A 57,671-nucleotide genomic window follows, 5' to 3' on the forward strand; every position below is an offset into this window, starting at 1 on the left:
GGCCTTAAATTATCAAACACCACAAACAGTTCATCAACAAAAAATGCTTGCCAGTTTTACCTGACAAGCATTATATTTAGTTCATTAAAATCTGTCAACCTATTTCAGGACGACTCATGAATTACTACCTTAGAAGCCTTATAACCTCATCACATGAATTGCTTTAACCATGTTACCACACCTGCAGTAGCTATTTGCAAAAATTGCAATAAGGGCCTTTGTCCGGATTGCCTTACCGAAATTAAAAATGGGATTGCGTGTACAGCAACCTGTATAGACGAAGTAAAATCAATAAATGGATTAATAGAACGAAACAAGAATTTATCTAATAGAGCCGTAAGTACTTATAACCGGATGGTTTTTATTTACGGTTCGATGGGATTGCTATTTATTTATGCGGCATACATATATCCCGAACTTAATTTATACATGTACCCTGCAGGCGGGCTATTTTTACTAATAGGCATTTTAACATTTATTGCAAATAAAAAGCGTTACAAAAGCAATAATTAAAACACGTTGTGGTGTCCTCACCACAACATAACATTAGCATTTCTCAAATTCTCTTTTTACTTTCGTGGTAATGAAATTGAAAGGACTGTACCGGGCTGTTGTTATTTTAGTTATTCTCGCCCTCAATATTAGTTGCGACCAGGTTTCCAAATCCATCGTGCGCAAAAAAATGAGTTACGATGAGCCTATCAGCTTCATACAGAACCATTTTACGCTGATCAAGATAGAAAATACGGGCGCTTTTTTGAGCGTTGGCGATACCCTGGCTAACCCTTATCGCTTTATCCTGCTTACTTTATTACCTGTAATTTCGCTGTTGGCGGGTACCATATTTATGCTTACCCAAAAGAATTTCAGCAAGCTGATCCTTGGCGGACTCATCTGCGTTATAGGCGGCGGCATCGGTAATATTTACGATCGTATTGCCCACGGCTCGGTTACCGATTTTATGCATATCCGTTTCGGCATCTTCCAAACCGGCATTTTTAACGTAGCCGATGTTTCCATCATGGTAGGTATCGGGCTGATATTGCTGGATGCTATAGTGAAGAAAATGGAAGAGAAGAAACTACAGCAACAAACCGAACCGCCGACAGAAACAGCAAACGCAGAATAAACCCTATCCCGCGTTAGGGATTGCAGTGAAAACCCCGGAATGAAGCGCTGCTTCTATCAGCAGCGCGGAATGAGGAGTTGTAACGGAAAGCCCGGCCCGAAGGGAACGCCCATATCTACCATTTCCAAAGGTAAAAGATGTTTATTTTCCTCACGAATTGCCGTTATTTTCATTTCACTCAATGGTAATATAATCATTTGAAATTCGCTCCTCTAAACCTTGTGATCCATTTATCACGGTCACTTCTCCATCACATTCCTGCTCTAATCTACCCGCATAACCTACTTCATAATAAAAAGCGTATCTTTGCAGAAATAATTACCCGTTGATTTACGGTTTTGATCAATAGACACTCTTCAGATCCGCTTAATGCTTCGCGTTAGCAAATAATACATACAATTCAATACATGTCATTCGAAAATTTAAATTTAATTGAGCCTATTTTAAAGGCTTTAAAAACAGAGGGTTATACAACCCCTACCCCAATACAAGAACAAGCAATCCCTTTTATATTACAACACCGCGACCTGCTGGGCTGCGCCCAAACCGGTACCGGTAAAACGGCTGCCTTTGCTATCCCTATTTTGCATTTATTGTTTTTAGATAAGCAAAAACACAAGGAGCAAAAATCAATCAAGGCCCTGATTTTAACCCCAACCCGCGAACTGGCCATCCAGATCAGCGAGAGCTTTACCGCTTACGGCAAAAACACCGGACTTAAAAACCTGGTTATTTTCGGTGGTGTATCGCAGGGCCCGCAAACAGATGCTTTGCGCCGTGGCGTTGATATCCTCATCGCTACTCCGGGCCGCCTTTTAGACCTGATGAACCAGCGCTTTGTGCACCTGGACCAGATAAAAATGCTGATTTTGGATGAGGCCGACCGTATGCTGGATATGGGCTTTGTACATGATGTAAAAAAGATCATCGCCAAGGTTCCGCAAAACAGGCAAACTTTGTTCTTCTCGGCTACCATGCCAAACGAGATCCAAAGCCTGGCCGATTCTATCCTGCAGAAACCTGCTAAGGTGGAGGTTGCGCCGGTATCGTCTACAGCTGATACCATACAGCAGTCGTTATATTTTGTAGAGAAGAACGATAAGCGTTTATTGCTTAATCACATCCTGAAAGATAAAAACATTAAAACAGCCCTGGTATTTACCCGTACCAAGCACGGTGCCGATAAAGTTGTTAAAGACCTGGTAAAAGCCGGTATTACTGCCGAGGCCATCCACGGTAATAAATCGCAGAATGCTCGCCAGCGCGCTTTAACCAACTTTAAAAACCGTACCACACGCGTTTTAATTGCTACCGATATTGCCGCGCGCGGTATTGATATCGACGAATTAACACACGTGATCAATTACGAGATCCCTAACATCCCCGAAACCTATGTACACCGTATTGGTCGTACAGGCCGCGCGGGCGCAAGTGGCATAGCCCTTACATTTTGTGATGGCGAGGAAGAAATAGATTTCCTGAAAGATATTCATAAACTGATAGCCAAAGAGATCCCAGTGGAGGAAGAACACCCTTACCCGCTAAGCATCCAGGCCATGACCGAGAAGATGATGAGCAAAGCCAAAAACGCGCCTGCTAAAGGCAAGAGCGGTGGCGGCGGCGGTTCACGTGGTGGCAGGCCGGGTGGCGGCGGTGGTCGTAGCGGCGGCGGCAGGCCGGGTGGCAACACCCGTACCGATGGCAGTCGTAAAGCCGGCGGCAGTAGCGGCATGAGCGGCGCAGCAGGAAGAACGGGCAGGAGATAGTTATTGGTTGATTGGGTTGATTAAGTGAATGGTTGGCATAGTTTGATATTAACTCTCTCCACTCACCTAATCAACCCCTCCCCATTGTTAACAAGTTAATAATCCTGTTTGCAGCGTTCAGATAAATTAAATAGCTTTATAATTAAATTTTTCCGCACCCAATGAAACGCTTTATCAACCTTATCAAGAACAAATTTTTCCTGGTAACCGTAATATTTGTTGTTTGGATGATCTTCTTTGATAAGAACGACCTGTTCTCGCAATACCAATACAAGCAGCAGCTAAGCAAGCTGGAGCAGGAGCGCGATTTTTACAAGGCCGAAACCGCTAAAGTGAATAAAGACCTCGACGAGCTTACCTCTGATAAAGCCAAGCTGGAAAAATTCGCTCGCGAAAAGTACCTCATGAAAAAAGAGAACGAGGATGTTTTTGTAATAGAGCGAGAGAAGAAAAATTAAGCAGATGTGCAGATTTTAGATGTGCAAATGATAAAAGCCTTTCAAGTTTAGCTTGAAAGGCTTTTTTGGTTTTGAACCAATGGGTCGGCGTCCCGCCTCCTATCTCACCAGCATTTTTATCGCTATAATAATCCCCACAACCATCAGGATAAATATCCAGCTGCCTTTATGCGCAAAATTGAATGTCCAACCCCAGCCAAAGCGCTTAGGCACTACCAGCTTCGGATCGGCAGGATTATAATAAATGAGGCCCCATATCCAGTGGCTTGCGTCCTTTTTTTCTAATTCATTCATACCTTTACTTCTCAACATCTGCACATCAAAATTAACCACCGCTACCCGGCTTGGTATCAATTTTTGGCACGGTAAACATGGCTTCTTTAATAAACTTAACCGGCGCGTTACCATACCCCAGGAATTTCTCGTTAAACTCTTTAATGCGATATTTATCACCCTGCTTCTTTTTCCAGGCTAGCTGCAGGTCGTTAATTTCTTTATACCCTGTAAAATAGCTGGTAAGCTGTACACTGCTAACGCTTACCCGTTTCCATTTATTATCGGCTTCGGCTTGCTGTTGGAAGGCCTCGCGGGTTAGCATTTTTATCGCCTGCTCTTTAGTCATGTTACTTGCGTGTACACTATAATCCAATATGGCGTTACATACCGACCGCAGGTGCCATTTATACCACATCAGGCGCATCTCCGGCTCTTTATCGCCAAAGCCTGCATCCAGCATCATCTGCTCGCTATAAACTGCCCAGCCTTCTATCATGGCACCATTGCCAAATACCGATTTGACAATGCTTGGCGATTTATTGGCATAAACCAGCTGGGTATAATGCCCCGGAATGGCTTCGTGGATGCACAGGATCTGCAGGATGTATTGATTGTACTCGCGCAGATAGCTTTCGGCCCGCTCGGGCGACCAGCCCACAAGGCTGCCCACATTGTAATACGTATTGCCCGTTTTATCATAAGGCCCGGGCGAACTTACCGATGCACCGGCAACACCGGCCATGTAGCCGGGTTCCTTACGAACGATGAGCGGTTTGCTTGGGTCGAGGGTTAGCAGGTCTTTACTTTTGATGAACGCGGTTAGTTTTGGCAATTCGGCCTCAATAGCAGATTGAAATTCCGATGGCGCCACGTGTTTGGTAGATAGCGTATCTATCATCTGGCCTATCAGGTCAAGCGAATCTGTTGGCATTGCTTTGGTACCAAAATATTTTGGCCAAAGCGTGCGGCTGATCTTCGCCATTTCGCGATGCAGGTATTTTTTGCGTTCCATGGCGGCATTGTAAACCTGCTGGGCGGTGCTTTCCGACTGTATCTCGTATTTGAATTTGTTTTCGTAGTATTCCTTACCCAGCCTAAAGCTGCGGGGCTTATCGTTCTTCATCGCTTTTAAATAAGCCACAAAGCCCTTTATCGCGTCAACCGAGATGCGTGCACGGTCTACCATCTGCTTTTGCTCAGCATCAGGGATCTTTGTTTTTTTAAGCGAATCGGCAAAGTCGCTTTCTATAACACTCAAGCCACCGGTATGCTGGTCTATAGCCAGGCTGGTTAGCTCTGCAACCGGGTTTTTAAGCTGTTTTTGGGCCTCTTTGTAATAAGCCGGGATAAATGCCATCCGCTGATAAAAACTGCGAAGGCGTTTCTCCAGCGGGGCGTAATGCTCGTTAAGGATAAGCGCAAAACCGCCTATTACGTTGTATGATGCCGGGTTCCACTGATATTCGCGCAGTTGCTCCAGGTTCCACTGGATAGATTCCAGCTGGTTCTGCATCATACGGTGATCTATCTTATTGGCATCAGATAAGGTGCCTACCTCAAACCTGCTGAGCGAATCCATCTGCACCTTGGTGAATTTGATAGCCTTTTTACGGTTATCATCATTGGGGATGAGCAGTAAGCTGTCGTATTTATGATAGCCGGCTGTGGTTGCCCATTCGGGGTTCTCTTTCCAAAAATCATCCAAAAAATGGTCTTCGTATTGCAGGAAGGCAGCATCGTCCTTCGCCGAAAGCGGTTCGGATGATTGCCCGTCTTTTTTACAGGCCGAAAACGCGGCAACGTACAGGGAAAGTAAAAGTAGTTTCTTTATCACCTTAGTAAGGGTTTGCTTTGGTTTATAAACTTAGAGTGTTGGAAACATAACGATTTTCTTGCCGCCCGCACATTTAACTCACCCCGGGTTCGCTAACGCTGCCCTACCCTCTCTCCGCAAGCGGAAAAAGGGTTAAAAGGAAAAATAAAATCTCCCCTCTTTGCGCAGCAGAGAGGGGTTGGGGGTGAGTCAACTCTTGACCCGGGCATTAGCACCACGTTTTGAACACTTAAGGTTATAAACTTAGAAATTTTGCCGCATATAAATCAAATATGCTGCGATTTTGTTACTGAAGAAATACCCTACCTATGGACGATCAGCATAGAATATTAATTGCCGAGCTGGAGAAACTGATAGCGGGCGGCGGCGCGCATGCCACTTTGGAGGATGCTTTGAAGGAGATCCCCGCGAAATTCAGAGGGGTGCGGCCCGATAATCTACCCTACAGCATCTGGCAGCTTGCCGAGCATATCCGCATTGCGCAATGGGACATGCTGGAGTTTAGCAAGGATGGCAACCACCAATCGCCTAAATGGCCGGATGATTACTGGCCAAAAGAAAATGAGCCGAAAGATGATGCCGCGTGGGAGAAAACCATCGACCAGATCCAGGCCGACCGGGCGGAGTTTTTAGCATTGCTGAAAAGCGAAGATATTTATAAACCCATCGCCAATGGCAGCGGGCAAAACATTTTGCGCGAGGCCCTGCAGGTTGCCGATCATAATGCGTACCACACTTCGGAAATTATTTTATTGAGGAGGCTGCTGGGAATCTGGGACCGTTGATTTTAATGATTAAAGGATTACGTCGATTTAGCGCTAAGAGCTATCAGCGAAATCAACGTAATCATTAAAATCAGCGGTCTACTTTATCCCATTCACAAACTCCACAATGGCGGTTACCAATTCGGGTTTTAGGGGTAGTGTGGGTTTATTGTAGGTGGCCATATTTTGTTCGCGGTCGGCGGGGGCCTCTTTCAGGATATGGTTCATGCCGGGGATAACAACCAGTTTCGCGTCAGAATCGGCCTTTTTTAACTTTTCTGCATCGCTTTCGGTTACCTGTATATCTGTAGTTCCCTGTAAAATTAGTGCAGGTATTTTAACACTTTTCATCATCCTGATGGGGTCGTATCTAAACCACGACATGAGGTAAGGTTGGATACTTGGCCTGATGATGGAATACAATTGCGGGTCGATGTAATCGGTAGTTTTTCCTTTCCTCAGGCTGTCTACAACCGTTTTATATTGATCTACCAAAAACTTCGGCATCGATTTTTCTACTTGTTCCTGCACTATTTTCTCGGCGGTGCGGCCTGCGCCTGCTACCGAGATAAACCCTTTAACGGGCTGGTCGCGGAGGGTGAGTAAACCCACCAGTGATCCCTCGCTATGCCCCAAAACAATTACTTTAGAAAATCGCTGATCCTCGTTAAGCATATTAACCAAACCAACGGCATCGTCCACATAATCGGTAAAGCGCAGTTCTTTCTCTTTTGTAGAACTTACGCTTTGGCCCACCAAACGCTTATCATACCGTAAAACAGCAATATTATTTTTGCCCAGTTCGTTGGCCAGCATTTTATAAGTATTACCGTTCAACCCAAGTTTCGGGCTGTTCCCATCGCGATCGGTAGGGCCCGAACCAGGAATAATTAGCACCACCGGCACCTTACCTTTAGCGTTTTTAGGAATGGTTAGCGTGCCCGGGATGGTACCGGTAAACATTTTGAATAAAACCGGCTCTTCGGTAAGCGATGCATCCATCTGGATGGTTTTGGCCGGCTCCTGGTAAGGTGTAAAAAACACGCCAACCAGTTTATTCTGGCTGTTTAGCGATAGGTTTAAAAAGAATACAGCGTTGGCAAAAGTTGCCTTATAAATGGCCGTTGGCGCCACATAACGGTCTATCTCTGTTTTGCTTAACGCACCCAATTGCGCTTTTAGTTGCGTGGTGGTTTGGTTCCACTTATCCGCAGCCATGGTGGCCTTCATTTCCGGCGCAAACATGGCGTAGATACTATCGGGCTGGTTGGCATTGTAAAACTGCTTAAACCTGGCCAATACGGGGGCAAAGTTGGCGGGAGCTGTTTGCGCCATGGCGCTTATAGCTAAAAACAGTACTATTGCAGTGGTATATATTCTTTTCATCCGGGGTTTAACCTGTTTATATTGGGGGATACTGATGGCGAATTTACTAAATTTTGAGAGGATTTTTGATCCATATATGTATAACTCCGGGCAACATTTATTATTATAATGCGTAAAAAGCATATAAACATATTATAAATTTAATATTTTATTAAATTTGTATTTCCTAAACACACAATATCGGATAAAATCTACTAATAGTTAATGAGGGTTAAAAAAGGGTGTTTGCTACTTGCAATGGTGGCCGGTTTTTATAGTTTTTGTTGCGCCCAAACCAACTCTTCCGTACTCAGGGGCAATGTTTACCTGCAAAATAGTACAGCCGCCGAGGCCGCTACCGTTATATTGTTAAACCAGGCCGATTCCGCTATCGTAATGTCGGTATTGGTTGATCGTAATGGCGCTTTCGAATTTCAGTCCGTTAGGCCGGGTGCCTATTTGGTGCTGGCCAATCACCTGGGTTATATCAAAGCTTATTCTGCCGCCTATAAAGCACCTGCAGGGCAAACCGTTACTATACAGCCTATTTACCTGCAGCCGCTTAGTACCGAACTGAAAGAAGTTGCCGTGGTAGCCAAAAAACCGTTTGTGGAAGTAAGGCCGGGCAAAACCATTATAAACCCTGCGGCCAGTATTACCGCCGATGGCAAGAACGTGCTGGAGATCCTGGCGCAATCGCCGGGCGTAAAAGTGAGTAATACCGATGATATCAGCATCAGCGGCAGGCAAAGCGCGCTGATACTGATAGATGGCAAAACCACCAGCATGACGGGTGCCGACCTCGCCTCGCTGCTGCGAAGCACCCAGGGCAGCAATGTAGACAGGATAGAACTCATCACCGGCGGCTCGGCCAAATACGATGCTTCCGCGGGCGGCGTTATCAATATTGTTTTAAAGAAGGGAAAAAACATAGGCACTAACGGTACCGTAAACTTAACCGCAGGCTATGGCAAATACTACAAAGGAGTTGCCGGCTTTACCTTTAATAGCCGCAGCAAGTATGTAAATGTGTTTGGGCTGTACAATGTAAACGCTAATAAAACTTACCGTGGATTTGATAGCTACCGCAACATCAATTCCGGGGGCGTATTAAGCAGCTACAATCTTAACTACTACGGCAAGCAGGAAACCATCAATCATAATTACCGCCTCGGGGCCGATTTTTCGTTAACGTCTAATCACACACTTGGTGTGCAGGTTTACGGCTTTGTAACCAATAACGATTTCAGCAAGAACAACCAACTTAAAATATCCAACCAGGGGCACCTCGATTCGGTGATACAGGTGGGCTCATCCGTAGAACGCGATCTGCGCAACATTAATTATAATATCAACTACGCAGGCAAGCTGGATAACGTAGGCAGAAGTATCTCTGCGAGTATTACCTACCTGCCCTACACCAGGCGATCTGACGAGTACATCAACAACATGTTTTTTGATGCCCAGGGTACCCGGTACCGCCCCGATAACCTGCTGCAAAACCTTTCGCCATCGCACCGCCGCAACTGGACCGGCCTGTTGGATTTTGTAAACCCACTAAATAAAACATCTAAGCTGGAAGCAGGCGTTAAGTTCAGCCACACCGAAAGCGATAACAACCTCATTTTTGGTCCGCAGGTTAATGGTGTTTACACGGTAGACCCTATATTCAGCAATAACTTTGTTTATAACGAGGATGTACACGCAGGCTATTTAAACTATACGGCGGCGTTCGGTAAGTTTGATATGGTAGCCGGGCTGCGCGGTGAGTACACGCATTCAAAAGGGCAATCGGTAAATGTTACATCAACCAGCGCTACTTTAAATATCTTCAATTATTTTAAGCTGTTCCCCAATTTGCTGTTGCACTATGTTAAGGACGATAAACATGAGTACAGCTTAACTTTTGCGCGGGGTATTTTAAGGCCCGATTATGAGAGTCTCAACCCTTTCCTTTATTATGTAGATCCTTACGATTTCCAGAGCGGTAACCCCTATCTCAAACCCGAATACAGCAACACCATTACCTTAACCTACCTGTATAACCAAAGCATTTCGGTATCGCTGTATGCAGGCAAAATCACCGATGCCAACTTCTCGTTCTACACCCAAAACGACGCCACAAAAGTAAATCTTACCACTACACGCAACCTGGGCGATATAAAAGATATCGGCTTACAAATTAACATACCTTATACCTTTACCAGCTGGTGGAGCGGCGAGCTGGATGTAAACGCCGGCTACTACCGGTACACCACCTACCCCGAAAACGGCGACCTGGATAAAGGCACCGGCGACCTGATCATCAATTCCACCCAAAACTTAAAGCTAAGCAAGAGCCTGGCTTTAGAGATCACCGGCTTTTACGAAACGGCCAACCAATACGGCATCAGGCGCTTTAGTCCGAATTATTACCTCACCGCGGGCCTTAGCACCCCGGTATTTGGTAAACGCGGCAAACTGAGCCTGAATCTGTCTGATATTTTTAACACCAATCGCGACAGGGCCTACACCCAATATCAAAACATCGATCTGCGCATCACCGGCAAACCCGAAACGCGCATAGCAAGGCTTAGCCTGAGCTATCGTTTTGGTAAAACCACCGTAAAAGCTGCCACCAAACACCAAACCGGCACCGAATTGGAGCAGGACAGGATGCGCAAGGGCGCGAACTAACCAATAAAAAAAGACGCGAAGTATCGCGTCTCTACAGGTTACCCCACCTTTTTCTCTTTATACTTTCCTTTTATTTGGGTGACGAAGAAGTTACCCAGAGATGGACTGCCCAGGAATTTTTTTAGTGCGGGTGGCTTAAAATTGAAGTATTGCCATACACCGCTATGCTCTTTAAATTCAAGCTCAAGCGTATGCGTTTCCGCATCGTAACCAATGCTTTCTAAAGCGGACGATTGTACAGGCTGCCTTTGCATATTTATACAGCAAGGCAAAATAAAAATGGTTTTAAAAATCTTAGCCGGCGTGGCCGCTAAGCATACTGCTGAAGATAATAAGCAGCACAATCAACGTGATGCCTACATACAGGTAGTCTTTCTCCAGCACAAAGCCAACAGCAGAAAATACTACCCGGATAACCGGCGTAGCAATGAGCAGAATAATACCCGCCTGGATGATGGCCCTGCCCCTAAAGGTAAAGATGCCGTTGATAATACCCGATGCATTGTGCACAAAATCGGGCACGCCCTTAAAGGTGTGGTAATCGGCAGTGGCATGTCCGTGGCGGTAGATATAAACCACCCCTCCTATAAAAACGATAGCCATAGAGACGAATACCCCTGCGCGCAGGATCCACCCGATGATGGATTGCATATCTTTTTCTTTGAAAGATTGGTTCATTTGTTCACTAGTTCATTTGTTCATTGGTGTGTGGCGGAGAGATCGATCCGCCATTACAACCCGCAAGGAAGCCTTGCTTATCGCAATAATATTGCAGTGTTCAAAATTACATCTTAAAACGAATGCTTGCTAACTATTTGGCTTATTAATTACCAGCACAGGTGGCAGTAAGAATTGAGATGACAATTTCACCGATAAGTACTAATGAACCAGTGAACAAATGAACTAATGAACCAATTAATTCCCTGCGCGGATACTGCGCTCACTAAGCTGTTTGATCACTTCATCATTAAAAGCCTGCTCACTTTTGTATAGGATGCTTATTTTGGATGATGGGATTATTTTCAAAAACTCATCCAGGTAACGCCTTTTGGTGGTAAGCATCTGGTTATCGTAATAAAGTTCTTTTTCCGGGCTACCCGTTGCACTTTTGCCATTCAATCTTTTCAGGATGCGTATGGCTTTAAGTTCCTCCTGGTACTGGTGGTAAAGCGGCCAGAATTTATCGGCTTCGTCATCGGTAAGGTCCAGTTGCTGCGATAAAAACTTATCGCGGGCGGCTTCTATTTTTTTACCCACGCCCTTATTGCTCCGGGGCTGTAAATTTCGTTTTACGCCGTTAGTTGGCTGCAAGTTATTTGTAGGGATTTGCGCAGATACTTCATAGCCGGTGGCAACGGCAATAACTATTACAATAACTATATATCTGAACAATTTAATCATTACGTACGGGGTAGCGTTAATTAACATCAATATAATCGCTGAGGTCTTCGTCCAGCGCCTTGGTATTAATTTGTTTATCATCCTGTATCAGTCCGGCTGCATCGCCGGCATCAACATTTAGCTCAAGGTAATCTTTTATTTCGTCAACAGGCACATTGGCCAGCTCGCTATGCAATAAAGTTTTTTGGTGCGCTACAGCAGGTACTACTACCTCGCTGCCATTTTGCCTTAAAAAGGCACCGGTACCAACAATTAAAGCCAGGCAGGCGGCGGTTGCATACTTAAACGTATTGCTGGCAAATAATTTACGTACAATAGTTTTGCGTATTACAACTTCCTTATTTACCGTTTTATTTAAGATATTTCGATTTAGCATCTCGAAATAGTTCTCCGGAACGGTAAATCCAGTTGTTTTTTCTTCCAGTATCTCTTCAACCGCTATGCGGGCAGTTATCTGCTGCTGCATATCTTCAAAGTAACCATCAGGCACGGCGAAGAACTTCTCGCCTTTGGCCATCTCCTCAATATTTACGCGGCTTTGAATTTTGCTTGCAAGCTCATCAAAATAGCCGACAGGCATGGCAAAGCCATTATCCTCCCCCTCTGCTTCAGCAGCAATATTGATTCGGCCTGTAATATTCGCCGATAGTTTATAAAAATAATTTGCCGGCAAAGCAAAGCCATTGTGCTCCGCTTCTGCATCAACTTCGATATTTATGCGGCTGGTAATGTTTGCCGTAAGCTCATCAAAGTAATTTGCAGGCAACACAAAGCCGTTATGCTCCGCGTTTGCGTCCACATCTATGTTGGTCCTGCTGATGATGTTTGCCGAAAGCGCATCAAAATAATTTGCAGGTACCGTAAAACCGTTTGCCGGGTCTGTACTTTTTAATTCATCTAATTTAACCAATGATAAAATGCGCTGACCGGCTTCTTCAAAATAGGCAGACGGCACTGTAAACGGGTTATTTCGGGTAAACCGTTTAAGTGACATTTCTTCGTCCCCCCACTCCTTATTCTCCATATCGCTTTTCATACTCTGTTATAGATGAATAAATTTACCAAAGGTTTAACGTTAATTCAAAATTTAATCAGTATTCGTCACAAAAGCCTCTATCTTTTTCACCGCGAGGTGAAACGATGCCTTTAAAGCGCCAACACTGGTACCCAGCACATCGCTCATTTCCTCGTACTTCATATCATCAAAGTACTTCATGTTAAACACAAGTCGCTGTTTATCAGGCAGTGTCAATATAGCTTCCTGCAATTTTCGCTGGATCTGATCGCCGGTGAACTGGTCCGAACTTGATAGCGTGTCCGCCAACTCATAGTCTACATCATCCAGCGAAATATTATTTTTCTGCTTCTTTTTATTTAAAAAAGTGATACACTCGTTGGTGGCAATGCGGTACATCCAGGTGTACAACTGGGCATCATTACGGAAGCCCGGTAGGTTTTTCCAAACCTTGATGAATACGTCCTGTACGAGGTCGTCGGCATCATCATGGTCTATCACCATGCGGCGCACGTGCCAGTATATTTTTTGCTGATACTTCTTCAGCAGCATGTTAAATGCTTCGTTACGCGTTTTTTCGTCGCGGAATTTGCTGAGTATCTCTTCGTCTTCTGCCTGTATGGCCATTTATCAAAATTTATCTTTTAAATAAATATAAAGCTTTTTTTGCTTTAATATGTTTTGCCGACAGTTAATTTAACAGTTCCAACACCTGTTGCGATGAGGCTTTGGTATCTACCTTATCAATCACGTGGTCGATAACGCCATCGCCGTTAATAACAAATGTGGTACGCGCGGTACCCATATACTTTTTGCCGTACATGTTTTTCTCTTTCCAAACGTCGTAAGCTTCAACAATGCTATGGTCGGTATCGGCTATCAGCGTAAAGGGCAGGCTGTATTTGGTCTCAAACTTTTTATGCGACTTTTCATCATCCACGCTCACGCCTATCACATCAAAACCTTGGCTCAGCAACGATTGGTAATTATCCCTAAAATCGCATGACTCTGCCGTGCAGCCCGGGGTATCATCTTTTGGGTAAAAGTAAAGAATTACGTTTTTGCCTTTATAATCGCTCAGCGAAACTTCCTTGCCATTTTGGTCTTTCGCGGTAAAATCGGGGGCTTTATCGCCTGCTTTAAGAGTTGCCATGTTTATCGTGTAAATTCTGCTGTAAACGTAGTACTATTGTTCTTCATATCTATCACCGTAAATTCAAAATTATGCTTTCCGGGTGCAATATCGTTAGTAAAAGTATAACTTAATATTTTTGTTTTATAACTCCACTCTACCAGTACCCATTTACCATCTATTTTGCCGGCAAAGCTTTTTATGCCCGATAGGTTATCGCTCATGCGCAGCCTGATAGCGCTGATACCTTTAAGGTTGCTGCCATTACGGATATTGATAGGCGTAATAACCGGCGCCACGGTATCTACCCTGATATAATAATCGCCGAAGGCCTTGGCGGTTGCTTTTATAAAAGCACCATCAGGTTCGCCGCCGATGCTGCCGGTAGCCGCGCTTACAATAACGGCTTTATCCGTGTAAGCACCCAGGCTGATATCGGGCTTTATCCAGATATCGTAGCTATCATGTATCGGCGTAAACCTGTTATGGATGCGGTGCGTTACCGAGTAGGCTCCGGGTTTGGCGGGCAGGCTGGAGTATAAAAAATCCAGGTCATCGTAAAGGTTGCGTACCGGGATCTGTACTTTTAAACGCTCGGTGTTAAACTCGCCCAGGTCGTTGTAATACATCATTTTGCCCACTGGTTTTGCAGGGGCCAAGTTACTTGCTATGGTGCTGGATTGCACTTTTACTTTTACCGACGAGGTGTTGCCCGCTACATCCTTACATATAAATTCCACATCGTGTACTTCGTTATCGTTAAAAGGGATAATACCCCTGTTGATAGATTGCGGATACAGCGATATGCGACTGCCCGGCAGGATGAAGCATTTCTGGATCATGCGGCGGGTAAGCAAAAATGTAGGGTAATCTATATAGGCATTCACTGCGTGAGTTTGATCGAACGCGAAACGCTCCACCGCGAAGGTGTAAACCGTGCGGCCATCCAGCTTTAGTTCGATAGAATAAACACCGTTGTGGTTGTTGGATACGCTGTTTTGATCCGTCACCGCTATGCCGAAACCGGTATTGCCGCTTAACTGCAGCACCTGGGGTTTTAATAGGCGATAATTGCCGGCAGCACCGGTAACGCTTAAAAACTCTTTAGGGGTATTCTCGCTAAAAGGGTTGCCGTTTAAATGATAAACACCTATTGCCGTAATAGTTGGCGGCACTTCATCCGGGATGGTAAGGCCGAACAGCTGTGGATTGATGGTCTCCTCGGTAGCGGTATCCCTCAGCTCAAAATGCACGTGCGGCCCTGCGGAGGCACCTTCGTTGCCGGACACAGCTACCACTTCCCCTTTGATCACTTTAAATGTGCCGGGGGGAACGGCAATATCAGCCTCGAAGGTTTGGTTTTTGTATTGATAATCGCGTATGTATTTAAAAACTTCGGGGGTAAAACTTTGGATGTGGCCATAAACCGAGGTGTAGCCATTTGGATGGGTGATGTATAAGGCCTGCCCAAACCCGCCAAACTGGATGCGCAAGCGCGAGATATAGCCATCGGCTACTGCGTGCACCGGATAGCCGGTGCGCTGCATGGTTTTAAAATCTAAACCCGAGTGAAAATGCGCGGGCCGTAATTCGCCAAAGGAGCCGGCAGTAACGGGTGCCAGATCTAAAGGATAGCGGAAATAACCCTGGGGGTATTGTTTGCTTTGGATGATCTCCTGGGCGTAGGTAACGGTACCTAAAAGCAACAGCAGCACGAATGCCGCGTAAGTTTTGTATTTACTGATTGATGATTTTTTGCTGCTACACGGTCGAACGGCCATACTTATTAATAAAATTTTTCTTTAGTAAACCACCATGGGGCAGTTTTGTTGGGCGCGATTTGAAGGCGGGTATAATAATATCGAACACCGAACGCTGAACATCGAATAATGAAGTATTTCGAAGTTCAGCGTTCGATATTCATTATCCGATATTTTTAAACTTCTTATTTCACCTCAAAATCAAACATTGTTTCGCCTTCCAAATAACCCTGTAGCTTATCGCCAATATTTACTTTGCCTACGCCCTGCGGGGTGCCTGTAAATATCAGATCGCCTTTTTTGAGGGTGATGTATTGCGATACGAAGGCGATAATGCGTTCGAAGGAAAAGAGCAGATCTTTAGTGTTGCCCTGCTGGCGGGTTTCACCGTTCACATCCAGCTTAAAATTAAGCTCGTATAAATTGGCAAATTGTGTCTTCGGCAAAAAGTTACTTACCGGTGCCGAGTTATCAAAGGCTTTAGCCAGTTCCCAGGGCAGCCCCTTCTCTTTATGTTTGGATTGGATATCGCGCGCGGTAAAATCTACACCCAGGGCTATCTCATCATAATAGCTGGCGGCGAATTTTTCGGCGATGTGCTTGCCTTCCTTGCAAACTTTTAAAACGATCTCTATCTCGTGGTGTACATCCTGCGAAAACTCCGGGTGGTAAAAAGGCTTATTATCCTTTAAAAGCGCCGTATCGGGCTTCATAAATATCACGGGTACGCTGGGCACAGGGTTGTTAAGCTCTTTAGCATGCTCGGCATAGTTGCGGCCAATGGCTATTATTTTCATAGATGAATAGAATAAAGCCGAAAATAGAAATTCTACCTTTTAAAATTCTAAACTCTAAAAACTAAATCTAAAAATTGACCATGAAAGGTTATTCTGCTCCCCCTTCAAGGGGCTGGGGGGCTCGCGCGTTTTACAATACCGCTATCCTCTTATTGATAGATTCGGTACCCACGTTTATGCGCAGGAAATAAAAGCCGCGGTTAAGCTTGCTATTTACGTTGTATGTGATGCTTTGCTCACCCATTTCTATACGTTGCGAAAACAGCGTGAGCACATCGTTACCCAGTACATCCATTACTTTAATGGTAACAAAGGCTTCGCGTGCTACGGTGTATTTTACATTAAGTACATCATTAACCGGGTTAGGGTAAACCTGCACATTTGATAGCAGCTTATCTGATGGCACCATTGCCCGCCCCGGCGTAACCGAGATGCGCGTGGTTGAAATAACTGCGGGTTTTATAGGAGGCAGCGATAAATGCAGGATGTTTTTATTTATGGGCTTGGCTTTGCCCTTAATATAACGCAGGTATGAGGTATCCGTTTTTTGAGCGACTACTCCCTTTGCAAGCGCAACGTTCACCATCACCGCAAGCAGTGCCAAGGTAAACCAGGAATTAAGCTTAGTAAATTTTCTACCCATATCAATATTACATGCAAAAGTATAAATATTGTGCGCTACAATTCATGTTGTTATGAATTAATAGATTATTTTAACAATTTTTAACAAAATACACATTTTCCAGTTTATTTTAATAAACTCATATCTATTGACTTATACGTTTTGTAATAGTTTAAGTTGCTGCATACATATTTAATAAAACGGCTACTTATCCACACTCTTGCCTTTGTTCCACAATTGCTATCTGCAAACTCAAAATCACACCAGCTACGCAGAAATTGGCCCAAAAAAAGCTGGCGGTCGCTACCTCAGAAGCAAATAAACAATAATGAGAATTGACAATTTATCAGATTAACAAGGCAATTAACGGCGCCGTTTAAAAATTATGTAAATAAAGCCTGCCTTTGTCTGCAATTCAATAAATATTGGCAGCCCAAACACCCTAAGTTAAAATCACGGTTGTACTAATGTAATTTTTATAAATTTGTAAACTTTTTTTAATATCATATAGGTGTCAAATCATAAAGATCTGCAAAAACTAACAGCCGCTGGGCTGCTTATTAGTTTAGGAATAATTTACGGTGATATTGGTACATCCCCGTTATATGTTTTTAAAGCCATCGTAGGCTCAGAACATTCAAACTTTTCACAGCGTATTTCAGAAACATTGGTACTGGGAGGTGTTTCCCTCATTTTTTGGACGCTTACCCTCCAAACTACCCTTAAATACGTAGTAATTACCCTAAGGGCTGATAACAAGGGCGAGGGCGGCATTTTCTCGCTATTCTCATTAGTGCGCCGTAAAGCAAAATGGTTGATAGTCCCCGCAGTACTGGGCGGCTGCGCCCTCCTTGCCGATGGTATCATCACCCCGCCAATTACCATATCATCAGCCATAGAAGGTTTAAAAACCTATTACCCCGAACTACCTACTGTGCAAATTGTTATAGCTATTATTGCGGGCTTGTTCATCATTCAGCAGTTTGGCACCTCGTTAGTGGGTAAAGCATTTGGGCCTATTATGTTCCTTTGGTTTACTATGATGGGCGTGTTGGGGTTGTCCTACATTGCGCAGATGCCATCCATATTAAGGGCGCTAAACCCCTATTATGCTTACGAACTGCTTACCAGTAACTACAATGCATTCATCATCTTAGGCGCGGTGTTCCTGTGTACTACAGGGGCCGAAGCTTTATACTCCGACCTTGGGCACTGCGGCCGTAAAAACATCCAGATCAGCTGGATCTACGTTAAAACCTGCCTTATCCTTAATTATCTTGGGCAGGCCGTTTGGCTTTTACAGCGAGAAGGTCAGTCTATCGACCTGAACGCCAACAACCCTTTTTACAAAATAATGCCCGAGTGGTTCCTGATATTTGGTATCGGTATAGCCACTATCGCGGCAATTATTGCTTCGCAGGCGCTTATCTCCGGTTCGTTTACGCTCATAGCCGAGGCTGTTAGGCTAAACCTTTGGCCAAAGGTGCGCATCAACTATCCAAGCGAGCAAAAGGGGCAATTATATGTGCCCAGTGTTAACTGGCTGCTTTGCTTTGGCTGTATCGGCGTGGTGCTATTGTTCCGCCATTCGGCTAAGATGGAGGCGGCATACGGTTTAAGTATTACCGTAGCCATGCTGATGACCACCATTCTGGTATCTAAATTCCTGCAGCGAAAAAAAGTACCTACATATATTATCGGTATATTCTTAGGGCTTTACCTGTTGATAGAAGGCACATTTTTATTAGGTAACCTGGTAAAATTTGTACACGGCGGCTGGTTCACCCTCTCGATAGGCCTGGTGCTGTTTGTGATCATGTGGACCTGGCACACCGCCCGTAAGATCAAAAACCGCTATGTTAAGTTCATCGAGATAGACGATTATTACAATATCATCAAAGAGATGAGCGAAGACGAGACCGTGCCTAAATACGCTTCACAGCTGATCTATTTAACCAGCGCCAACTTCAATTCGGAAGTGGAATCGAAGATCATTTACTCCATCCTGCAAAAGCAGCCCAAACGGGCCGATGTTTATTGGCTGGTACACGTTGACGTGGTGGATGAACCTTACAAAAGCGAGTACGAAGTTGACTTTTTGATACCGGGTAAACTCATCCGTGTAGATTTTAAACTTGGGTTCAGGGTAGAGCAACAGATCAACCTGTTGTTCCGCAAGGTGGTAGAAGACCTGGTGAAGAACGGCGAAGTGGATATTACCAGCACCTACAAATCGTTAAACAAGCACAAAATTGTTGGCGATTTCAGGTTTGTGGTGATCGAGAAAGTGTTATCACGCTCGCACAACCTGTCGTTTTACGAGAAGGTGGTGATGTTTGTTTACTCGCACATGAAAAAGATCAGCCTTTCGGAAGAACGCAACTTTGGCCTCGACCTGAGTTTTGTAACCGTAGAGAAAGTACCGCTGATGCTTACCTCGCCCGAATCGGTAAACCTGACGAGGGTGGTGTAATAATAAATAGCATTGATATGAAAGGGCTGCCTGTTTAAACGGGCAACCCTTTTTTGTTTGAGAGCAAGGTATCAATTGCTATAGCCGGGTAATTACAGTATAGTGTAAATAACCATGCTTACCAGTGATATGTAAATTTAAACCAATATTGACAACCAAAATCTTATACCGCTATAGCTTTATAGTATAAACTTTTTTCAGGACGATATAGCTGGCAGGTGTCCCAAAAAAGTGTTTCGCCGTGTTTTTGAGTTAAGATTGAACTTTATTTAATTACCTGATAGTAAGCTATTTATATCAACTATCTAAACAACAGGGGTGTCCCAAAGTGTTTCACTGATTTTAATTAAATAGCTGATAATCAAAAACATGCAAAAAACAGGTGTCCCACATTTAATTGGGACACTTAACTATTTTACTTCGTTCTGCGCTTTGCCAATTAAACTGTGCTTATATCCGTATAAAACATAGATCACCAGGCCTATTAACAGCCACGCCAGGAACCTTATCCAGCTTTGGTAGGTAAGTTCTGTCATGAGGTAAAAGCAGCTGAGCAGGCCTAATACAGGTATCAGCGACAGGTTACGTACAACTGCGGCTATGGTTAGCGCTGCTGATAATATTATAAACAAGAAGAAAGGAAATTTCTCGTGTATATTTTCCCCGGCCAGTATATCCATAAAGGGTTTCCAAAACAAATAGATCATCCCAATAAAAATAAACGGAACTACATATTTGGCGTTAACATAGGGCAGGTGAAACTTGCCTTTTACGGCTGCTTCCCTCGGCATTAACAATACGCCGCCGCAAACCAATACAAAGGCGAATAGGGTACCAATGCTGGTCAAATCGGTTACTTCGGTAAGGTTTAAAAACAGGGCAGGGATAGCTACCACAAAACCAGTCACAATTGTAGCGAACGACGGGGTTTTAAATTTAGGGTGGATGCGGGAGAAAGCCTTTGGCAACAAACCGTCGCGGCTCATGCTCATCCAGATGCGTGGCTGGCCCAGTTGGAATATCAGCAATACGCTGGCAGTTGCAATAACCGCACTGATGGAGATTACATAACTGATGTTCTTCAACCCCACTTTAGCGAATACGAAGGCCAGCGGGTCGCCTACCTGCAGGTCCTTATAACTTACCATACCTGTTAATACCAGGGATATGAGGATATACAACACCGTACATATCAGCAGCGAGTAGATCATACCGCGCGGCAGGTCCTTCTGCGGGTTTTGGCATTCCTCTGCTGTGGTAGAGATGGCATCGAAACCGATATAAGCAAAGAACACGCCCGATACGCCCTTCATTACGCCCTTAAAGCCGTTCGGCATAAATGGGTGCCAGTTGGCCGGCGTTACGTAAAAGAATCCTATGGCGATAACCGCTATAACAATAACTACTTTTAAAACCACCATGGCATTGGTAGCTTTTTTTGTTTCGCGAATACCGATGTATACCAGGTAGGTGATAACAAATACAATCCCTAAAGCGGGTAAATTGGCTATGAATTTAATATTGCCAAAACCCGGGGCATTAGCCCAGGCAACGGCTGCGCTTTTCATGTTATCGGTAATATCTGCCAGTTTACCACTGGCGGTAAGTTCCTGGATCTTCTCCTGCGCACGGAATGCCGAAAAGTAGTCCATGGTGAGGTACTCGGGCATATGGATGTGAAAACCTTCCAGCAGGTTTACAAAGTAGGTACTCCAGGATATGGCTACCGCTATGTTACCGATGGCGTATTCCATTAGCAGATCCCAGCCAATTATCCAGGCGATGAGTTCTCCGAATGATGCATAGGCATAGGTATAAGCACTGCCGGCAACAGGTATGCGCGAAGCAAATTCGGCATAACATAAAGCAGAAAAACCGCAGGTTACCGCGGTTATAATAAATAGTATAGATACCCCGGGGCCACCATAAAACGATGCTTCGCCGATGGTGGAGAAGATCCCCGCGCCTACCACGGCAGCTATCCCCATGAGGGTAAGGTCCTTTACATTAAGTTCTTTTTGGAGTTGGGAGGCGGTGCCGGGGTGCTCTGCGTCGCTGAAACCACATTCAACGTCGGAAAGGATCTTGGCTACAGATTTTTTACGAAATATGCTTTTAGACATATAGTTTGATCAGTTTTTAGTTCTTCAAACCAAACATAACCATTTTTTTGCATTGAAAAACTATATGCGTTACTTTGTGGGCAATGAAAATAGGCGTTAGGGAGGTTTTATTCAGGATACAATACTTTTTAATACCCTATCTTGTAGTTTTATGCGGCTGTTTCCTAATTAAACTGCTTTATACCCGCCGCGAAATATACTTTGCGGTAAATGGCGTATACAATAACATCGCAGACTTCCTGGCCCCGTACATTACCGATATTGGCGATGGACTCACTATTATCATCCTATCGGCCATCATAGCCTTTTTTAATTACCGCAAAGCTTTTTTGCTCACGAGTGGCTACCTGGTAACCTCCATAGTAGCGCAGGCCATAAAATACAGTGTTTACAGCCCGCGGCCGCGTGTTTATTTTGAGCAGGAGTTAGATAAGATCCATTTTGTGAAGGATGTGTACGTAGTTGGCGGAATCCAAAGCTTCCCTTCGGGGCACACGGTAACGGCATTTTCCGCAGCGGTAGTGCTTACCTATGTTATTAAAAACAAAATGTGGGGAGTAGCTTTGTTAATATTAGCCATGCTGGTGGGTTACTCGCGCATGTACTTGAGCCAGCATTTTTTTGAGGACGTTACCGCAGGCTCGGCCATTGGCGTAATGGTTACGGTGATGTGGCTGGGCTTTATAGACAGCAAACAATTTTTAAGATCCCCCCGTTGGAACAGGGGGATCCTGAAAACTTTAAAAGCTTAGCGGTCTAACTGTTCCCTAAGTTTTTTCTTGCGGCGGGTTATGTAAAATACGATTATGCCAATAAACACCAGGACGATTACCACGCCAGATATGAGACTTGGCGATATACCCTTTGCGTTTGACAGGTATTGGTCGGTACGTTTCAGCTCCGGCGATATGACGATAGAACTGGAGAATTTCTTGTACTCATCTTTTATCAACTCGGCGCGGTTTTGCTGGTAGTAATACTCAAATGTGTAGGTAACATCCTGCGTATAAATTACGATGAAGTTACGCAGTTGTACGCCGACACCCTGGTCGGTAGAGAGGGTGAAGGTTTTTGCCTTAAGGTGCCCAAGCGTGGTATCGCGCACGTTCAACGCATCCGAACCTTCTGCCTGGCCCTTAATGCCTTTGATGTAATCTTTCAGCACTTTATTCAGGTCGCGCTCTTTTTTTAACGGCGTGTTGTTTTCAGCATTCGGCTGCCTGATCACTACCACGTAACCTAAATTTGTGTTACCCGAATATATTTGCTGGCCAAGGGTATCTTTTTTGGTGTATGTCTCCGGTAACGATACCGCAACAAGGCTATCTATCTTAACAGGCTTAAAAGGGGCCTGCGCAAAACCTGCTGCCGATAACAACAGGAGGCTAAAACTTATCAGAATCTTTTTCATAGTAGTTTTAACCTGAAAAACACAGATAAGTTTTAATAAGCTTTTATTTACGCTAAAAAATGCTTATATTATTGTATGAATTTACATATATATAACAATGGAACTGAGAATAATAAGAGCAAGCTATGATGACGAAACGATAACTGTTTACCAGGCTTATAACATGGCTATAGCCCGGGCGGCGGTGGAAAGCCAAACATTTGTAAGCCCGTTTAAAAAAGACCGGATGACCTGGATAAAGCCATCATTTTTATGGATGATGTACCGCGCTGGCTGGGGCAACAAAGAAAACCAGGAAAGAGTTTTAGCCGTAAAAATTAAGCGAAGCGGTTTTAACACGGCGTTGGCATCAGCGTGTTTATCATCATTTGATGCTACCGTTTATGCAGATTACGAGGCGTGGCAGTCAACTTTAAAAAATGCGCCTGTACGTGTACAATGGGACCCTGAGAAGGATCTATTAATGAGGCCGCTAAACTATAAATCGCTGCAAATTGGCTTATCGGGCACAGCGGTTGACCAATACCTAAACGATTGGATAGTTGAAATAACCGACATTACCGAAAACTGTAAAAGCATCCATCAGCTAATACTTGAAAATAAACTGGAGGAAGCCACTCAAATGCTCCCAGTAGAAAAGCGCTATATTTTGCCGGCCGGTATCGCTGCCACTATCAACTCTGATCAGCAGGTTGATTGATCCCCCCTACCGCGCCTGTCTCCCACTACCCTTTAATCTTGCCAGGTTATATTGCGGCAATAAACGGGGAAGAAATAAAAAGCCCCCTCCGGCGTGGAGAGGGCTAAGCAATTATATCTTTTCCATTTCAGCCTTCACAAACTCCGCAAGCTCTTTTACATAGCCTGCGCTGAAATCGAACTTGATGCCGGCCGTTTCGTAGATCTCGGTGATGGTTTTGGTGTAGCCTAATTTCAGGGCATCCAAATACTGCTGTAAGCCTTTCTCGGGGTTCTCTTTATAGTTCTTCCAAACCGCTATGGCGCCTAACTGGGCCATGCCGTATTCGATGTAATAGAACGGAACCTCGAAAATGTGCAGCTGCTTTTGCCACAGGTTCTGCTCGGCCTCCGGGTGACCGCTCCAATCGGCAAAGCCGGCGCCAAACGGCTCGTAGATCTTCAGCCAGGCTTCCGTACGCTCGGCAGCAGTATGCTCGGGGTTGGTGTAGATCCAATGCTGAAACTGATCTACCACGGCAACCCATGGCAGGGTTTTCAGCACATCAATCAACTGATCGCGTTTGGCGCGTTTCAGGTCCTCCTCGTTATCAAAATAAACGCTCCAGTTGTCCATCGAGATCAGCTCCATCGACATGGATGCCAGCTCGGCAACCTCGCTTGGGCAATGTTTAAAATCGTTCAGTTCCAGGTCGGCAGTGAGGAAGGTATGCACGGCGTGGCCGCCTTCGTGCACCATGGTGGTGAGGTCGCGGAAGGTGTTGGCCGAATTCATGAAGATAAAGGGTGCGCCCGTTTCCGATAGCGGATAGTTATAACCGCCCGGTGCTTTGCCTTTGCGGCTCTCCACATCAAACAGGTTGTTATCCTTCATAATTTCCAAACGCTCGCCCAGGTAACGGTTAATGTTGCTAAAACACTGGATAGATTTCTCCACCAGTTCGGCACCGCTGTTGAACGGTTTTAGCGCCGGCCTGCCCGATGGGTCTACATCCATATCCCATGGTTTTAAAGTATCAACGCCCAATAGTTCCCGGCGTTTTTCTGCCTGCTCGCGCAGAATGGGCACCACTTCGGTTTCTATAGCCGCGTGGAAAGCATAGCAGTCCTGCGGGGTATAATCAAAACGGCCAAGGGCCTGGAACATATAATCGCGAAAATTCTCGAAACCGGCGTTCAGCGCCACTTTATGGCGCAGGGCACGCAGATGATCGAACAGGGTATCCAGCACCGTTTTTTCCTGCAAGCGGCGGGCGGTTATCTTCTCCCAAACTTCCTGGCGCTTGGCTCGGTCGGTACCCTTTAAAAATACCGAGGCCTGCTCCAGCGTGTATTCCTTCTCATCGATGTGTACCGACATAGCGCCGGTGATGCTTTGATATTTCTGCTGCTCCACCTGGATCTCGGTTTGCAGCGGAATGTTCTCCTCACGGAAAAGCTCCAGCGATTTTTTTACGGCGCGCAGCATTATGTAGAATTTCTCCTCGCTCAGCTCGCCAACGTAATCGCTGTTCACCAGCTTTTTGTTTAGCTCGTTGTTATATGGCGCGGTTTTAGGCTCAATCTCGGTAGCAAAGTACTGGAAACTTTCCAGCAGGTCGGGGTTCATGGTGTCGCAGGTCATGCGGATGTAGCGCCAGGCAAAATCCTCTTCCAGCGCCGCCTGTAGTTCGCTGCTGTCTTTCAGCCATTGCTCTAATTCGCTTACGGAATTGATAGGGCGGTTGGTTAATTCCTGGTAAATAGGTTCCAGCGTTTCCCATTTAATTTCGAGGTCGGCCGGGATATAATGTCTTGTTTTTTTGTGGATCATGGTATAATTGATGTGCAGATATGCGGATGTGCAAATATGCAGATTAGTAGGGAAAGTCGGAAAGATTGAATATTTACTAAAGGTAAAATATCGAACAACATTACTCCACTTGTTACGTAAGGCAATGTTCACATTTCAAAAACGTCACTTTACTAAACCTTCTTTGGCTTGATGAACAGTGCCGATAACAGACTTATTACAAAGCCGGCGGCTACCATCATAACCCAATAGAAAATATACCCGATAATGGTTTTATTATTGGCAAAAACAGTAAAGATGATTTCGTACACTAAAAATATGATACTTGCGATAGCAATAGCCGTTGTACTAAAGGCTACTCTTTGTATAAATATCGCATTAAGTTTGGCTAAATATTTATTTAACAATTGCGTGCCCACGATAGTAAGGATAAACACCAGTAACAATGAATTGCCCTGGTTGTAACCATGTGTAAACGGGGTCAGATTAATGGCTATCAATGAAAATCCACCAAAAACACCAGCCAGAATAGCAATTTTAAAAGGATTGTAGTTTGACGATAAGGTTTGCGGCATAACTTATTTGCCGCAATATACTTATCTATTCCGCCTTATACAACGTCTCCGACATCTTTTTTATCCCCTCTGCATACGGCGTTGGTTTAAAGTTAAACCTCTTTTCAAACTTGCTGGAATCGAAGATATAATCATGATCGTACTGGTAGTACATCTCTACCGTACCTGCAACTACTTTCATAAATTTGCCTATTACCCAAAGCATCCATTTCTTCAGGCTGAAGTAGCTGGGTTTGGTTTTGTAAATAGTGGCTGCCATTTCTATAAATTGCTTACCGGTAAGCGCAGGAGCAGTTGGCAGGTGCCAGATCTGGTTATCGCTATCCGGGTTTTGGCCCAACAAAAACATCGCCTTGGCGGCATCTTCAATATAAATAAAGCAGTGCTTTGTATTAGCATCCCCCATCCATTGGGCCATTTCTTTTTTGGCGTATTTGGCAAGCACCATCATATCAAAAAAGCTATTGGTGCTATCGGTACCATAAAAATCTGGCGCGCGGGCTATGCTGGCGTTTAGTGTTCCGGCTTTTACTTCATCCATAATAGCATTGGCCACACCCACACGCACTTTGCCCTTTTCACTGATAGGGTTATAAGGCGTATCTTCTTTCATTGGGCCATTTACCAAACCGTACATGTAAACGTTATCAAAAAATATCAACCTGGCATTGTTCTCTTTGGCAACGGCAATTACGTTTTTAATGATAACGGGCCATTGCTGTTTCCATACCTCAGCATCGTAAACAATGCCTACGCACAAATATATAACCGTTGAACCCTTAGCAGCTTCGCGCAGTTCATCCAGGTTTAAAAGATCGGCTTTTTTCCAGGTGGTGTTTTTGCCGGGTTTTATTTCGCGCCTGCTTATTAGGCGGATGGTATCGTTATTATTTTCTAACTGGCGGGTTAGCGCGTTGGCTACCGGGCCTCCTGCTCCTAATATCGTATGCATTTTCTTGTTGTTTTAAAGTATGATACAAATGTAGGCGCGGGTTGAAAGTCAAAACGTTAACAAAAGATAAGAATTTAGAGGTTAAAGGTTAAAGGTTAAAGGTTAAAGGTTAAAGGTTAAAGGGGAATGCAGACCGAAGCGTGTTGTTTTGACTTTTTAATTTTGAATCACTGCTATTTTTCCACCAAGATCCTCTTCCTTATCCTCGATAACGAAACCGGTGTTATCCCCAAAAAGTTGGCAATGTAATGCTGAGGCATGCGCTGGAGTATTTCGCGGCCGGTTTGCAGGAGTTTGAGATAACGCTCCTCGGGTGTTTGGGTAATGAATGATGAGATGCGTTCTTCGTAGCAGATGAGGTAATGTTCGGCTACCAGGCGCCCAAAGCGTTCCATTTTGTAGGCCAGCATGGGGTTGTTCAGCATCAGCTCCATGTTTTTTTTGCTGATGATAATGATCTGGCTGGGCTCTAATGCTTCGATATAATTTGTGGCCGGCTCTCCTGTAAGGAAACTTTTATAGCTGCTCACAAATTCGTTTTCGAAACTGAAATAACCGGTAATGTCCACGCCATCCTTAATGTGGTAATAGCGTACCGAGCCCTTCAGCACAAAACCAAAGTGGTTGCAAACCTTACCCGCTTCGGCAAAAAGCTGCTTCTTTTTAAAATTGTGCAGCGTGATATGCTGAATGAATACGATCCATTCGGCCTCGTTGAAAACCACGTAAGGCTCCATGCCCTTACGAAATGCTTCGAGCTGTGCTGATGTTAGCGCATCCATATCCTATCCATTAAAAAAAAGGCCGCAAACACCACGCTGGCGATGCCGTTGGTAGTCATGAAGGCGATATTTACACGGCTCAGGTCGTTTGGTTTTACCAACAGGTGCTGGTAGATGAGCATGGCACAAAAGAAGGCGATACCGATGTAATAAAGCAGGCCCACGTTGGTGTAAAACACCGGCATCACAATAAATGCTGCTGAGAATATATGCAACACGGTAGAAAGCCTCAAAGCGTTCACCTTGCCTAACCAGGCAGGGATAGAGTGCAGTTTCTCGTTCCGGTCGAAATCCTCATCCTGCAGGGCGTAGATGATATCGAACCCGCTTACCCAGCATAAAACCGAGAGCGAGAAAAATACCGGTGTTAAAGCAAACGCCCCGGTTACCACCAAATACGCCCCGATAGGTGCCAGCGATAAACCCAAACCTAAAACCATGTGGCAAAGCGCCGTAAAACGCTTGGTGGCGCTGTATCCCAAAACCACCAATAAGGCAATGGGCGAAAGATAAAAGCAAAGCGGGTTGATGAACCAGGTGGTCAATATAAACAATGCGCAATTGCTCAATGTAAAAGTTAATGCCGCAACCGGACTGATCCTCCCTGCCGGGATATCACGCTGTTTGGTGCGCGGGTTTTTAGCGTCGATGTTCCTGTCGAGGTAGCGGTTAAATGCCATGGCCGAGTTGCGGGCAAACACCATGCAAAGCAGCATCATCACCAGTTTTTGCCATTCGAATTTATGGTCGGTAGTGGTAACCGCCAAAAAGAAGCCAATAAAGGCAAATGGCATGGCAAATATGGTGTGGGTAAAAGTTACGAGAGAAAGGTATTTTTTCATGCTTATTTGAATAACAAATATCGAATTTTAAACGTCTAATCATGAAGTTCTTTTTACTTCATCATTCTGAATTCGATATTCGGCGTTCGATATTATATTTTAACTCTTATAGTACTCCTCATCAAATACCGGCGGTTCAAAACTGCGGTTGATGTTATCTATAAACGCCAGGATCTCATCGCGGCCCAGCAAGGTTTCTGATGAGGTTACAAAATGCTGTGGCGCTTCCTCAAAGGTGGCTAATATCGCTTTGCGGAATTTGGCAATGTTCTGGTCTGTTTTAATGCTGCTTTGCTTATCGGCTTTGGTAAATACCAGCACAAATGGCAAGCCCTTTTCGCCAAGCCAGCTGCAAAACTCCAGGTCTATCTTTTGCGGTTCCAGGCGGCTGTCTATCAATACCATTACGCATTGCAGGCTTTCGCGTTTATCCAGGTAGCTGCGGATAAATTTGTTCCAGTCCTCTTTTTTACTTTTAGAGATCTTGGCGTATCCGTAGCCCGGCAGATCGACAATGTACCACAACTCGTTCACCAAAAAGTGGTTGATCAGCTGGGTTTTGCCCGGCGTTTGCGAAGTTTTTGCAAGGCCTTTTTTCTGCACCAGCATATTTATCAGGGATGATTTCCCCACGTTGGAGCGCCCTATAAACGCAAACTCTGGTTTAATGGGAATGGGCAACCTGGAGATCTGAGTGTTGCTGCAAATAAAATCGGCCGATTTGATGATCATGCCGCAAAGGTAGGTAAAAGTTAGAAGGGTTGGAGACGTTAGAAAAGTTGGAGATGTTGGAAGGGTTGGAGACGTTAAAAAAATTGGAAAGGTTGGGGAAGTCGAAGATGTGGTTCGTGTTTGGGTTACTTTTTCACAGTTGATTTGGTGAATTTATATTGCAGGGTGAGCAAAAAATACCGCCTGATGATCTGCGATTGGGTATCGGTAATGGAGTTTTGGTTGATGTACCGGTAAGTGTTGATGTTTTGGTTCAGCAGATCGTAGCAGGAGAATTTTATTTCGCCTTTATCCTTTTTCAGGAACTGGCGGGCAAGGCTCACATTGAGCAGGTTGCTGCTTTTTTGAAAACCGGCCGGCACCAACGGATTGTAGTTGTAAGTGTAGTTGCCATCAATATTGGTTTTAAAGGGCATGTTCACCCTGAAATGCGTATCGAAGGCATGGGTAATGTATTTTTGGCTCTCATAGTTAACACCGCTGTAACTGGTGTAGGTATAGCTTAGGCGGTATTGGGGGCTAAATTCAAAAACATCTTTATAATTAAAGGTGACGTGCTCATTCAAGGTGCCCCGGTACGACTCCTGGAAGCCATCCATCCTATTCAGCACAAAAAAATCATGGCTTTTTGATAGGTTGATATTGGTTGAGGCATCCAGCTGCACATCACCCTCCTTCTTCAATTGCTTGTTGATGTAGCCGCTAAAATTCATGTTATACCTGCCATCGCGGTTGATAGGCGTGCTGGTTTCTACCGACTGTGCGTCCAGCGTGCGCTGCCTGAAAACACTGTTCTCGTAAAAGGCAACCGAGGCGCGCACATTGTAACTGGTGCGGGTTTGGAAATTGTATTTAGAGTAATTGATACTAAAGGAATTGCTGCTGGTTGGTTTTAAAAAAGGGTTACCGGTAACGGAAGACGATGGACTAAATACCACGGTATAAGGTACCATATCGCCAATATTGGGTAAATAGGTATACCGCGAGTAATCCACCGAGAAACCATTCATATTTAAATTGACAGTGGGCATAAAGAACACAAAATGCTGATCCAGATCGGCAGCGCCCCGCCCAAAGGCATTGTTCACCTGCTGAAACTGGGTGTTAAAGTGCATCCGCAGGTTAATGTCCTTTTTCAGCTCAATACTTAACCCCGGGTTTAGGCCCTGCATCCATTTATCGCGGGCCAGGTCATTGCTTTTCTCCAGCAAAAAGCTGTCGTATTCGCCGGTGGCGGGGTTGTAATCATAGGTAGATACCTTATCCAGGCTGTGGCCGTAGCTGGCTTGTGCGTTAACATCCACTTTAATTTTTTCGGTTACCGGGTAACTAATGCCTGCCGATAAGCTCGCATCGGTACTGCGCGAACGGTTATCGCCTAATTGGTTAAACGCGTAGGATGGCAGGGCTGCCACGTAAGAAGTGAGGCTGGTATTATCATAATTGGTGTTATTGCGGGGACTAAAGGTGAGGGTATGGTCGATGTTTATAGACGCTCCCTTTTTTTTAAGCTGCCGGTTATAATTCAGCGCCTGCGAAAAGTTGATGTTATTGCCGCTGGCGTTGCTGGTATTTGTTGACACATTGATAGGATCGGTAAAGTTGCTGTAACTGTTGCCGGTAGTTTGGTTTGCCGATGAGTTGTTGCTGATGTTGATATAAGGCGTATACCGTAAGCGGGTTTTATCATCGGGCTGCCAAACTATGGTGCTGCTTATGGCGTGGCTGCTGTTATTGCCGTTGCGCTTGTTTGCCGAGTTGCCAAACACCGTTGTATCTGCCAGGAACTGCTGCCGTTTGGTGAGGGTGTTGTACTCCGAGTTTTCTTTTTTGTAGATGTAGGCAAAGTTCACCTTCAGCTTTTTACCGTAATCGGTATTGATGTTAAAGCCCGCATTGGTGGCTGTTTGCTTGCCGTTACCTCCTCCGCCAAAGGCAATGCCGGCCCTGGAGATGGCCTCGCCGCCGCGGTTAAGCCCGCCGCTGCCGTACAGATCGTTAAAATCGAACCCGGTATTGTTCAAATCGTTTGATGAACCTAAAACGCTCACCTGCAAAGTATCCCTGAAGGTATTGATGAGTGCGCCCGCCTGGTAATGCCCGCCGGTACCTGCCCCTGCGTAGCCTTTTCCAAAAATGCTTTTCTTAAAAGCCTTCTTAAATTTCAGGTTGATGATCTTGTTCAGCTTCGATGCGGGGATGAGGTGGTCGGGGTCGTTCTCGCGGTCGTCATACACCTGTATCTTATCTATCATATCGGCATCGATGTTCTTGGTGGCCATCCGCGTATCAGCCGAAAAGAATTCGTGCCCATCCACCAGCACTTTGGTCACATCCTTACCCATTACAGTGATGCCGCCATCGCTGGCTACTTCCAGCCCGGGCAGTTTTTTCAGCAAGTCTTCTACCACGGCATTGGGGCGTACTTTAAAGGCTTCGGCGTTAAACTCAATGGTATCTTTTTTTATGACGATAGGCATACGCTCGCCCTTTATCAGCACCTCGTTCAGTTCCTTGATGTTTAATTTGATGGCACCCAGGTCCAGCTCATTCGTTTTTAGGGTAATTACCTTACGATAGGGCTGGTAAGCCACGAAAGATATAAATACTTTTATGGGGATCCCCTGCGGGATATTATGCAGCGCGAATGCGCCGTTCTTATCGGTAATGGTGTAGGATAGCAGATGGGAGCTTGTGTCGCGGTTATCTAAAATGGCAACGGTCGCAAATTCAATCGGTTTGGCGCTTAAGGAGTCTACCACCCTGCCCTTTACGTTTGCTTTGTTTTGCGCAAAGGATGTGGTGGCAGTCGTTAAAAAGAAGAAAAACAGCAGATATCTATACATGCAGGTGTTAGGTAGCTTAGTGCTGGCCTAAAAATCTATAAAATGTTTTGGATTATGCCTGTGCGTTAACATACTTTAACTATTATTAAACAACGTTAACAATAAAGTTACAAGGAGCGTGCCTCTCTCCTTTGGAGAGGGGGCCTTAGGAGCCTCACCCTGCCCTCTCCAAAGGAGAGGGTTCTTTTTTCTTCACCCTCTTTTCCGCTTGCGGAGAGAGGGTCGAACAGCGGAGCGCATTTGGGGTGAGTCAAATAGCCACGAGGCAATATCCGCAACGCGAGTTGACTCACCCCCAAACCCCTTTCTCCTTCGGAAAGAGGGGATTCTTTTCTTATTCCTTGCCCTCTTTGCGGAGCAGAGCGCATTCGGGGTGAGTTGAACAACCCGGCGATATTCATCTTTCAATAAATGTTTAAACATTTATTTTACTTATCTCCAACAAAATCAACCTTTCAACCTTGTAACTTTACAACATTAAAACAAAGAAAATGAGCGATTATAAGATCCCCGCACAAACCCGCATCGGGCATGTGCATTTAAAGGTGAGCGATATACAAAAATCATTAGGTTTTTACGGCGGCCTGCTGGGATTCGAAGTACAGATGATGTACGGCGACCAGGCAGCCTTCATCTCTGCCGGTGGCTACCACCACCATATCGGTTTAAATACCTGGCATAGTAAAGGCGCGTCACCTGCCCCGGAATATGCACCAGGTTTATACCATACCGCTATATTGTACCCCGAAAGGAAGGATCTGGCGGCCATATTGCAGCGCCTGATAGATGCCAGATACCCCATCACCGGCGCATCGGACCACGGTGTATCCGAGGCCATTTATTTGGATGACCCCGACGGTAACGGCGTAGAGCTTTACTGGGACCGCCCAAAAGAGCAATGGCCAATAAACGAAGCCGGCGAAATGACCATGTTTACCCGTAGCCTCAACCTGCCTGGTTTACTTGCCGAGCTGAAATAATTACTCGTTCAGCATATATTTCTCGATACCGGGGGCGGGTTTCCACTCGTCTTTTGGCTCGTAGTAATGCCATAGCAGGGCAGATACTTTACGGATAAGCACGTAAGCCTCGTTATCGGTTACCCAGCGCTGGTCCTTATTATTTTTGGTGATGATAGAGAAAACGTAATCGCCATGCGGAGCGTTCACCAGCACGGTTTCCGACCGGCTTTCGTCCACTGCGCCTTGTTTAGATAAGCACTGTATATAAGGTGGTATTTGCGAGAGCGCGGTGTTATCCCAATAAATGCGGTTGAGGGTGCGGCTCATGCGCTCACTTGCTGCCGGGCTCACCACCTGCCCGTTGCGGATCATAGTGAAGAGCTTACACATTTCGTAAGGCGTGGTTACGCCCCAGCCGTAGATCTTACGCATTGCCTCGCGGCCGGGCGTGCGGGAATTTACCCGCATACTTTTAAAGCCGTTACTATCCAGCCAGTTGTTAATGTGTGTACCTGTTACCAGCTTTTGCAGCCACAGGCTGGCGGTATTATCGCTCATGGTGATCATCAGCATGGCCACCTTGCTCAGCATAATAGTGTCTTTATCTTTAAACGAGCCCAGGATATCCTCCCCCGCGTACAACAACGAATCGCGATAGGCAAGTTTTTGGTTATAGTTCAGTTCGCCTTTTTCTATTTTATCCATCACGCCGCTAAGTATACTCACTTTAATCATACTCGCGGTAGGGAACAGCGTATCCTGGTTAATGGCTGCGGTTTTGCCTGTTTTTAAATTCTGCACGTAAATGCCTGCTTGTCCGTTAAAACCCTGCAGGGCTGTTTGCAACCGCGCGGTAAGCTTTTTATCGGTTTGGGCGAAGGTGGTAACGGTTAGCAACAGGAAGGCGGCGAGTAAAAGGTGTTTCATGGAGGGAATGGGTTTGATGGAAATAAAGTTATGGATAAATTGTAATTCGTTTTCTTAAAACTATTTTTAATCATAACGTATTCCTATCTTTAACATATGGATATTCAACAAGTGATCAATATCGACCAGGAAATTTTAAGCGGGCAACCCGTTTTCACCGGAACCCGTGTGCCTGTTGAATCTCTTTTTCACCATTTAGAAGCAGGTGTAACACTGGATGAGTTTCTTGAGGATTTCCCATCAGTTTCTAAGGAGCAGGCTACATTTTTAATGCAAACCAACAACTACAACGCAATTCAATAACGGTGTACCTCCGATTTACTACCGAATTTATTAACGAATATAACGAAGCAGAAACAGGGGTATTTCAGGCACTCGGGTATCTTCGTAATAATCCATCAACCCAGGATGGTGATGTAGTTAAACTTAAGATTTTAAATAAATGGTTTAGTTCTAACTTAGAGAAACCAACCCGGTTCTCAAACGCCACGAGTAAAAGCCCTGTATCGGTATCTTTATCATGGTTTAAAGATTCGGCAAAAGAACATCTTCATAAAATGAGTGAACTTACCGAAGTATTAGAAAAATACGACCTTGTGGTAGAACGGCTTGTAACTAAAAATCCCGGCTATATTGTCTACGAAGACGATTATCAGGTTTCAGCCGTCCCATTTCGCAATGACCGCAACAGAGTTATTTAAGATTTGGCAACTTTTTGAATTTGTCAGATCTGCCGCCATAGCCCTCCTCCCAATTCCCTATCTTTGCGCTCTCTATGAAATACCTGCGTTGGCTTTTGCTTCCGTTTTCGTTAATATATGGCCTGGTTGTGCTGCTGCGCAACTGGTTTTACGATGCAGGGCTGTTTAAAAGCCGCGAGTTTGATATGCCGGTGATCTGCGTTGGCAACCTCGAAGTAGGCGGCGCGGGCAAAAGCCCCATGACAGAATACCTGGTACGCCTGCTCAAAACGGATAGCAAACTCGCAACCCTCAGCCGCGGTTATGGGCGCAGCACAAAAGGTTTTATAAACGCTGCTGCAAACGCTACCGCTACGGAAATTGGCGATGAACCGGCACAATTCAAGCATAAATTCCCGGAGGTTACAGTTGCCGTTTGCGAGGAAAGGGTAGCAGGTATAGAGCAACTCAAAGCATCGCATAACCTCATTATTTTGGATGATGCCTACCAGCATCGCGCGGTAAAACCGGGCTTCAATATTTTGTTGTTCGATTATAATAAATTGTTCGATCCGCACTTTGTTTTACCTGCGGGCAACCTGCGCGAGCCCTTCAGCGGCAAATGGCGGGCGGATATGATGGTGATAACCAAATGCCCGGCAAACCTCTCCGAAGAGGAAAAAACGAAATGCTATTACCGCCTAAGCCCGCAAAGCTGGCAACCTTTGTTCTTTACATCCATCAATTACTTGCCTTTGCAGGATATGCAGCAGCGCCCCGTGGGTTATAAAATAGATGCCGATACCACCGTATTTTTACTTACCGGCATAGCCAACTCTGCACCGCTTGTTAGCCATTTAAAAACGCTTACCGGTGCTATCATGCATCACAATTATCCCGACCATCACCAGTTTACCTTAAAAAATATCGCTAAACTTGCTGCGGAGTTTTCTGCCTGCAGCTCACAAAAAAAAGTAATTGTCACAACAGAAAAGGATGCGCAGCGTTTAGCACTACATAACTTGCTTCCCGCTGTTTCGCGGCTGTTTGTCTTGGTGATACCGATAGGCATACAATTTTTGGGAGATGCGCAGCAAAGCTTTGATGAATTAGTTATAAATTATGTTAGAAAGTATTCAGAATAGTACCAATTATATTAAAAAACGCATTGGCGATTTTGTGCCCGAGTGCGGTATAATTTTAGGCACCGGCCTTGGCGGCCTGGTAAACGAAATTGAGGTGGAAAAACAGCTGATGTACAGCAATATCCCCGATTTCCCGATGTCGACCCTGGAGTTTCACTCCGGCAAACTGATATTTGGTACACTGGCGGGCAAAAAAGTAGTAGCTATGCAGGGCCGCCTGCATTATTACGAGGGCTACACTATGCAGCAGATCACCCTTCCGGTAAGGGTAATGAAATTGCTGGGTATACAAACACTGTTTGTATCAAACGCCAGCGGATCGCTTAACCCGGCAATAAAAAAAGGCGACCTGATGGTGATTGAGGACCATATTAACCTGCAGCCGGCAAATCCGCTTATCGGCCGTAACGATTCGGATATGGGGCCGCGCTTCCCGGATATGAGCCAGCCATACCGGCGCGACCTGATCGAGAAAGCTTTAAAAATAGCATCGGCAAATAATATTAACTGCCATAAAGGTGTTTACGTAGCTGTAACCGGCCCTAACCTGGAAACCCGTGCCGAATACAGGTACCTGCGCATAATAGGCGGCGACGCGGTAGGTATGAGCACCGTGCCCGAAGTTATTGTGGCCAACCACATGGGCATCCCTGTTTTTGCGATCTCCGTTTTAACAGATGAAGGCTTCACCGAAGAATTGCAACCTGTTTCCCTCGAAGATATCCTGGCCATTGCCCACGAAGCAGAACCGAAAATGACACAAATACTAAAAGAACTTATTGCAGGGCTTTAATGGCGGCTAAGCTTAAATACCTATTATTAGTATTGATCTGCGCATCCGTGCAGGCGGCTTTTGGGCAGGTGCCAACCACCTACCCCGGCCAGCAATCGCGCGAGCCGGTTTACAGCCGCGATACCAGCAGCAGAATAAAAAACACCCGCCCCGGCGATTCGCAAAATATCGATTCGATCCGCGCACGCGACGAGCGAAAAAAGGACTCGGTAGTATTCACCTCCAAATTCATTAAAGTAACCAGCGAACGGCTGCTAAGCGATAGCACCCAGCTTTTCCCGCTGGATACGGGCCTTGTGAACTTTGAGAATTATAGTCCGCTTAACCAGCCGCGTAACCCCAAAGTGCATTTGGGCTACCTGGGCACCTCTCAGCGCGACCTGCTTTTTAACCCGCGCAAAACCATAGGCTTTGATGAAGGGATGCACGCCCTTGATGCCTACCTGATAAACCCGCAGGATATGAATTATTTTAATGCGCGGGTGCCCTATACTTTGCTCTCGCTCTCCAATACGCTGGGCAGCACCAAGGAGCAGTATTTTAAAACACTGCACACTCAAAACGTTAAACCCAACTGGAACATTGGGTTCATCCTCAACTTTAATGGGTCGCGCGGGTATTACAGCAGCAATAACGTATTAAAGCAGAACGTAAGCGGGTTCAACGCCGGTATTTTCACCTGGTACCACTCGGAGAATCAGCGCTATAACTTATTGGGCAATCTCCTGTTTAACAACCTTAAAACCCCGGAGACAGGTTCACTGGTAGAGGATGACGTGTTCAATGCGCTTGCGTTTAACAAAACCACGCAGCCTGTTAAACTCCCCAGCAGCTACAGCGACTGGAAAAACACCGGGTTTTATATAAAGCAGTTTTACTACATCGGGCATATCGATAGCCTTAAAAAAAGCACCGGCAGCACCAATGTATTGCCCACCCAGCGCGTAGCCTATACCTTTTATTACAACACCCGAAAATACGAATACCTGCAAAACGATCTGGACCAGTATGGCGTGTTCCCCGATTATTATTTCAGCGCAGGCCGCTCGCGCGATTCGCTCAACGTTTTACACTTACAAAATGATTTCTCCTACAGTTTTTACCTGAGGGGGAAATCCTTAAAAATGGTGAAGAATGAGCTAAAACTTGATGTGGGGCTAACGCAGGATTTTTACAAATACAGCCAGTTTGTAAGCGATACCACCCTGAACGAATTTGGCCGTAAAGTATTAAGGCCATCCAGGGTGCAGAACTCAACCTTTCAAAACATTACGCTGAAGGCACGCCTTGGCTACCGCTTTAGCGACAGGATAAACCTCGATGGCGATATTAAGCAGATAATACAGGGCCGCGATTTTGGCGACCTGCTTTACGATGCCAAACTTATCCTTGCGGGCGGTAAAAAAGCCGGCAGGATAGTATTGGGCGCTTACCTGCAGAGCAGTTCGCCGGGGCTGATGTATACCGATTGGATTAGCAACCACTATATTTTCCATACTGATTTTAATAACCAGAAGATCACCAACTTATCGTTTAATTACGTAAACGACCTGCTAAAGCTGGACCTGAAGGCCGAGTATTTTTTAATAACAGACTACCTGTATTTTGCGGCCTCCAACGGCGGGGTTGATGCTACGCCGCAGCAATTTGGCGGTAGTATTAATATGCTTAAGGTAAGCCTGGGCAAAAACCTTACCTGGCATAAGTTCCACTTTGATAATTATGTGGTTTACCAAAAATCAGACAACTTAACACTCTTGCGTACACCCGAGGTTTACACCTACAGTAGCCTTTACCATAACTCAACCTTGTTTGATGTGCTGAAATCTGAATACGGCGTAAGCCTGCGTTACAATACTACTTATACAGCACCATCTTACGCGGTTGGTTTAGGGCAGTTTTATAATGGAGCCAACGTAACCTTTACCTCGTACCCCATTGCCAGCGTGTTTTTTAAAGCAACGCTGCAGCGCACCAACATTTTCCTCCAGTATGATTACGCCAACCAGGGTCTGTTCAGCAAGGGGTACTACACCGTAAACCGCTACCCGCAACAAGATGCCGCCTTAAAGTTTGGCGTTGCCTGGACGTTCTACAATTAAGAGCCCCCCAGCCCCCTGAAGTGGGAGTAGAATTTAGATGCAAGAAATTAAGACACAAGAATCAAGATAAAAAGAAAAACCCGGCCAATTCATTAGCCGGGTTTTTCTTTGTTTAAGCTTTTCAAAAGCTCCCCCTTTAGGGGGCTCGCGCGTTACGTTTTCTGCTTCTTCTTATTCGCTGCCGGGAACAACACATTGTTCAATATCAACCGATAACCGGGCGAATTGGGATGGAGCTTGAGGTCGGTTGGCGGGTCGCCAACGGCGTGCTGGTAATCTTCGGGGTCGTGGCCGCCGTAAAAGGTCCACTGGCCTTTGCCAAACTCGCCATGGATGTAACGAGCCTCGTTGGCAGTTTTCATTTCGCCCATAATAGTAACACCGGGCTTTAAACGGCTTTTATTAAACGCCGTGGTTAGGCCCATAAAACCTTTTATCACCTTATCGTGGTTTTGGGTGAGCATACTGGGTACCACATCCCACTTGGCCGAAAAATCGAACAGGGTGAAGAAATCGCGCGTGCGTTCTACCTGCCGGGTCGGCGTTACATCAATATTGCTGAACTGGTGCGACTCGGGGTTCATATCCAGCTGGAAATTCTGAAAGGCGAAGGTTTGGGTATAATCCAACTTGTTTTGCGCTGCCGGGTCAACGGCATCGCCATCAAACATGGGTCCGCAGATATCGGTATTGGATGATGCCAGGGCGATATCAAAAGTATCGGTACCGCTGCACATGGCAAACAGGAAGCCGCCGCCGGCGCAAAAATCGCGGATATGCTCGGCAACAGCCAGTTTCATTTGCGATACTTTTTGAAAGCCAAGCTTTTTGGCCATGGCGTTCTGCGCTTTCACATCATCATTATACCATTGCGCGTAGCGATACGACGCATAAAACTTACTAAACTGCCCGGTAAAATCCTCGTGGTGCAGGTGCAGCCAATCGTATTTGGGCAGGTCGCCTTTTATTACTTCCTCGTCGTACAAAACATCATAGGGTATCTCGGCATATTTTAATACCAGGGTAACGGCATCATCCCAGGGCAGCTTGCTTTTTGGCGAATACACCGCCATTTTTGGCGCTTTTTGCAGCTTCACCAGGTCCATATTAACGGATGGGTCGCTTACTTCGGTGATGATCTGCGTGGCGGCGGCATCGGCGACCACCTGGTAACTTACTCCACGGATCTTGCATTCGTCTTCTATACGTTTAGCGTACTTCATCATAAAGCTGCCACCACGATAGTTCAGCAGCCAATCTACCTCCTGCTGGTTCTTTAATACCCAAAAAGCGATACCGTATGATTTAAGGTGGTCTTTTTGCTCCTCGTCCATGGGGATAAGGATAGAAGCCGCCCTTGTTAAGAGAGGCAAAAGGAGAAAGGTAAAAACTAAAAGGTATTTGTATAGTGGTTTTATCACTTTGATTTGCTTGATGGTTGTATTCAAATGTAACGATTAAACAATAAATGTATTACAAGCTTATGGAATTGGTGAAACCAGCCCTGCGATAGGGATAGCAGTGGAAACCCCGGAATGGAGCGCTGCTTCTATCAGCAGCGCGGAATGAGGAGTTGGAACGGATAGCCCGGCCTGCCTGCCGGTAGGCAGGGCCAAAGGCATCGCCCAAACGCTTACCGATATCACTTCTTCCTTTCTGCTTTAACCTTTTACCTTTCACCTTAATACCCCCTTTCACCTTTCTCCTTTTTTGTTAACTTTGCACCCTATTTAAAATAATGATGAGCAAAGCAATAATTAAAACCGAAAAAGGCGACATGACCGTTGAGTTTTTCGACAAGGATGCCCCTAACACCGTAGCTAACTTTTTAAAGCTGGCTAAATCTGGTTTTTACGATAACGTTATTTTTCACCGCGTTATCCCTAACTTTATGGTTCAGGGTGGCGACCCAACCGGTACTGGTGCTGGCGGCGCAGGTTACAAAATAGACTGCGAGCTAACCGGCGAAAACCAATACCACGATCGTGGTGTGTTATCCATGGCACATGCTGGCCGTAACACCGGCAGCTCACAATTTTTTATCTGCCACAGCCGTGCAAACACCGCGCATTTAGATCGTAACCACACCGTATTTGGTAAGGTTGTAGAAAATGTTGACGTGGTTGACGATATACGCCAGGGCGATAAAATTTTAGGCGTAGAAGTAATTGAAGGATAGTGAATGGTTGAATGGGTGAGTGGTGAGCGGTTAAACTGCTAACCATTCACTTGATCAACTTAATCAACCAATAAACATAAAAAATGAATTTACAGGGAATTGTTGCAGTATCGGGTAAACCGGGTTTATGGAAAGCGCTTGCGCAAAACAAAACCGGTTACGTTTTAGAAAGCCTTGATGCGCAAAAAACCAAGCTGATAGCTAACTTGAGCACCGCTAAGCTGGCCGCTTTGAACGAGATCACTATCTTCGGACTGGATGAGGATATTAAACTGGTAGATGTATTGGAGCGTATGAAAGCCTCTGCTACCGTACCTGCTGTTAAGGATGATGGCAAAGTAATGCGCAGCTTCTTCCGCGAAGTAGCACCCGACCATGATGAAGAAAAGGTGTACGCAAGCGACATGAAGAAGATCATCAGCTGGTACCTGATCTTAAAGGATCTGCCTTTATTTAGCGAAGAACTGCCAAGCGCACCTGTTGCCGAAGAAGCACCTGTAAAAGAGGAAGAAGTTGCGCCGGCAGAAGCAGCAGCCGAAGCACCAAAAGCAAAAGCTAAAAAGGCTGTTGCTAAGAAAGCGTAAGGTTTTTTAAAATACACCGCGACGGTGTCCTCACCGCCGCAAACGATAAAGCCCCGGTAGTTTTGCTATCGGGGCTTTGTTGTTTGCCACGTCGTCATTGCGAGGCACGAAGCAATCTCTACGTATGACAAGCGGCTATGCAAAGGCCTCTGCATCTCGGGAGATTGCTTCGTGCCTCGCAATGACGTGGTGGATTTAGTTATGCATCTATCGCATCATAAACCACAACCTTTTCCCAAAGGTGGCTATGATCTTTGATGAATTGCTGATGGATAGGGTGAGTTTGGTAAGCAGCCTGGCCTTCCAGGTCGGCGAAGAACATTACTTCTGATACGCCCCAGCTGTTATCTACCACCTCGCGTTTCTCGGTGCTGGCTACAATGCCTACGTGCAGTTCTTTAATATGCTCGATTTTGCCCAGCGATTTTACACCGGCCACCAGTTTATCGCGATCTTCTTTCGAATCGGGGTTTTTCAACCAAAAAAGTGCATGGTGCACAACGTGATACTTGTTTGTCATAGTTGTTAATGGTAATGCTTGGGCAACGGCCACACCGGCGGCCATTGTTGCTGCGGTTGCTATAAATTTTCTGCGGTTTGTTTTCATATTATTGATATTAGCTTAGATAGGCATTCTCAACACTTCGGTTGCTCACATTTCTCATCCACAAATTCGGGCTCAAAGGTGCTGTGGCTGATAGAGAGATGCTCCAGGCGGTGGCGCAGATCGTGCTTAATGTTATCGAAGTTCGTCATGTCCTCCGGCTTTACCACCAGGTGGGCGGTGAGGGCATTCTCGGTGGTGCTGAGAGCCCAAACGTGCATGTGGTGTACATCCACTACGCCTTTGGCCTTTTTTAGTTCGGCTTTAATTTCGGCAAGGTCCATTTCTTTGGGTACGCCGTCCATTTCCAGGCGCAGGCTGTCTTTCAGCAGGCTCCAGGTGCCGGTTAAAATCACAATGGCGATGATGATGCTCACGGCGCTATCTACCCAATACCAGTGGCTAAAGTAGATGATAACGCCCGATATCACCACACCAAGCGATACAACTGCATCTACCGCCATGTGTATGTAGGCACCTTTTATGTTCAGGTCGGTATCCTTATCTTTCACAAACAGCCAGGCGGTAAAACCGTTGATGGCAATACCTGAAAACGCCACCCAGGCAATGGTAGTTCCGGTAACGGTCTCCGGGTGCAGGAAGCGCAGCACGGCTTCGTACACAATAAAACCAACCGCTACAACCAATATCACCGCGTTAAAAAACGAAACGATGATAGTAGAGCGCTTATAGCCATAGGTGTATTTACTGTTTGATTTTGCCTTGCTCATTTTAAAAGCCAGCAATGCAAGGGCCAGCGAGGCTACATCGCTCAGGTTATGCCCGGCATCGGTTAGCAGGGATAACGAACCGCTGATGAGCCCGGCAATTACCTCTACAATTACGAAACCAGAGTTTAATACAATTCCCCAGATAAAAGCCGTGTTTAGCTTATCCAGCTTGGGGGCATGGTCGTGATGATGGTGGCCGGAGTGATCGTGACTGTGCATGGCGCAAAGGTATTTAATTGATTTGAAAATTTGGCGATTTGAAGATTTGAAAATGGCTGAGCTCAACTTTCAAATCTTCAAATTCACTCATCTTCAAGTCAAGCTACTGGTGATGATAAGGCTCTCCCTTTATAATGGTAAACGCCCGGTACAATTGCTCCGCAAAAAACAGGCGAACCATCTGGTGCGAGAAGGTCATTCGGCTGAGGGAGATCTTATCATTGGCACGCTGGTAAACCGATTGGTCGAACCCGTAAGGGCCGCCTACCACAAACACCAGGCTGGCTACCGAACTGATGGCGCGTTTGTTGAGGTAATTGGCAAACTGTACCGAGGTGAACTCCTGCCCCGCTTCATCCAGCAGAATAAGATGATCCTGCGGGGTAACTTTTTTGAGGATGAGCTCGGCTTCTTTTGTTTTCTGCTGATCTTCGGTGAGGGCCTTTGTGTTTTTTAGTTCGGGGATCTCGGCCAGCTCCAGTTTGGTGTAGTGTTTTAGCCGCTTTACATACTTTTCTATGCCATCCTTTAAATAAGCATCTTCGGTTTTGCCAACGGTTATAAAAGTGATCTTCATTATAGGCGCTAAATGTTGGGTATTTGTTGTAAAATTGAAAACTTGTAGAGCTCTCCAAAATTAAGGTTTTACAACAGCTAATGGAACAGGATATTTTAACCCAGCATACACAAGCGGCCGCACAAGCCCAACAACAGGCCGATGGCTTTGCCAAACAAGCCAATACTTACTCATTATACCGCTTAGGTATTTTCGCTTTGTTTATAGCATCTATCGTTTTAACAGTGAGCGAGGATAATATCCTGATATTGGTAGCGGCAGTATTGGCGCTTGGTTTTGTTTTTGCCAAACTGGTAGGTAAACAAAATGAATTTGAGGCCGCAAAAAACTTCTACCTCGACCTGAAAAAGGTGAACGAGAACGAGGCCGCCAGCATGGCCGCCCACAGCAACATTTACCATGATGGCGGCTGGTTTACAGATGACAAACACCATTACACTGCCGACCTGGATATCTTCGGCAAGAGCTCGTTGTTCCAGCTTATAAACCGGTGTGCAACCTTAAATGGTAATATAAAACTGGCCGGCTGGCTGCTGGCGCCGGCTACAAAAGAGGTTGTTTTATCCCGGCAAGAGGCGGTAAAAGAGCTCGCCGCCAAGCCCGGGTGGAAGTTAAACTTCCAAGCTAACCTGCTTTTTTCGCTAAAGCAGCACCGCGAGCAGGTTACTAACCTCATCACCTTTCTGAAAACACCGGTAGAGCTGGATAACGAAAAGTTTTTGCGTGTATATAGCCAGTCGGCGCCATTTGTGCTGCTCGCCTTGCTGGTTGCCGGGTACTTTTATACGCCGGTATTATATGTGGTTGTCCCGGTTATGTGGTTTAATTACCGGCAAGCCTCCACCCGCTCAAAAATTGTGGGCAAAACCGACCTGATTGCAGGTAAGATAGATACTGCCCTCAAGCATTTTGTGCTGGCTTTTCAGAATATTGAACAGGAGGAATGGGCAACCGCCTACACCCAAAACAGCAGCAAAAAGCTGAAAGATGCCAACGGGCATGTGGTTTCTGACAAGATAAAGCAACTGTCGATCCTTATTAATAAGCTTAACTACCGCCTAAATATGATATTGATGGTGCTGCTGAACGCCATATTTATCTGGGACATTCGCCAGCTAATGGCCATTGAAGCATGGAAAAAGGCAAACCACGAAAACTTTGAAACTGCCTTCGATGTGATCGCCGAATTTGAAGCACTCATCAGCATTACAGTACCCGCCATTAATTATCCTGATTGGACCTACCCCCTTATTGCCGATACCGAAGGCTACACCCTTACCGCCAAAAACATTGCCCATCCGCTTATCCGCGGCAAGCGGGTTGACAACGATTATGAACTGAACAACGCTTTCTCTATAGATATCATTACCGGCAGCAATATGGCGGGTAAGAGCACCTTTCTGCGCACTATCGGCATCAATACCGTTTTGGCGCTGGCTGGGGCGCCCGTTTGTGCCGCAGCGATGCAAGTGTCGGTTATTACCATGGTGAGCTATATGCGCATTAAAGATAGCCTGAACGAAAGCACATCCACCTTTAAGGCCGAGCTGGACCGCCTGCAGATGCTTTTGGCAGCCGTGGAGAATGAAAGCCGGGTTTTCTTCCTGATAGACGAGATGCTGCGCGGCACCAACTCGGTTGATAAATACTTGGGCAGCAAGGCCGTGATAGAGCAGCTGATTGCCAAAAAAGGCGTAGGCATGGTGGCCACGCACGACCTGCAGATAGCCCGCCTGGAAGATAAATACCCCGCCTACATCCGCAACTATTATTTTGATATCCAGGTTATAGGCGGCGAGATGCTGTTTGATTACAAAATAAAACACGGCGAATGCAAAACCTTCAACGCGTCGCTGTTGCTGAAACAGATAGGCATTAATGTAGGAGAAGAATAGAGGCAGGAAGCAGGACTTTAAGAGGCAAGAAAAAGCACTCCTTTCGGCGTGTCTAATTCTCATTTTAAGGATAGACCGCGCGCTATTGCATACATTTGGACACCCGGTTCCAAGCTATCATCCTACAATTCAAAATCCGGTCAATCACATAAATCCAATAAATCCCGGTTCAGACCAAAGCAAAAGCGAGCCTCCCGAGTTAACGGAAGGCTCGCTTTGTTATGAAGTCTTTTATCTTTCTTCTAAAAATCTATTGTCTCAAAAGACTATCGGCCGCCGGCTGGTGCGCCGCCCATACCCTGGTCGCCTTCTTTCAAGTCGTCGTTCTTTACGCCGCTCTTTTTAGGCTGTGCAAAGCTTAGCTTACCAAAGCTGTAACTAAATGTAATACCGTACGAACGGAACGGTAAAGCAAAGCTGCTGGTTTGCCTGAAGCCCGGGCTGGTAGTGCTCGATTTAAAGTATTTATACTCCGAGAACGGATTGATAACATTTAAGCCAAGCGAAGCTTTCTTTTGCAAAAACTGCTTGCGTACGCCAAACCCGAAGATGCTGAATGCAGGCTGCGAACCCTGTATAGTACGGCGCGATGAACTTCCGAAAGCAAACGTTTCTGCAATGAAGTTTTTTGGCAGCGTTGCTGTAGCACGAAGGAAACCGTTGAACATCATGTATGTGCCGGTTTGCGTTTGCTGGCTTGCAAAGCTACCGGTAGGTGTAGGCTTGTAAGTAAAGCCGTTTACGCTACCAATAATAGTTAGCGCTTTGAACGGGTTTATGGTACCAAAGAAGCTGCCGCCAAACGAATTGTTATTACCTACGTTTTGGAACTTGGTAAGCGTATACGTTTGATTTGGAACGGCTTCGGTAATACCTTCTATAAGGCCCGAAGTACGTTTATAGTAAACCGATAAGTTTACAATAGAAGTTTTGATAAAGCTGTTTAGCCCAAGCTCGATAGTTTGTGATACCTCGGGGCTAAGCGTTGGATTACCCTGCTGATAGTTTTGCGGGTTGCTGCGGTTCTCAAATGGATTAAGGAACTGCAGGCTTGGGCGGGTTATGCGCTTAGAGTACCCCAGTTTTAAGGTGCTTGATGCCGTGATCTTCTTTTGGATGGTTAAGCTTGGTACCCAGGTGTTGTAGTTTTGATCAAAAGGCGAAAGCGACTGCGAAGCACTTATTGGCTCGCCCGCAATATCGGTGTTCTCCAACCTCAAACCAGCCAGTACCGACCATTGTTTAGGCAACGTTACGGTAAATACCGAGTAACCCGCCAGTACTGTTTGATTATAATTGTACTGGTTAGAAAGTGTAGTGTTATAAACAAATTCGTTGTTTAGGTAGCTGTAATAATCGCTTACGCTCTTCAGCCTCCTAAAAATTGTTTTACCACCTGCTTCCAGTTTAAACACCTTATTTATTGGTAGGGTGTAGTCAATCTGGAAAGTGTATTCGTTGTTCTTACCGTCGATATTGTTTTTAACACTTTGGTAAACGGCGCTATACTGGTTCTGATAAGCCTGTAAACCTGTATTGTGGCTCCATTGGGTAGAGATATCAATCTCGTGGCCTTCTTTTTTGAATTTATGGGTGTAATCTAAATTCCAGTCGAAACCATCTATCGTATTATTACTGTTGGTGATGCTGGTGTACGGAGCGGCAGCATCGGTAGTAGAAAAACCATCGTTGCCAAAGGTGATTTGGTTAAACTTAAAGGTAGTATTAAGGCTGTTAAAACCATTGAATTGATAGCCGGCACCTACTGAACCGATAAGCGCATGCCTTTTTAGCTTGGTCTCGCCATTGGTGATAATAGAGGTTGTTGTACCATTATTGGTAAAATACTGCTCAAAATTGGTTAACGAAGTTTGCGGCCACGAAGCGTTGCCACCTATGTTGGTATTAAAGTTAAACCTGTTTTTGTTGTAGTTGAGGTTGCCGTTACCATTGTTTTGGCGTGTACCCACACCACCGCTGATGCCACCGCTTAAGCCCGACACATTTTTTTGCTTGGTAATGATGTTGATGATACCGGCGGAACCTTCCGCATCGTATTTAGCAGATGGCGAGGTGATCACCTCGATAGATTTTATCTGATCTGCAGGGATAGATTTTAATACGTCGCTTAAGCTGGCAGATGTAGCGCCCGATGGCTTACCGTTTATTAATACCCTAACGTTGTTATCGCCACGTACAGACACGTTGCCATTGATATCTACGGATACCATTGGCACTTTGGATAGCAGGTCGGTAGCGGTACCGCCAGCGGCAGTTAAATCTTTTTCGGCGTTGTAAACTATCTTATCAATTTTATTTTCGATAAGCGCCTGCTGCCCAACTACCTGCACTTCTTTTAAAGCACGTGCGCTTGGCGGCAAAATAATGCCGCCCAGGTTAGCATCCGGTTTTGAAGCCGAAGTTGTAACCGGGTCGATAGTTTTAGTTTTGTAACCCAGGAAAGATATGGTGATCTTATAACTGCCCGATTTAATGTTATCCAGTTTAAAGTTTCCTTTTTCGTCTGTCAAAACACCGTTGATAGGCACTGTACCGCCGCTTTTGAAAACACTGATGGTAGCATAGTCTACCGGCTTTTTAGTAACAGAATCGATAACCGACCCGGATATCTTTCCGATGATAGATGAGCCGCCACCACCGCCTACCCCAAACTGGGCTTTAGCTGTAAAGGAAGCACAAAATATTATTAAAAGTAAAATTATAAGTCTCATATTAGTTCATTTTCGTAATTGGAGGCGAAAATGGCTAAAATGTTACAAGCAATTAAACCTTTTTTGTAAAATATTAATAACTGTAATGTATATGTTACACCAAGCTGATTATCAGCTATAAACAACACGTTTTGAGAGCTTAAGGAAGGGCGCTTCTACAACTAAATAGAATACCCAGGCGAAGGTGATACTCACAATTATGCCTGTCCCAAACTCCAATGCCTTAAAAGGCAGCGTTTTTGGCAGGCTTTGCCCCATAAAGGCTACCAGCTTACTGCCAACGGTATCGTGGGTGAGGTACAGCGAGAAGGAAATAGCAGAAAAAAACCTGATAACCTTGTTGCTTTTTAGCGGGAGGGCCAATATTACAACAGCAAACAAGGCCGCCGCAGTTTCTGCACAGCCTATACTAAAACAGCTGATCAGGGCTACAGGCAGGCCAAACAGTAATGCCTCTGTACGCGTAATTTGTTTGGTAAAATACAGGTAATATAAAATGCCGAGTGCAAAAACCGGGAACAGGCCCAATAACGTGGAGCCTGGTATGTGAATGTAGTGCGATAAAATACATAGCGCCAATAAAAACCAGGTACCCCATCGGCCTACGATCAGCGGGAATGCAATCGCTACAAAAAGATAGAATTGGAATTCGATGCCCAGCGTCCAATAAACGGGGTTAATATAAGGTGCACCGGTAAAATTATTAATGTAAGCAAGGTGCCCGAGCAAGTTTAACCAATCGGGATGGGCGGATGGTATTAAACCAAGACCGGCTAATAGCAAATTGACTAAAAGCACCACAGCGATGGAGATAATATAAGGTGGCTCGATACGGATAATACGCTTACTGATAAACTTACCCGAAAGCCGCCAGGAGTAATTGCGTGGTATAGCCTTACAGATAATAAAGCCCGAGAGCAGGAAGAACATATGTACGCCCAGCCAGCCATATTTTAGTACCGGCAAGGATTTGCCCCCCAAATGAAACAGCGCCACAGCAACCGACGCGATGGCCCTGATATAATCTACCTGGTGGATGTGTTTGGGCTGGGTCATTGAAAAAGCGCTTTGTTATTATAGTATTTAAAGCAGTGAACCCGCCGTCATGCCGAATTTATTTCGGCACCCCACATGCAAAGTGATTAGCTATGCAGTCGGTTAAGCGAGGTAGTTACCCGTCCCGTGGGGTGTTGAAACAAGTCCAACATGACGACCCTTTTAAATGATCGCTTGCCCGTATATAAAAAGTAGCGATGAGTTTGAAACCCATCGCTACTTTTTTACACCACAATATTCACTATCCTGCCTTTTACTACAATCACCTTTTTAGGCGCTTTGCCGTCGAGGTATTTGAGTACATCGGCATGCGAGCGGATGGCGGCTTCTATTTCTTCGTTGCTGAGGCTTAATGATAACGCGATGTTGGTTTTCATTTTACCGTTGATAGAGATAGGGTAACTAAACTCATCCTCTACCAAATAGGCCGGGTTGAATGTTGGATATGCCGCGTAAGAAAGGCTGCCGGCTTCGTTACCCAGCAATACCCAAAGCTCTTCGCAAATGTGCGGTGCGTATGGCTCCAGAATGATCACTAAGTTGTGCAGGATGGCGCGCTTATTACATTTAAGATCTGTGAGTTCATTCACCGCTATCATAAAGCTGGATACGGAGGTATTGAACGAGAACCGCTCGATATCCTGCTCCACCTTCTGGATGATCTTGTGTAACGATTTCAGTTCGGCTTTGCTTGGCGCGGCATCGGTTACGTTAAAGTTCCAGTCCGCATCATGGAAAAGCCTCCAGAATTTACGCAGGAATTTGAACACGCCCTCAATACCATTGGTATTCCAGGGCTTGCTTTGCTCCAGCGGACCAAGGAACATTTCGTACATACGCAAAGTATCGGCGCCGTAACGTTCTATTAGATCATCCGGGTTAACTACGTTGTATTTGGATTTCGACATTTTCTCGACTTCGACACCGCAGATGTATTTGCCATTCTCCAAAATAAACTCTGCATCGGCATATTCAGGGCGCCATTGTTTAAACTTATTTAGGTTCAGAACTTCATTGTCAACAATATTAACGTCTACATGCAAAGGCGACACCTTGTACTCTTTTATCAAACCATGAGATACAAAAGTGTTAGTGCCCCTGCCCTCTTCATCAGATAAACGATAAACAAAGTTACTCCGCCCCTGTATCATCCCCTGATTAATGAGCTTTTTAAAAGGCTCTTCTTCGGGCGTTTTACCAACATCCTTCAAAAACTTATTCCAGAAACGGCTGTACAGCAAGTGCCCGGTAGCGTGCTCGCTGCCACCGATGTACAGATCAACCGCTTTCCAGTAGTCGATAGCTTCTTCCGATGCAAATTCTTCGTTGTTGTCGGCATCCATGTACCGGTACCAGTACCAGCTGCTGCCTGCCCAGCCCGGCATGGTGCTTAGCTCGTATTCGCCTTCCGGGTGTTTCCAGTCGGTGGCACGTGCCAATGGTGGTTCGCCGGTTTCGGTTGGCAGGTATTTATCAATCTCGGGCAATACCAGTGGTAATTCGCTTTCATCAATCAGGTATGGCAAGCCGTCTTTAAAATAAACAGGTACCGGTTCGCCCCAGTAACGCTGGCGGCCAAAAATGGCATCCCGCATCCGGAAGTTCACCTTGGCCTTACCCGCGCCAATTGCCTCCAGTTTGGCTATAACGGCGGCCGTGCCGGCTTTGTAATCCAGCCCGTTCATAAAGTCGGAGTTGACGTATTTACCTTCCTTGGTCGGGTCGGCTTCAAGTTCAATACTTTGTGTGTCGAGGATCTGTACAATCGGCAAATCAAAATGCTTCGCAAACAAGTAATCGCGCTGATCGCCGCTTGGTACGGCCATTACGGCACCTGTACCGTAACCGGCAAGCACGTAATCGGCAATCCACAATTGGATCTTATCGCCATTCAGCGGGTTTAGCACATAGCTGCCCGTAAAAGCGCCCGATACGGTTTTGGTATCGGCCATACGGTCCAGTTCACTTTTCTTTTTGGTTTTGGCAATGTATTCTTCAACCGTAGCTTTTTGCTCCGGCGTAGTCAATTGGGCAACCAGTTCATGCTCGGGTGCCAATACCACAAACGTTACACCGAAGATGGTATCAACCCTTGTTGTAAAAACCTCTATCACTTCCGGGCTATTCTCTACCGGGAATTTCACGCTCGCTCCCACGCTTTTGCCAATCCAGTTGCGCTGCATTTCTTTTAAAGGCTCGGGCCAGTCGATGGTGTCCAAACCATCCAGCAAACGCTGGGCATAAGCGGTGATGCGCATGCTCCACTGCATCATTTTCTTTTGCTCAACAGGGTAGCCGCCGCGTTCACTAAAACCGTCTTTTACCTCGTCGTTTGCCAATACGGTACCCAGGGCAGCGCACCAGTTTACGGTACTTTCGCGCAGGTAGGTAAGGCGGTATTTCAACAGTTCGGCTTGTTGTTCCTGTTCGGTAAAGGCTTTCCACTCATCGGCGGTAAAGCTTAATATCTCTTCGTCGCACACGGCGTTGATGCCGGCGCTGCCTTTGCTTTCAAAATGGGCTACCAAATCGTCAATAGCTACCGCTTTATCAGCATCTTTATTATACCAGCTGTTGAATAGCTGCATAAAGATCCACTGCGTCCATTTATAGTAACCGGCTTCGCTGGTGCGCACCTCGCGGCTCCAGTCGAACGAGAAACCAATCTGATCCAGCTGGCGGCGGTAGGTAGCAATATTATCCTCGGTAGTAACGGATGGGTGCTGCCCTGTTTGTATGGCGTACTGCTCGGCCGGCAGCCCGAAGCTGTCGTACCCCATCGGGTGCAATACGTTAAAGCCTTTAAGGCGTTTATAACGCGCAAAAATATCAGAAGCTATATAGCCCAGCGGGTGGCCAACATGCAGCCCCGCACCGCTTGGGTAAGGGAACATATCCAGCACGTAGTACTTGGGTTTATTGGTTTTATTTTCGGCCTTAAAGGTGTGGTTATCCGCCCAAAACTGCTGCCACTTTTTCTCTATATCCTTAAATTGATAGTCCATTTTATTAATTGCGCATGTGAGGGTGCGAAAATAATAAAAATGACGGTTAGTTTGGTAGGGTTTGTGGGTTTAGGTTTTATTGTGAGGGGGGAATGGTGAGTTTGAGTGGTTGATTAGGTGAGCATTGGGGGAAAGAAGGGTTAGAAGGAAATACCCCAGCCAACCGGTTGTTTTAAAATTCTGGTAATTTTAAAAATTCGTAAATTCGAGTTCAGACAAATTATGGCGCCCCCTGCGGGCCGGGCTTTGCAGGGCTGCGCTTCGCTCCGGCCCTTTGGGCTAAACCCTTACAACCCCTGGCGCATTGCCTGAACCGTTGATTAGTTTGATTAAATGATTTCGTTGATTGTCTGAACCATGATTTTTAGGATTAAAGGATTTTCTTGATTTTGATTTATGAACTTGACGAACCCAACGAAGCCCGCAAAAACCGGTCTCGGGAACGCACGGGTTGCACAGGCACTGCAAAACCACTGACCTTCATAGGGCGTAACCAAGCCGGGAGTTTTTTCTTTGGTTACTTTCTTTTTAGCGGAAAAAAAGAAAGTAACATCCACAGGCTTAACCTAACTCACTGCCCGCGCCTAACAGGGCACAACAGAACAAATGGGCACAACCCAACAATCCCTCAATCTTATTACCTTTGCCACATGCTCACCCTTCGCCAGCTATTTTTAAATAACAACGCCCAAACCACCCACTTCCCCCTGCTGCTGGAGTTTGAGCGTGCCGAAGGGGTTTATATGTACGATAAGCAGGGCAATGCGTTTACAGATCTGATCTCCGGCATCGGGGTAAGTAACTTGGGGCACAGTAACCCGCAAGTGATTGCCGCCATTAAAGCGCAGGTTGATAAATACATGCACCTGATGGTGTACGGCGAATACGTGCAAAGCCCGCAGGTGCGCTTTGCAGAGAAACTTGTTTCTATTTTGCCTGAGAGCTTAAACTCGGTTTATTTCACCAACTCGGGTGCAGAAGCGGTGGAGGGTGCGCTTAAGCTTGCCAAGCGTTTTACGGGCAGGCAACAAATTGTGGCCATGCATAATTCTTACCACGGCAGCAGCCATGGCGCGCTCAGCGTAATGGGTAACGAGGAATTTAAGCAGGCCTATCGCCCCTTATTGCCGGGCGTGAACTTTATCCGCTTTAATGAGATTGACGATCTGCAGTACATCACCACCGAAACCGCCTGCGTTATCATAGAAACCATCCAGGGTGAAGCGGGCATCCGCGTGCCGGATATAGCATACATGCAGGCCCTCCGCGCCCGCTGCACCGAAACGGGTACGCTTTTGATACTTGACGAAATCCAGGCTGCTTTCGGGCGTACGGGTAAGCTGTTTGCTTTCCAACATTTCGGCATTGTGCCCGATATTCTTTTATTAGCCAAGGCGCTTGGCGGCGGCATGCCGGTTGGAGCATTCGTAGCGCCGGTGGAGGTGATGTCGGTATTTAAGGAAAACCCGATACTGGGCCATATAACCACCTTTGGCGGGCACCCGGTTTGCTGCGCGGCCGGGCTGGCCGCGCTGGAAGTTTTGTTAAACGATAAACTGATAGATAGCGTGGAAGCAAAAAACCGGCTTTTTTACCAGCAGCTTATCCACCCCGCCATCAAGGGCATCCGTGGCAAAGGCCTGATGCTGGCTGTAGAGTTTGAAAGCTTCGACCTCAACAAAAAAATAATAGACCGCTGTATAGAAAATGGCGTAATTACCGATTGGTTTCTGCATTGCAGCAACTCCATGCGCATTGCCCCGCCATTGATTATTACCAATGAGCAAATAATCCATGCCTGCGCCGTGATTACCGAGGCTATTGATTTTCATTCCGCTAGCATTTTATAAACACCCCTCCCAACCTTCAATTTTAATTAATACTATAATTCCTGTGTAAAAACACGGTTACCAAAATTTATTCCTAGTTAATTGGTATAGTTTATGCACTATGGCTTGCGCCCATATAAATATTGTCTTTTCCGCGCATAAATACCTTTTAACAGGTCACGATGCACATTTTTTTGGTCAAGAGGGCGCAATTGTAGCACAAAAACAACATTTATCGGCACCAAACATCTACTATGAAAATCGCATATATATCTACCTATCCGCCCCGCGAATGCGGTATTGCAACATTTAATAAAAATCTAATGCTTGCCATCAACGCAAATTTTCCAAAAAGGAAAACCTTGCTCGAAGGCGGTTTTGTGGTCGCCCTAAACGACTCCGAAAACCTGCAGGAATACGAATACCCCGAAGACGTAAAATACGTTATCCGCCAAAATCATCAAAAGGATTACATCCGCGCGGCAAACTACATCAATACCAGCGCGGTTGATGCCGTGATACTGGAGCACGAGTTTGGCATCTACGGCGGCGAAAGCGGCATCTATATCCTGCCGCTCATCAACCGGTTAGAAAAACCATTGATCTCCATCCTGCACACCATCCTGAAGGACCCCAGCTATGTGCAGCGCATCATCATCCGCGAAATTGCCGAGCAATCTTCCAAAATTGTGGTAATGAGTAAACGCGCGGTAGAATTTCTAACCACCATTTACGATATCCCGGTAGAGAAGATCCAAATTATAGAACACGGCGTACCCGACCTTGAGGCACCCGAAGAAAACCCGGTTAAAACATTAACGCCGTTTAAAAATCACCGCGTAATGCTAACCTTTGGTTTGATCAGCCGTAACAAGGGCCTGGAGACCGTTGTTAAGGCCCTGCCGAAAATTGTAGCCAAACACCCCGACGTAATGTACGTGATACTGGGCAATACACACCCGGGCGTGGTTAAACACTCGGGTGAAGAATATCGCGACCACCTAAAAAGCCTGGCCGCGCAACTCAAGGTATCCCAGCACTTATGCTTCATCAACAAGTTTGTTGCCGAGGATGAACTGATAGATTACCTTACCGCTGCCGAAGTATATGTAACGCCTTATTTAAACGAAGCGCAGATAACCAGCGGCACCTTGTCTTATGCCGTTGGTGCCGGGGCAGCGGTAGTATCTACCCCCTATTGGCATGCAACCGAATTGCTTGCCGACGACCGCGGGCGCCTCTTCGATTTTAAGAACTCAGATGCATTGGCGGAAACCGTTAATGAACTATTGGACGATGATGCCCTGCTGAATGAATTAAAAGAAAACGCCTACGAATATGGCTTACACCTGCGCTGGCCCGTTATTGGGTCGGAGTTTATTAGGGTGGCACAGGAAGCAGCCGCCACGCATGATTTTAGCGACAAGATATTAAAGAACAGCATTGTTGACCCCGAAGTGCTGCCCAAATTCAGCCTGGCCCACGTTACCCGTTTAACTGATGATACTGGTATAGTACAACACGCCAAATACGGTATCCCTAACTTAAAAGAAGGGTATTGCGTTGATGATAACGCCCGCGCGCTCATTATGGCCCTGATGGCCTACCAGCGTAACGGCAGCCAGGAAGCCTACCGCTTGTTACCCATCTACCTCAGCTATATTCACTATATGCAAACCGAGGATGGCAACTTCCGCAACTTCCTGAGCTTCGACAGGCGATACCTGGACGAAGTGGGTACCGAAGATTCTTTCGGCCGTACCATTTGGGCACTGGGCCATCTGATCAGTTGTGCCGCAAGTAACTCCTACCGCGAATTTGCGCTGGAGCTTTTCCATCGTTCGTACCCGCATTTTAAAGCGCTTAGATACCTGCGGGGTATGGCCAACACCATTATCGGGATAAGCCTATACCTGCAAGCCTACCCGACTGACGATGGCATGGTGCAGGAATTAAAACGCATGACCCAGCCTTTGATTGACGCCTATGATAACACCCGCAGCGATGACTGGGAATGGTTTGAAGAAAGCATGACCTATGATAATGCCATTTTGCCATTGGCACTGCTGCACTCGTGTGAAATAACCGGCGATGAAAAGGCTAAAAAAATAGCACTCACAACGATGGCCTTCCTTGATAAGCTTACTTTATCAAACGGGTATTTAAGCCCGGTTGGTAACGATGGCTGGTACCATCGCGGGGGTAAATTCCCAACGTTCGATCAGCAGGCTATCGAAACCATGGCGATGGTGCTAATGCATTTCCAGGCTTACCAGATCTTCCGCAAGCCGCAGTATATCGAAAAAATGTTCCTGAGCTATAAATGGTTCCTGGGCGAAAATACTTTACGCGCGCCACTGTACGACCATGAAACAAAGGGCTGCTGCGACGGGCTGCTGCCAACCGGCATCAACCGCAACCAGGGCGCCGAAAGTACGCTGGCTTACCTGATATCGCATTTAACCGTATTAAAGGCCTTCGAGCTGGAATACGAGTATAATAAGATAGAAGAACACGTAAAGCTCTGCTAATATGAAAGCAGCCGTATTAGCACCGGTTGCCTGGCGCACACCGCCCAGGCACTACGGGCCCTGGGAACAGGTAGCATCAAACGTTGCCGAAGGCCTGATAAAACTGGGCGTTGAGGTAACACTTTTTGCCACGGGCGATTCTATTACCGCGGGTAAGCTGGAAAGTATTTGCGAACAGGGTTACGAGGAAGACCGCACGCAGGATGCCAAGGTTTTGGAGTGCCTCCACATCAGCAACCTGATGGAAAAGGCATCGGAGTTTGATATCATCCACAATAACTTCGATTTTTTGCCGCTTACGTATTCCGCACTGATCAAAACGCCGATGATCACCACCATACATGGTTTTTCGTCGCCGCGTATTATCCCGGTTTACAAAAAGTATAACACCATTGGCCATTACGTATCTATCAGCAACGCCGACCGCAGCGCCGAACTGGAATACATGGCCACCGTTTATAATGGCTTAAATACCGAAGAGTTTACCTTTACCGAAACACCGGAAGATTACCTGCTTTACTTCGGCCGCATCCACCACGATAAAGGTGCTGCCGAAGCTATCCAGATAGCCAAAAAAGCCAAGAAGAAATTGCTTATTGCGGGTATCATCCAGGATGAGAATTATTGGAAAGAAAAAGTTGAGCCTTATCTCAACGAGCAGATTAAATACATCGGCCATGCCGGTCCCGAAAAGCGCAACGAGCTTTTAGGCAAAGCCACGGCCCTGTTACATCCCATTAACTTTGCCGAACCATTTGGCATGAGCGTAGCCGAAGCCATGCTTTGCGGTACGCCGGTTATCGCCTTCAACAAAGGCTCGATGCCGGAATTGATCCAGCACGAGCGTACGGGCTTTTTGGTGAATACGATTGATGAAGCTGTGGATGCCGTATCGCAG

At 45.8% G+C, this 57,671-nt stretch carries 50 protein-coding genes (1 of these 50 running past the window's edge); 20 read left to right on the top strand and 30 right to left on the bottom strand.

What is annotated here, in order from left to right:
* Window positions 1–583 precede the first annotated feature (583 nt).
* From lspA to IDJ77_RS23760, 3 genes are all read left to right on the top strand, one after another.
* On the top strand, window positions 584–1,129 hold the full coding sequence (gene lspA, locus IDJ77_RS23750; protein ID WP_191191481.1) for a signal peptidase II: 546 nt from the start codon (window positions 584–586) through the stop codon (window positions 1,127–1,129).
* 407 nt (window positions 1,130–1,536) lie between these two features.
* A complete protein-coding gene (locus IDJ77_RS23755; protein WP_191191482.1) occupies window positions 1,537–2,895 on the top strand; it encodes a DEAD/DEAH box helicase in 1,359 nt (452 codons plus the stop codon).
* Between the two features lie 161 nt (window positions 2,896–3,056).
* The gene (locus IDJ77_RS23760; protein ID WP_191191483.1) at window positions 3,057–3,353 is read left to right on the top strand and encodes an FtsB family cell division protein; all 297 of its coding nucleotides are present in this window, start codon (window positions 3,057–3,059) and stop codon (window positions 3,351–3,353) included.
* Between the two features lie 99 nt (window positions 3,354–3,452).
* On the opposite strand, the gene IDJ77_RS23765 is transcribed toward IDJ77_RS23760, so the two are convergent.
* Window positions 3,453–3,665: a DUF5808 domain-containing protein gene (locus IDJ77_RS23765; RefSeq protein ID WP_191191484.1), complete on the bottom strand. Its 213-nt coding sequence runs from the start codon at window positions 3,663–3,665 to the stop codon at window positions 3,453–3,455.
* A gap of 13 nt (window positions 3,666–3,678) precedes the next feature.
* Entirely contained in the window at window positions 3,679–5,463 is a 1,785-nt protein-coding gene (locus IDJ77_RS23770; protein WP_317174369.1) for a DUF885 domain-containing protein, read from the bottom strand.
* Between the two features lie 308 nt (window positions 5,464–5,771).
* On the opposite strand from IDJ77_RS23770, the gene IDJ77_RS23775 reads away from it, so the two are divergent.
* Window positions 5,772–6,248, top strand: a complete 477-nt coding sequence (locus tag IDJ77_RS23775) for a DinB family protein (protein ID WP_191191485.1) — start codon at window positions 5,772–5,774, stop codon at window positions 6,246–6,248.
* A gap of 78 nt (window positions 6,249–6,326) precedes the next feature.
* Here IDJ77_RS23775 and IDJ77_RS23780 read toward each other — a convergent pair whose 3' ends face one another.
* The gene (locus IDJ77_RS23780; protein WP_191191486.1) at window positions 6,327–7,613 is read right to left on the bottom strand and encodes a serine aminopeptidase domain-containing protein; all 1,287 of its coding nucleotides are present in this window, start codon (window positions 7,611–7,613) and stop codon (window positions 6,327–6,329) included.
* A gap of 204 nt (window positions 7,614–7,817) precedes the next feature.
* Between IDJ77_RS23780 and IDJ77_RS23785 the strand changes: the two genes are divergently transcribed.
* On the top strand, window positions 7,818–10,268 hold the full coding sequence (locus IDJ77_RS23785; protein ID WP_191191487.1) for an outer membrane beta-barrel protein: 2,451 nt from the start codon (window positions 7,818–7,820) through the stop codon (window positions 10,266–10,268).
* Between the two features lie 38 nt (window positions 10,269–10,306).
* Here IDJ77_RS23785 and IDJ77_RS23790 read toward each other — a convergent pair whose 3' ends face one another.
* The 9 genes from IDJ77_RS23790 to IDJ77_RS23830 form a co-directional block, all read right to left on the bottom strand.
* Complete coding sequence (locus tag IDJ77_RS23790) at window positions 10,307–10,522, bottom strand: KTSC domain-containing protein (protein ID WP_191191488.1); 216 nt, start codon at window positions 10,520–10,522, stop codon at window positions 10,307–10,309.
* A 40-nt stretch (window positions 10,523–10,562) separates the two neighbouring features.
* Complete coding sequence (locus IDJ77_RS23795; RefSeq protein ID WP_191191489.1) at window positions 10,563–10,946, bottom strand: DUF1634 domain-containing protein; 384 nt, start codon at window positions 10,944–10,946, stop codon at window positions 10,563–10,565.
* Between the two features lie 237 nt (window positions 10,947–11,183).
* The gene (locus tag IDJ77_RS23800) at window positions 11,184–11,669 is read right to left on the bottom strand and encodes a hypothetical protein (protein WP_191191490.1); all 486 of its coding nucleotides are present in this window, start codon (window positions 11,667–11,669) and stop codon (window positions 11,184–11,186) included.
* Window positions 11,670–11,685: 16 nt separating this feature from the next.
* Window positions 11,686–12,705, bottom strand: coding sequence for a hypothetical protein (locus IDJ77_RS23805; protein ID WP_191191491.1), 1,020 nt, complete (start codon window positions 12,703–12,705; stop codon window positions 11,686–11,688).
* Between the two features lie 51 nt (window positions 12,706–12,756).
* Window positions 12,757–13,311, bottom strand: a complete 555-nt coding sequence (locus IDJ77_RS23810; protein ID WP_191191492.1) for an RNA polymerase sigma factor — start codon at window positions 13,309–13,311, stop codon at window positions 12,757–12,759.
* 64 nt (window positions 13,312–13,375) lie between these two features.
* Entirely contained in the window at window positions 13,376–13,837 is a 462-nt protein-coding gene (gene bcp, locus IDJ77_RS23815; protein ID WP_191191493.1) for a thioredoxin-dependent thiol peroxidase, read from the bottom strand.
* Window positions 13,838–13,839: 2 nt separating this feature from the next.
* Complete coding sequence (locus IDJ77_RS23820; protein WP_191191494.1) at window positions 13,840–15,597, bottom strand: M23 family metallopeptidase; 1,758 nt, start codon at window positions 15,595–15,597, stop codon at window positions 13,840–13,842.
* Window positions 15,598–15,761: 164 nt separating this feature from the next.
* Window positions 15,762–16,373 (bottom strand): fumarylacetoacetate hydrolase family protein, encoded by a 612-nt coding sequence (locus IDJ77_RS23825; RefSeq protein ID WP_191191495.1) that lies wholly within the window; start codon window positions 16,371–16,373, stop codon window positions 15,762–15,764.
* Window positions 16,374–16,503: 130 nt separating this feature from the next.
* On the bottom strand, window positions 16,504–17,016 hold the full coding sequence (locus IDJ77_RS23830; protein WP_191191496.1) for a T9SS type A sorting domain-containing protein: 513 nt from the start codon (window positions 17,014–17,016) through the stop codon (window positions 16,504–16,506).
* Window positions 17,017–17,506: 490 nt separating this feature from the next.
* Between IDJ77_RS23830 and IDJ77_RS23835 the strand changes: the two genes are divergently transcribed.
* Window positions 17,507–19,468 (top strand): KUP/HAK/KT family potassium transporter, encoded by a 1,962-nt coding sequence (locus IDJ77_RS23835; RefSeq protein WP_191191497.1) that lies wholly within the window; start codon window positions 17,507–17,509, stop codon window positions 19,466–19,468.
* 410 nt (window positions 19,469–19,878) lie between these two features.
* Here IDJ77_RS23835 and IDJ77_RS23840 read toward each other — a convergent pair whose 3' ends face one another.
* Window positions 19,879–21,591, bottom strand: coding sequence for an amino acid permease (locus tag IDJ77_RS23840; protein ID WP_191191498.1), 1,713 nt, complete (start codon window positions 21,589–21,591; stop codon window positions 19,879–19,881).
* A gap of 83 nt (window positions 21,592–21,674) precedes the next feature.
* Here IDJ77_RS23840 and IDJ77_RS23845 point away from each other — a divergent pair, with 83 nt between their 5' ends.
* Entirely contained in the window at window positions 21,675–22,343 is a 669-nt protein-coding gene (locus IDJ77_RS23845; protein ID WP_191191499.1) for a phosphatase PAP2 family protein, read from the top strand.
* On the opposite strand, the gene IDJ77_RS23850 is transcribed toward IDJ77_RS23845, so the two are convergent.
* A complete protein-coding gene (locus tag IDJ77_RS23850; protein ID WP_191191500.1) occupies window positions 22,340–23,002 on the bottom strand; it encodes an EGFR-like transmembrane domain-containing protein in 663 nt (220 codons plus the stop codon). The two genes, IDJ77_RS23845 and IDJ77_RS23850, sit on opposite strands and share 4 nt — an antisense overlap.
* Before the next feature lie 97 nt (window positions 23,003–23,099).
* Here IDJ77_RS23850 and IDJ77_RS23855 point away from each other — a divergent pair, with 97 nt between their 5' ends.
* Window positions 23,100–23,702, top strand: coding sequence for a DUF4291 domain-containing protein (locus IDJ77_RS23855; protein ID WP_191191501.1), 603 nt, complete (start codon window positions 23,100–23,102; stop codon window positions 23,700–23,702).
* 111 nt (window positions 23,703–23,813) lie between these two features.
* Here the strand turns inward: IDJ77_RS23855 and IDJ77_RS23860 are convergent, their stop codons facing one another.
* The 7 genes from IDJ77_RS23860 to IDJ77_RS23890 all read right to left on the bottom strand — a co-directional run bounded on the left by IDJ77_RS23860 (window position 23,814) and on the right by IDJ77_RS23890 (window position 32,222).
* Window positions 23,814–25,514 carry a M3 family oligoendopeptidase gene (locus tag IDJ77_RS23860; protein ID WP_191191502.1) on the bottom strand — a complete coding sequence of 567 codons (1,701 nt, stop codon included), beginning with the start codon at window positions 25,512–25,514 and terminating at the stop codon, window positions 23,814–23,816.
* Between the two features lie 152 nt (window positions 25,515–25,666).
* Window positions 25,667–26,068, bottom strand: a complete 402-nt coding sequence (locus IDJ77_RS23865) for a hypothetical protein (RefSeq protein ID WP_191191503.1) — start codon at window positions 26,066–26,068, stop codon at window positions 25,667–25,669.
* A gap of 25 nt (window positions 26,069–26,093) precedes the next feature.
* Complete coding sequence (locus tag IDJ77_RS23870) at window positions 26,094–27,020, bottom strand: NAD-dependent epimerase/dehydratase family protein (RefSeq protein WP_191191504.1); 927 nt, start codon at window positions 27,018–27,020, stop codon at window positions 26,094–26,096.
* Window positions 27,021–27,193: 173 nt separating this feature from the next.
* Complete coding sequence (locus IDJ77_RS23875; protein ID WP_191191505.1) at window positions 27,194–27,802, bottom strand: Crp/Fnr family transcriptional regulator; 609 nt, start codon at window positions 27,800–27,802, stop codon at window positions 27,194–27,196.
* Window positions 27,790–28,644: a UbiA-like polyprenyltransferase gene (locus IDJ77_RS23880; RefSeq protein ID WP_191191506.1), complete on the bottom strand. Its 855-nt coding sequence runs from the start codon at window positions 28,642–28,644 to the stop codon at window positions 27,790–27,792. The genes IDJ77_RS23875 and IDJ77_RS23880 overlap by 13 nt, the downstream gene beginning before the upstream one ends.
* Before the next feature lie 99 nt (window positions 28,645–28,743).
* Entirely contained in the window at window positions 28,744–29,376 is a 633-nt protein-coding gene (yihA, locus tag IDJ77_RS23885; protein ID WP_191191507.1) for a ribosome biogenesis GTP-binding protein YihA/YsxC, read from the bottom strand.
* A gap of 125 nt (window positions 29,377–29,501) precedes the next feature.
* Window positions 29,502–32,222: a TonB-dependent receptor gene (locus IDJ77_RS23890; protein ID WP_191191508.1), complete on the bottom strand. Its 2,721-nt coding sequence runs from the start codon at window positions 32,220–32,222 to the stop codon at window positions 29,502–29,504.
* A 491-nt stretch (window positions 32,223–32,713) separates the two neighbouring features.
* On the opposite strand from IDJ77_RS23890, the gene IDJ77_RS23895 reads away from it, so the two are divergent.
* Window positions 32,714–33,202: a VOC family protein gene (locus tag IDJ77_RS23895; protein ID WP_191191509.1), complete on the top strand. Its 489-nt coding sequence runs from the start codon at window positions 32,714–32,716 to the stop codon at window positions 33,200–33,202.
* Here the strand turns inward: IDJ77_RS23895 and IDJ77_RS23900 are convergent, their stop codons facing one another.
* Window positions 33,203–34,111, bottom strand: coding sequence for a serine hydrolase (locus tag IDJ77_RS23900; protein WP_191191510.1), 909 nt, complete (start codon window positions 34,109–34,111; stop codon window positions 33,203–33,205).
* A gap of 96 nt (window positions 34,112–34,207) precedes the next feature.
* On the opposite strand from IDJ77_RS23900, the gene IDJ77_RS23905 reads away from it, so the two are divergent.
* The 5 genes from IDJ77_RS23905 (at window position 34,208) to IDJ77_RS23925 (ending at window position 38,831) form a co-directional block, all read left to right on the top strand.
* Window positions 34,208–34,414 carry a DUF433 domain-containing protein gene (locus IDJ77_RS23905; protein WP_191191511.1) on the top strand — a complete coding sequence of 69 codons (207 nt, stop codon included), beginning with the start codon at window positions 34,208–34,210 and terminating at the stop codon, window positions 34,412–34,414.
* A gap of 2 nt (window positions 34,415–34,416) precedes the next feature.
* On the top strand, window positions 34,417–34,812 hold the full coding sequence (locus tag IDJ77_RS23910) for a hypothetical protein (RefSeq protein ID WP_191191512.1): 396 nt from the start codon (window positions 34,417–34,419) through the stop codon (window positions 34,810–34,812).
* Between the two features lie 74 nt (window positions 34,813–34,886).
* The gene (gene lpxK, locus IDJ77_RS23915) at window positions 34,887–35,936 is read left to right on the top strand and encodes a tetraacyldisaccharide 4'-kinase (RefSeq protein WP_191191513.1); all 1,050 of its coding nucleotides are present in this window, start codon (window positions 34,887–34,889) and stop codon (window positions 35,934–35,936) included.
* Window positions 35,914–36,729: a purine-nucleoside phosphorylase gene (locus IDJ77_RS23920; protein ID WP_191191514.1), complete on the top strand. Its 816-nt coding sequence runs from the start codon at window positions 35,914–35,916 to the stop codon at window positions 36,727–36,729. The genes lpxK and IDJ77_RS23920 overlap by 23 nt, the downstream gene beginning before the upstream one ends.
* A gap of 32 nt (window positions 36,730–36,761) precedes the next feature.
* Window positions 36,762–38,831 (top strand): putative porin, encoded by a 2,070-nt coding sequence (locus tag IDJ77_RS23925; RefSeq protein ID WP_191191515.1) that lies wholly within the window; start codon window positions 36,762–36,764, stop codon window positions 38,829–38,831.
* Window positions 38,832–38,983: 152 nt separating this feature from the next.
* Here the strand turns inward: IDJ77_RS23925 and IDJ77_RS23930 are convergent, their stop codons facing one another.
* Window positions 38,984–40,165 carry an asparagine synthetase B gene (locus tag IDJ77_RS23930; protein WP_224751215.1) on the bottom strand — a complete coding sequence of 394 codons (1,182 nt, stop codon included), beginning with the start codon at window positions 40,163–40,165 and terminating at the stop codon, window positions 38,984–38,986.
* Between the two features lie 139 nt (window positions 40,166–40,304).
* A complete protein-coding gene (locus tag IDJ77_RS23935; protein WP_191191516.1) occupies window positions 40,305–40,529 on the bottom strand; it encodes a hypothetical protein in 225 nt (74 codons plus the stop codon).
* Between the two features lie 43 nt (window positions 40,530–40,572).
* Between IDJ77_RS23935 and IDJ77_RS23940 the strand changes: the two genes are divergently transcribed.
* Entirely contained in the window at window positions 40,573–41,010 is a 438-nt protein-coding gene (locus tag IDJ77_RS23940) for a peptidylprolyl isomerase (RefSeq protein WP_191191637.1), read from the top strand.
* An 83-nt stretch (window positions 41,011–41,093) separates the two neighbouring features.
* Window positions 41,094–41,594, top strand: coding sequence for a DUF5606 family protein (locus tag IDJ77_RS23945; RefSeq protein WP_191191517.1), 501 nt, complete (start codon window positions 41,094–41,096; stop codon window positions 41,592–41,594).
* 199 nt (window positions 41,595–41,793) lie between these two features.
* Here IDJ77_RS23945 and IDJ77_RS23950 read toward each other — a convergent pair whose 3' ends face one another.
* The 3 genes from IDJ77_RS23950 to rlmH all read right to left on the bottom strand — a co-directional run bounded on the left by IDJ77_RS23950 (window position 41,794) and on the right by rlmH (window position 43,725).
* Complete coding sequence (locus tag IDJ77_RS23950; RefSeq protein ID WP_191191518.1) at window positions 41,794–42,201, bottom strand: Dabb family protein; 408 nt, start codon at window positions 42,199–42,201, stop codon at window positions 41,794–41,796.
* Between the two features lie 29 nt (window positions 42,202–42,230).
* On the bottom strand, window positions 42,231–43,148 hold the full coding sequence (locus IDJ77_RS23955; protein WP_191191519.1) for a cation diffusion facilitator family transporter: 918 nt from the start codon (window positions 43,146–43,148) through the stop codon (window positions 42,231–42,233).
* Between the two features lie 103 nt (window positions 43,149–43,251).
* Window positions 43,252–43,725: a 23S rRNA (pseudouridine(1915)-N(3))-methyltransferase RlmH gene (rlmH, locus tag IDJ77_RS23960; protein WP_191191520.1), complete on the bottom strand. Its 474-nt coding sequence runs from the start codon at window positions 43,723–43,725 to the stop codon at window positions 43,252–43,254.
* An 80-nt stretch (window positions 43,726–43,805) separates the two neighbouring features.
* Between rlmH and IDJ77_RS23965 the strand changes: the two genes are divergently transcribed.
* Window positions 43,806–45,620 carry a MutS-related protein gene (locus IDJ77_RS23965; RefSeq protein WP_191191521.1) on the top strand — a complete coding sequence of 605 codons (1,815 nt, stop codon included), beginning with the start codon at window positions 43,806–43,808 and terminating at the stop codon, window positions 45,618–45,620.
* 266 nt (window positions 45,621–45,886) lie between these two features.
* Here the strand turns inward: IDJ77_RS23965 and IDJ77_RS23970 are convergent, their stop codons facing one another.
* From IDJ77_RS23970 to leuS, 3 genes are all read right to left on the bottom strand, one after another.
* Window positions 45,887–48,352, bottom strand: a complete 2,466-nt coding sequence (locus IDJ77_RS23970) for an outer membrane beta-barrel family protein (protein WP_191191522.1) — start codon at window positions 48,350–48,352, stop codon at window positions 45,887–45,889.
* Window positions 48,353–48,463: 111 nt separating this feature from the next.
* The gene (locus IDJ77_RS23975; RefSeq protein WP_191191523.1) at window positions 48,464–49,408 is read right to left on the bottom strand and encodes an acyltransferase family protein; all 945 of its coding nucleotides are present in this window, start codon (window positions 49,406–49,408) and stop codon (window positions 48,464–48,466) included.
* A 224-nt stretch (window positions 49,409–49,632) separates the two neighbouring features.
* Window positions 49,633–52,413 (bottom strand): leucine--tRNA ligase, encoded by a 2,781-nt coding sequence (gene leuS / locus IDJ77_RS23980; RefSeq protein ID WP_191191524.1) that lies wholly within the window; start codon window positions 52,411–52,413, stop codon window positions 49,633–49,635.
* Window positions 52,414–53,063: 650 nt separating this feature from the next.
* On the opposite strand from leuS, the gene IDJ77_RS23985 reads away from it, so the two are divergent.
* The 3 genes from IDJ77_RS23985 to IDJ77_RS23995 form a co-directional block, all read left to right on the top strand.
* Window positions 53,064–54,263 (top strand): aspartate aminotransferase family protein, encoded by a 1,200-nt coding sequence (locus IDJ77_RS23985; protein ID WP_191191525.1) that lies wholly within the window; start codon window positions 53,064–53,066, stop codon window positions 54,261–54,263.
* Window positions 54,264–54,496: 233 nt separating this feature from the next.
* Entirely contained in the window at window positions 54,497–56,773 is a 2,277-nt protein-coding gene (locus tag IDJ77_RS23990) for a glycosyltransferase family 4 protein (protein WP_191191526.1), read from the top strand.
* Window position 56,774: 1 nt separating this feature from the next.
* On the top strand, window positions 56,775–57,671 hold the 5' portion of the coding sequence (locus IDJ77_RS23995) for a glycosyltransferase family 4 protein (RefSeq protein WP_191191527.1). Its footprint extends 108 nt past the window's final position; only the first 897 of its 1,005 coding nucleotides appear in the window; it begins with the start codon at window positions 56,775–56,777; its stop codon lies beyond the right edge, outside the window.

It is taken from the genome of Mucilaginibacter pankratovii, assembly GCF_014773265.1.
Lineage (GTDB): Bacteria > Bacteroidota > Bacteroidia > Sphingobacteriales > Sphingobacteriaceae > Mucilaginibacter > Mucilaginibacter pankratovii.

Excerpts from the sequence above, each read along its gene's own strand:
- rlmH (WP_191191520.1), bottom strand. The coding sequence starts at position 43,725 with ATGAAGATCACTTTTATAACCGTTGGCAAAACCGAAGATGCTTATTTA.
- yihA (WP_191191507.1), bottom strand. The coding sequence starts at position 29,376 with ATGATCATCAAATCGGCCGATTTTATTTGCAGCAACACTCAGATCTCC.
- IDJ77_RS23825 (WP_191191495.1), bottom strand. The coding sequence starts at position 16,373 with ATGAAAATAATAGCCATTGGCCGCAACTATGCCGAGCATGCTAAAGAG.
- IDJ77_RS23990 (WP_191191526.1), top strand. The coding sequence starts at position 54,497 with ATGAAAATCGCATATATATCTACCTATCCGCCCCGCGAATGCGGTATT.
- IDJ77_RS23765 (WP_191191484.1), bottom strand. The coding sequence starts at position 3,665 with ATGTTGAGAAGTAAAGGTATGAATGAATTAGAAAAAAAGGACGCAAGC.
- IDJ77_RS23975 (WP_191191523.1), bottom strand. The coding sequence starts at position 49,408 with ATGACCCAGCCCAAACACATCCACCAGGTAGATTATATCAGGGCCATC.
- IDJ77_RS23965 (WP_191191521.1), top strand. The coding sequence starts at position 43,806 with ATGGAACAGGATATTTTAACCCAGCATACACAAGCGGCCGCACAAGCC.
- IDJ77_RS23860 (WP_191191502.1), bottom strand. The coding sequence starts at position 25,514 with ATGATCCACAAAAAAACAAGACATTATATCCCGGCCGACCTCGAAATT.
- IDJ77_RS23850 (WP_191191500.1), bottom strand. The coding sequence starts at position 23,002 with ATGAAAAAGATTCTGATAAGTTTTAGCCTCCTGTTGTTATCGGCAGCA.
- IDJ77_RS23890 (WP_191191508.1), bottom strand. The coding sequence starts at position 32,222 with ATGTATAGATATCTGCTGTTTTTCTTCTTTTTAACGACTGCCACCACA.
- lspA (WP_191191481.1), top strand. The coding sequence starts at position 584 with ATGAAATTGAAAGGACTGTACCGGGCTGTTGTTATTTTAGTTATTCTC.
- IDJ77_RS23820 (WP_191191494.1), bottom strand. The coding sequence starts at position 15,597 with ATGGCCGTTCGACCGTGTAGCAGCAAAAAATCATCAATCAGTAAATAC.
- IDJ77_RS23875 (WP_191191505.1), bottom strand. The coding sequence starts at position 27,802 with ATGGATGCGCTAACATCAGCACAGCTCGAAGCATTTCGTAAGGGCATG.
- IDJ77_RS23865 (WP_191191503.1), bottom strand. The coding sequence starts at position 26,068 with ATGCCGCAAACCTTATCGTCAAACTACAATCCTTTTAAAATTGCTATT.
- IDJ77_RS23845 (WP_191191499.1), top strand. The coding sequence starts at position 21,675 with ATGAAAATAGGCGTTAGGGAGGTTTTATTCAGGATACAATACTTTTTA.
- IDJ77_RS23905 (WP_191191511.1), top strand. The coding sequence starts at position 34,208 with ATGGATATTCAACAAGTGATCAATATCGACCAGGAAATTTTAAGCGGG.
- IDJ77_RS23900 (WP_191191510.1), bottom strand. The coding sequence starts at position 34,111 with ATGAAACACCTTTTACTCGCCGCCTTCCTGTTGCTAACCGTTACCACC.
- IDJ77_RS23955 (WP_191191519.1), bottom strand. The coding sequence starts at position 43,148 with ATGCACAGTCACGATCACTCCGGCCACCATCATCACGACCATGCCCCC.
- leuS (WP_191191524.1), bottom strand. The coding sequence starts at position 52,413 with ATGGACTATCAATTTAAGGATATAGAGAAAAAGTGGCAGCAGTTTTGG.
- IDJ77_RS23755 (WP_191191482.1), top strand. The coding sequence starts at position 1,537 with ATGTCATTCGAAAATTTAAATTTAATTGAGCCTATTTTAAAGGCTTTA.
- IDJ77_RS23870 (WP_191191504.1), bottom strand. The coding sequence starts at position 27,020 with ATGCATACGATATTAGGAGCAGGAGGCCCGGTAGCCAACGCGCTAACC.
- IDJ77_RS23940 (WP_191191637.1), top strand. The coding sequence starts at position 40,573 with ATGAGCAAAGCAATAATTAAAACCGAAAAAGGCGACATGACCGTTGAG.
- IDJ77_RS23985 (WP_191191525.1), top strand. The coding sequence starts at position 53,064 with ATGCTCACCCTTCGCCAGCTATTTTTAAATAACAACGCCCAAACCACC.
- IDJ77_RS23780 (WP_191191486.1), bottom strand. The coding sequence starts at position 7,613 with ATGAAAAGAATATATACCACTGCAATAGTACTGTTTTTAGCTATAAGC.
- IDJ77_RS23805 (WP_191191491.1), bottom strand. The coding sequence starts at position 12,705 with ATGAAAAGCGATATGGAGAATAAGGAGTGGGGGGACGAAGAAATGTCA.
- IDJ77_RS23895 (WP_191191509.1), top strand. The coding sequence starts at position 32,714 with ATGAGCGATTATAAGATCCCCGCACAAACCCGCATCGGGCATGTGCAT.
- IDJ77_RS23930 (WP_224751215.1), bottom strand. The coding sequence starts at position 40,165 with ATGGACGAGGAGCAAAAAGACCACCTTAAATCATACGGTATCGCTTTT.
- lpxK (WP_191191513.1), top strand. The coding sequence starts at position 34,887 with ATGAAATACCTGCGTTGGCTTTTGCTTCCGTTTTCGTTAATATATGGC.
- IDJ77_RS23775 (WP_191191485.1), top strand. The coding sequence starts at position 5,772 with ATGGACGATCAGCATAGAATATTAATTGCCGAGCTGGAGAAACTGATA.
- IDJ77_RS23795 (WP_191191489.1), bottom strand. The coding sequence starts at position 10,946 with ATGAACCAATCTTTCAAAGAAAAAGATATGCAATCCATCATCGGGTGG.
- IDJ77_RS23810 (WP_191191492.1), bottom strand. The coding sequence starts at position 13,311 with ATGGCCATACAGGCAGAAGACGAAGAGATACTCAGCAAATTCCGCGAC.
- IDJ77_RS23945 (WP_191191517.1), top strand. The coding sequence starts at position 41,094 with ATGAATTTACAGGGAATTGTTGCAGTATCGGGTAAACCGGGTTTATGG.
- IDJ77_RS23830 (WP_191191496.1), bottom strand. The coding sequence starts at position 17,016 with ATGGGTAGAAAATTTACTAAGCTTAATTCCTGGTTTACCTTGGCACTG.
- bcp (WP_191191493.1), bottom strand. The coding sequence starts at position 13,837 with ATGGCAACTCTTAAAGCAGGCGATAAAGCCCCCGATTTTACCGCGAAA.
- IDJ77_RS23855 (WP_191191501.1), top strand. The coding sequence starts at position 23,100 with ATGGAACTGAGAATAATAAGAGCAAGCTATGATGACGAAACGATAACT.
- IDJ77_RS23800 (WP_191191490.1), bottom strand. The coding sequence starts at position 11,669 with ATGATTAAATTGTTCAGATATATAGTTATTGTAATAGTTATTGCCGTT.
- IDJ77_RS23880 (WP_191191506.1), bottom strand. The coding sequence starts at position 28,644 with ATGAAAAAATACCTTTCTCTCGTAACTTTTACCCACACCATATTTGCC.
- IDJ77_RS23840 (WP_191191498.1), bottom strand. The coding sequence starts at position 21,591 with ATGTCTAAAAGCATATTTCGTAAAAAATCTGTAGCCAAGATCCTTTCC.
- IDJ77_RS23790 (WP_191191488.1), bottom strand. The coding sequence starts at position 10,522 with ATGCAAAGGCAGCCTGTACAATCGTCCGCTTTAGAAAGCATTGGTTAC.
- IDJ77_RS23785 (WP_191191487.1), top strand. The coding sequence starts at position 7,818 with ATGAGGGTTAAAAAAGGGTGTTTGCTACTTGCAATGGTGGCCGGTTTT.
- IDJ77_RS23760 (WP_191191483.1), top strand. The coding sequence starts at position 3,057 with ATGAAACGCTTTATCAACCTTATCAAGAACAAATTTTTCCTGGTAACC.
- IDJ77_RS23950 (WP_191191518.1), bottom strand. The coding sequence starts at position 42,201 with ATGAAAACAAACCGCAGAAAATTTATAGCAACCGCAGCAACAATGGCC.
- IDJ77_RS23920 (WP_191191514.1), top strand. The coding sequence starts at position 35,914 with ATGTTAGAAAGTATTCAGAATAGTACCAATTATATTAAAAAACGCATT.
- IDJ77_RS23970 (WP_191191522.1), bottom strand. The coding sequence starts at position 48,352 with ATGAGACTTATAATTTTACTTTTAATAATATTTTGTGCTTCCTTTACA.